Below are 43,792 nucleotides of genomic sequence, written 5' to 3' on the forward strand. Positions count from 1 at the left end.
TTTAAAAAGTATGTCCCCTCCCTAACCCTTACCCTAAGAGGGAGGGAAATTTCTCCCTCCTGCTGGGAGGGAGCTAGGGGGAGGGAAAAACTATAAAATATTTAATTTTGAAGCATTATTAAAACTGTGTGTATGATAACCGAAAATAAGTAACTTTAAAGGAGAAATTTTGGCTAGGTTACATTTGCCAACTGTCCAAAAATCCTTGGTGAGTCAGTGAACCATCGCTATTGGTAATACTTTGCAAATAGTGCTGAGTTAACATTTGCCATTGGCTGTGACTGTCTAACGTTAGATTGCCTTGCAGCAATTGCCAGCGTAAATACAGTAGCCATGTGTTGATGACGTCACTTTCACAATAGGTGGTCAGCGTGTGCCAGTCTTGGTTTTGTACCAAGTCCACCACCATTGAGCCATCAATGTCTTGTTTGCCAGCCAGACCACAAAGACTTGCAATCACATCAAGCTGCTGACGAGTCGATGCGCCAAACATAGATAGCCTATCCATTAGGTCTATATGGCGGGTGTGATAGCGGTTAACATAGTTGTTATATTTATAGTCGTTATGAAATTTATCATTAAAAAAGGCAGGGGCAGTCAATTTGTGGTGCATGGCGCGGTATTGTATGACGGGAATGTCAAAGCCATTGCCATTCCAACTGACGATATTAGGCAGTTTTTCTACTTTTTTATCAGAGGCAAAAATATTAAAAAAGGTGTTGATAATCTCTGCTTCTTGATAGTCATTTAAGGCAAAAGATTTTAGGCGAAATCGTTGTTGTTTGCTATCAACCCATAGCATGGATAAGCAGGCAATTTTGTGTAATGGCAACCGCATAAAAGTAGTGTTTGCTTCTTGCTGGCGCATGGCAGTTAAGGCAGTGAGTGCATCTGTATCTGATAAGGCAGCAAGCTGAGGATATAAGCGTTTGCCTGTATCCAAATCAGGAATGGTTTCAATATCAAAGATTAAAATCTGTTCAGGCAGTGTCAAAAATGAATGGTTCATGCTTTGTCTTCCACGTTGTATAGCCCAGTGGATAGGTAGCGGTCACCACGGTCACAGACGATAAAGGCAATGACAGCATCGGCGTTTTGTTGTTGGATTTCTTGGGCAATTTGTAGCGCTGCCCATGCTGCTGCTCCTGAGGAGACGCCTGCAAGAATACCTTCGGTTTTGGCAAGTTTGCGCATATAGACTTCAGCGGTATGCTGGCTGATATCCATAATGCGGTCGACGACTTTGCTGTCAAAAATCTCGGGGCGATATTCTGGCGACCAGCGGCGAATCCCTGCAATTGAGGCATTTTCATCAGGTTGGAGACCGATAACTTGAATATCAGGGTTTTGCTCTTTGAGGTATTTTCCTGTGCCAGAGATAGTACCTGTCGTACCCATTGAACTAATAAAATGGGTGATTTTACCATCAGTTTGCTGCCACAGTTCAGGCCCTGTGGTGTGATAGTGCGCGTCGCTGTTATCAGGGTTAGAGAATTGGTTTAAGATGATGCCTCTTCCCGCATCTGCCAGTTGTTGTGCTTGGTCTCGAGCGGCTTCAATACCATCATCAACTTCAATAAGGGTTGCACCATAAGCTGCCATGGCGTCTTTACGTTCTTGGGTAGAGTTGGTGGGCATCAGCAGTATCATCTTATAACCACGCATCGCAGCAACCATAGCAAGGGCAATGCCTGTATTGCCACTGGTGGCTTCGATAAGAGTGTCACCAGGTTTGATGTCACCACGACTTTCAGCTTGAAATATCATGTTAAAAGCAGGGCGGTCTTTGACAGAGCTGGCAGGATTATTGCCTTCGAGCTTAGCAAGTAGCTGTATGTTATCACCAATGCCTTCGCTTTGTGGTAGCTGGTGTAGGGCAACGAGTGGGGTATTGCCCACGCAATCAGATAGAGTAGTGATACGGTTAATGTGCTCTGCTTGGTTAGATGTTTGCGCACTTGACTGAGCGTTTGACATGGTAATTCTCAACTTAATCAATAAAGATAAAATAATAAAAATTGAGCAGATTATAGCATTTTGTGGCTTCAATCGGGATAAGAGTTGGGTTTAGTTTTTATTCGTTATAAAATGATTTGCTGATGATGGGTATCTGGATATTGGTGTTAAATTATATGATTGAGAGCAAATATGGCAACATTAAAAGTAGGTAAAGGACTGTTTAAGTATAATATCGAAAAGGCGTTACAAGTTGCAAAATCAGGTGATACCATCGTCTTATCAGGTGGACAGTATCATATTGAAGAGGTTATATCTCAAGATATTACCATTATCGCAGAAGATCCGAATAATCCTGCAATGATTAGCGGAGTTTTGACGTTTGAAGAGGTGCGATGTGCTGTTAAGCACCTTCAGTTTGTGCAGGGCATAGTCATAGTAAAACAAAGTAGTCTGGACATTATCCAGTGTCAATTTATCGATATTGACAAAGGTAATCCAGTATATGCTGAGCCATGCAGCGATATTAGTATTAGTGACTGTGAGTTTAAAAATATTACTAAATATGCAGCAATAGCGATAATTGATTCCACACTAGAGATAAAAAATAGTCGGTTTATAGAAAGTATAAAAAGCAATGCAATTAGTATCAGTAAGAATAGTCATATACAAGTAAAAAACTGCCAGTTTTGTATTCAAGACTATTATGTAGCTATTTATTTACATCCAGAAACTCAAGCAGATATTATTGGTAGTGTGTTTCAAGGCGGCAAGTCGTTTGTTTATAGTAGCCAAGCAACTGCAACATTGACAAAATGCCAGTTTATCGATATTGATAAGGACTCTCCAGTACGTGCTGAGAAATCAAGTCATATCAGTATTGATGACTGTGAGTTTAAAAATATTCCCAACCATTCAGCAATATTGCTAAGCAATTCAAAATTAGAGATAAAAAACAGTCAATTTGTAGAAAGTATACAAAGAAATGCGATTTTGGTATCCAGAAATAGCCAACTACAAGTAGAAAACTGTCAGTTTCAGACCCCAACTACTCCAGCTATTGGTTTAAATTCAGGTAGTCAAGCTAATATTGTCAATAGTCGTTTTCAAGGGGGCTATTCGTCGATTAAGAGTTTACAAGCAAAACTGTCACTGGTTGGGTGTCAGTTTGATGGGATTGAATTATCTAATTCAGTGTATGCTGAGAACATGAGCGATATAATGATCAAAGACTGTATCTTTGAAAATATTGTTAAATTCCCAGCAATATGGTTAAAAGAGACAAAGTTAGATATAAAAAATAGTCAGTTTTTACAGCTTAGTACCAATGCCATTAATATATATGAGCAAAGTGATATCCAAGTAAGCGATTGTGAATTTCAAATACTCAATCATCCTGCGATTTATTTGCACCCAACGACACAGGCAAATATTGTTGATAGTGTGTTTAAAGGGGGCAATTCAAATGTATGTAGTACACAAGCGACCGTGACTTTATCAGGTTGTCAGTTTGTAGATATTGATAAATATAACCCAGTGTATGCAGAGCAAAAAAGTGTGGTCAATATTGATGAATGTTTATTTAAAGCCATCAAAAATTTTCCAGTGCTATGGTTAAGTGACTCAAAATTGATAATAGGTGATAGCCAGTTTTTAGGAATAAAAAACGGCAATGGTATTAATGCATTTGAAAAAAGCCATATAGATATGGTGCGTTGTGAGTTTCAGACTGAAGATTATCCTGCTGTTGCCTTACAAACCGATAGTTATGCTGATATTACTGACAGTACATTTAAAGGTGACTTTAGTACGATTTATCTTGATAAAGGAAAGGCTTTAATAGAATACTGTCGCTTTATAGATATTACCAATCATCATCCTGTGTATACGAAACAAGACAGTCACATTAAATTGACTGAGTGTGTATTTAAAAATAATATCAACTATTGGTTAATACATGCCAATGAGAACAGTCATATTCAGGCAACAAGTTGTAGTTTTAACAATCATGATTATGTGGCAAAGTCAGAAGATTTAGCAAGAATAGAGATTATTGGTAGTCCACTAAAGTCCTATCAATATGATGGCAATGTGTCATTATCGCTTCAAAGTGACAGTGAAAAAGAGCAGCAATTACAAGATATAAGCTCTTCTCAGTTAGGTGATGAAATTGTTGCTGAGGTAAGCAATAAAACAGGTGTTGAAACTATCAATGAACATGCTGCTTTGCAACAAAGCTTACAAGCACTTAATGATCTGATTGGTTTGCAATGTGTGAAAGAGGAAATAAAAAAGATTATTGCCTTTGTCAATTTTCAAGAAATGAGAAAAAAGCAAGGGTTTGAGGTAGCAACCACCAGCTTACATTTGGTATTTACTGGCAATCCTGGGACGGGGAAAACCACGGTTGCTCGTATTATAGGGCGCATATTTTATGCGCTGGGCGTGTTGCAGTCAGATACTGTGGTAGAGGTAGATAGAGCCGACTTGGTAGGAGAATATATTGGACATACTGCTCCCAAAACATTAGCAAAAATCAACGAAGCGATGGGCGGAGTGCTATTTATTGATGAAGCATATACCTTGGCAAAAGGTGGCAATGACTTTGGGCAAGAAGCGATTGATACCCTACTCAAACAAATGGAAGATAATCGCGATAAATTTGTGGTGATTGTCGCAGGCTATACCAAGCCGATGCAAAAATTTATCGACTCAAACCCCGGCTTGGCTTCTCGTTTTACACGCATGATTGAATTTGAGGATTATAATGCTGAGGAGTTGCTACAAATATTTGAGCAAATCCGTGAGCAAGAATGTCTGGATATTTCAGAACAAGGGCGTCTAAAAGTCAAAGAGGTGGTTGATGCCATGTATCAAAGCCGTGATGAAAATTTTGGTAATGCACGGCAAATCCGTACCTTGTTTAGCAAGATTTATGAAGCATTAAGCTTACGTGTGTTTCAGCAAAATATTATGAGTGGCTATCAGATAGAAGCAAAAGATGTCATGGCTGGTATAGAAGATATGGATATTATACTAGATGACAAAGAGGCACAAAGGCAGACCATGCTTGATGAGGGCATGCAAGAGTTGTCAGCATTGATTGGATTGGAAAATGTGAAATATGAAATCCATAAATTGACCAATTTTATTCAGACGCAAAAACGTCGCAAACAAGCCAATCTACCCGCACTACCCATCAGTTTGCATTTGGTATTTACAGGTAATCCAGGTACGGGGAAGACCACGGTCGCTCGTATTATGGGTAAGATTTATTATGGGTTGGGACTGTTAAACTCTGTTCAGGTAGTAGAAACGGATAGAGCTGATTTGGTGGCAGAGTATGTGGGGCAGACAGCCCCCAAAACTTTGGCAAAAATCAAAGAAGCGATGGGCGGTGTGCTGTTTATTGATGAAGCGTATTCATTGGTTAAAGAGGGTAATGACTTTGGGCAAGAGGCGATTGATACACTATTAAAACAGATGGAAGACCATCGTGAGAGCTTGGCAGTGATTGTGGCTGGTTATACACAGCCGATGCAACGTTTTCTCCAGTCAAACCCAGGACTTAGCTCACGCTTTACACGGACAGTAGATTTTGAGGATTACCAGCCAAAAGATTTATTGCAAATTTTTGCGCTTTTTAGTGAAAAAGGGTTGTATCGATTAAGTGAAGCTGCCCGCCAAAAAGTATTGAATCATTTTACCCAAGCATATCAAAATCGTGATGCACACTTTGGTAATGGTCGATTTGTACGCACCGTCTTTGAGCAAATCATTGAAAATCACTCCATGCGTATGATGAGTGACCCTACCGCTGATTTACAACTGATTGAAGCAGCAGATATTCCTAATTAGTGTCAACCAACTGGATAAATAATGGCATATAAAAAACGCTTTGATTTTAGTAGTGCTTATGGGCAATTGATATTGCTGGTATTCTTTCCCATCTGTGTGTTAGCAGGCGTTGGTGCTGTGCTGGTGTTTTCTGAAACCAATACTGCCGTGCGCTCAGAGCAGCGAGCATTGGCGGAGGCAGCATTGGTGCGTTATGAGCCAGTGGTACAACAAATGATGCCGTTATTATTGAATGAGCTAAGTCAAGATGAAGAAAGCGAGGCAGAACAAGATAGCCTACAAGAGTCTGCTATAGATTTGGCTAATCATGTTGAGAAGATGACAACGGCAGATTCTTCAATAAATGCGTCAGCGATACTTGATGAATCGTCTGTTTTAGATGATAAGCAAGAAAATTATAGTCGCTTTCAAAGAATTTTGACCAGTATAAACAATGAAAATCATCTGCAACGTATAGCGGTTATTGATGAGACAGGACGAGTGTTGATTACTGCTGGTCATAAAGAGGACAAACCTTGGGGTAAATTCTCACCACAACAAGATTTGATTGAAAATCTACAAACTACGACAGGTACGGCATACGGCAGCCTTTTGGGTGAATATGGTCAGGGTAGTGGTCGACACAAATATTGGTTATTTGTTGATATGGATGATGAGCCACTGCACATTGCACGCTATCGAATTTTATTGGCATTGGTGGTCACGGGGCTATTTACCATCTTGATATTGCTACTGAGCTTAAATATTTATGCCAAACGCTGGATTACCCCCATTTATGAGATGCGCTTGTATTTGCAGCGGACGAATACTGATAATTTATATCAACCTTTAGATGCAGAATCGAGTGGTGAGCTGAATCAATTACAACAAGATTTGGTAAAAGCGCTACGGCGTATTCATTCTAGTTTTCAAGAGCTAAAAAATCATGCTGAGCAAACCGAAGATGATTTGCGGGTTGCCTTTGATGAGATGGAGATGCAAAACATCTCTATTCGTAATGCCCGTGATGCAGCGGTTTCTACCAGTCAAGCAAAATCTGCCTTTTTGGCAAATATTAGCCATGAGCTGCGTACCCCACTCAATAGTATTGATGGCTTTATTAATCTATTGGCACGTCATGGTAAGCTGACCGCTGAGCAGGATTTATATGTGCAAACCATTCGTAAATCATCGGCTCATTTATTGGCATTGGTCAACGATGTGTTGGATTTTTCCAAAATTGAAGCAGGCAAGCTGGTGCTCGATAGGCATGAGTTTAGTTTGTACGATGCCATATATGAAGTCATGGACATGCTGTCACCTTTGGCTGCGGAGAAGGGACTGCGTATGGCAGTGATGTTTTATGATGATGTCCCCAAACAAATCGTTGGTGATGCGTTGCGAGTCAAGCAGATATTAACAAACTTGGTGAGTAATGCGATTAAATTTACCGATATGGGTGAGGTTGTGGTTCGAGTCAGTCTTGATGAAGGTGTCCATGAGACAGCAGCCAGCAGACTTATTATGAATCAATCTGATGTGAATCAGTCAAAGCCAGCCACAGAGTCAAAAGACCAACAGGTGGATAATAGCAGCAGTGCAAATGATGCTAACAATACAAATCATGCTAATGGTGCTAACAATGCTAACAAGGTTAATAGTACAGATAATGCCAATACTGTAGCGAATATTCATCATGCCGCTAGCAGTATTGATAATCGAATTTTAATTGCCATACAAGATTCAGGGCGTGGTATCTCAGAGACCGCACAAAAACAGTTATTTCGTAGCTTTAGTCAAGGTGACCCCTCGATTACTCGCCAGTACGGTGGTACAGGCTTGGGACTGGTGATTTCCAAGCAGTTGACCCGATTGATGGGTGGCAATATTGGTTTTTATGATAATGAGCGTGCCCAGTTAAGCCAAGATATTACAGGTAGTGTGGCTGGTAATGTGCAAGGGTTAAAGCGTCCCCAAAAAGGCTCTACTTTTTGGTTTACCATGCCAGCCAATGTCGATGTGATTGAGATGATGGAGCAAGAATCACAAGCGACCATCTTGCCACAACTGCGTCCATTGAGTGATAGTCTTGATGCACCATTGCAACTATTGGTCTGGATAGACCATGTTGCAAGTCAGCAAGTACTCAAAGCCAGTTTGCGTCCTTTGCCCATTGAGATGACCCAAGCCAGCTCGCTTGCCAGCGCTCTTGAGTGGCTCAAAGAGAAAAATAACGCATGGGATTGGGTGATTGTCGATGGGGGAGATACCGAGGCACAAGAGGACATGGCGGCTTTATTAAAACAAATCAGATTGCATTATCAAGGTAAGCTTGCCATATTTGGCTATCAGGTGGCATTAGACAATACGTTACTAGGACGCTATAAAGCAAAATCTTTATATCAACCATTAAACAAACGTCAATTATATGCGCTACTAGATACTAGAAAGCGTTCGCAAGTGGCACCAATAGATACACCCCGCTGGCAGGGTGTGAAGGTGTTGGCTGTCGATGACCATTTGCCTAATTTATTGGTACTTGATGCATTGTTATCTGAGCTGGGGATTGAGGTGATTACTGCCAATAGTGGTTATGATGCCATTGAAATTATGAGTAAGCAGCAAGCGCGACAGCAAAAGCAGTCTGGTGAAAAATCTGCTGCCGATAGTAGTAAGGATAATATAGACTTAATATTTATGGATATCCAGATGCCAAGGCTATCAGGGCATGAAGCAGCCCAGCAAATTCGTAAAATTGAAAGCTCAGGTAAGAAAACTCCCATCATTGCTTTAACTGCACATGGTCTATCAGATGAGCGTGATAATTTGATGGCAGCGGGGATTAATGACTATGTTGGTAAGCCGATTAGCCAACCGCAACTATTACAGATTTTACAAAAATGGTTGGGTGGTCATGCTGCCAATCAAGGGCAAGTAATAAATGGTCATTGCCTGTCTGTCATCGATTCAAATCAGACAGATAACAACCAAACTTATAATATAACAGAACAAAGCAATATCAATGCTGCTGAGCAAACACAAGACAAAAATAGCTTAGCGATATTTGATTGGCAAGATGCCATGACCCGCTCTGCCAATAAACCAGAATTGGCAGCAAAACTGGCATTAATGATGATAGATTCAGTAGAAGAAGAGCTAGAAGCATTACAAGCTGCATGGGAGATGCGTGACCGAGCAGAGTTGGCGCAAATTGCTCATCGCATCTTGGGGGCGTGTCGTTATACAGGAGTGCCGCAGCTACGCCAAGCCAGCCAAGACTTTGAAGATAAATGCCTGTTAAATATACAGCATACCACTCCAGCGCAATTTGCCATGTTGCAGCCGAAATATGATGTGCTACTAGAAGCATTACATAACTTGCAAGTCTTGGATAAGTCTCAATACCCTGAACTGAATTATGATAAGCTGAGCGAAAATGACATGACTTGGAAAATGATATAGCCATCATGATATATATAAAATCGTGTATATAAGGAACATTATGGAATCCCTGACTTCGCAATCGTATCAAACATTAGCAGTAGAGATGAGTGGTCATATTTTACATCTCACTTTGCAGCGTCCTGAGAAAAAAAATGCCATGAGCTTTGTTATGGTTGATGAGCTAATAAGCATTGCAAAACAAGTGGGCAAGCAGCGTGATATACGTGCGGTGATTATAAAAGGGGCAGAGCAGACGTTTTGTACAGGATTGGACTTAGGAGACTTGAATAACCCCAAAAATCAGTTATACGCCGCTTGGGAGCTTGCCAAGCCTTGGCAGAGTCATTTTCAAAAAGTGTGTTTGATTTGGCGTGATGTGCCAGTACCTGTTATCTGTGTGTTGCAAGGGCATTGTTTAGGAGCAGGGCTACAGTTAGCATTGGGTACAGATATTCGTATTAGCACTGCCGATTGCAAATTTGCAGTGATGGAAGCCAAGTGGGGCTTAGTAGCTGATATGGGACTGACGCAAGCAGCATTGGGTGTAGTAAATGCTGATGTGCTCAAAGAGCTTGCGATGAGTGCACGTATGATAGAGGGGCAGGAAGCGCATCAGCTAGGATTGGTGACCCATGTAAGTGATGAGCCATTGGCGTATGCAACGCAGTTAGCAGAGGAGCTCTCTAGCCGCTCACCCGATGCGGTATTGGCAAGTAAGCGTATGATTAATCAGATGTATGCTCAGTCAGCATTAACCTTATATCAAGAAAAATTTTGGCAGCTTAAGCTGATGTTGGGGTATAATCGTAAGTTGGCGCTTAAAAAAGCGCGTGATGCGGCGACCAAATTTCGCAAGCGTCAGTTTAATTAAGTCGAACTAGACTTAACTAGAATGGGCGTCATCGCCCAAATTCATTTCCTCTTTTGTATAAGATAATTGGTAAATGATATTTTTCTGACTTGTTAGTGTCATCATTTTTTTATATTTTTAATTTTTTATATCTTTTGCAAGCACTGCCAATAGGTAGTGCTTGTTTCGTTCATTCAACTATAGTCAAAGAACTACTAAACGGCTACGGTGTTGCCCTTGTTTGCTGTACGACGCTACTATCTGCACTTGGTCGCCTTGTATCTGTTTTAATCTTCTTCGACTATTATAATACCTAGTCTAAAAATTTTAAGCTTTGTCAGTGATATTTAGTGGTTTAGAGAATCTGTTTTATGACACCTTGCTAAGTTATTATTTTTAGAGTTGGTATAAGAGTTGATAAGTGTCTGTTTTGGTGCTTTTTATGTCTGTAGATAATTTAGATAAAACAACACAAACGCCTCAAGATTCGATAGTGGATTCTGACACCATGCCACCAAAATTTCCAGTGGTATGGGTGATGATGCTTGGGTTAATTATCGCCATTGGTCCTTTGTCGATAGATATGTATTTACCTGCCTTGCCTGCGATGGCAAAAGATTTTGGCGTAACCACTGCTGTTATTTCCAATTCAGTACCTGCCTATTTTGTTGGTCTGGTTGTAGGTCAGTTATTTTATGGACCATTAAGTGACCGAGTAGGACGGGTCAAGCCGTTGTATTTTGGCATGGCTGTCTATGTTATAGCCTCTATCTTGTGTGCCACAACCAATAGTGAATATGTTTTATTTGCAGGGCGTACTTTGCAGGCATTGGGTGCCTGTGTGGGGGCAGTGGTCACACGAGCAGCGATACGTGATACCTTGCCGCCGAAACAAACAGCCAAGGCATTTTCCATTATGATATTAGTGATGGGGATAGCTCCCATTCTTGCTCCTTCATTGGGGGCTGTGCTATTACAATTTTTTGATTGGCATGCCATTTTTTGGTTTTTGGCAGGATTTGGGGTGCTTAACTTGCTTTTGACCAAATTCTTTTTTTCTGAGACCCTCAAACCCGAAGATCGTAACTATCGTCCCATGTCAACCGTGCTGAGCCAATATTATGACTTGCTAAAAGATCCTACCTTTGGCTATCCTGCCATTGGTGCAGGTTTGCTGATGGGGGCAATGTTTGTTTATATCAGTGCCGCCTCAGAGCTATTGATGGACGGCTATGGGCTAAGTGAGGGGCAATTTAGCATTATTTTTGGTATGAATGCGGCAGGGTTTATTGGTTTAACTCAGGTGAATCAATGGCTGACCAATCGCTTTCGCTTAGTCAGCTTATTGCGCTTTGGTGCGGTGGTACAAATGTTTGCATCAGCCATGTTGTTTTTATTAGGCGTAATATATGGGGCTTCTGCTTGGCTACCCTTAGTACTGGTATGTATTTTCTTTTGTATTGCAGGGCTTGGTTTAACTCAGCCAAATGCTGCCGCCATTGCCTTAGCTTTTCAAAAGCACCGTGCAGGTATGGCAAGTGCGCTACAAGGCTCGATGATGTTTGCGGTGGGTATCTTTGGAGGGCTATTACTGAATTTATTCCCTGCCAATCCTGTCTTTAAATTAGGACTCACCATGTTTATCTTGATGAGCTTGGGTACGTTTTTAGTATTTCGTATCAATCGTAATTTAAACCTAGATAGTGCTGCATAATTGTTGTTGATGATATGTGGTTAGTGTTGATATAGCATATTATTAATATGCTGTGCCAATTGCTGTCCCCATTGCGTGTAGGTGACGCCGCTAGGGTGAAAGCCATCTTTGGCAAACCATTTTGTTGTGTCCTTATCATTAATAAACTCATCAAGGTTAAAGTTAAAATAATTCACCGCAGACGATTGTTGACATACTCTTTGTAATAACATATCAAGTCGAGCCGCTTTTGCAGCAATAAATTGATTTAGCGGTGCAGGTAGGGCAGGCATTTGTGCCATGGGTGGTAGGCTACAAAATATGATTTGTTTGGCTTTAAATTTACGCTGGGCAATGGTAATGATTTGCTGTAGCTGAGTTTGCCAAAGCGTTGTCGAGACATTTTTGGTGGCATCATTAACACCCACCACAATCACCATAATGTCTATCGCTGTGGTTGGTAATGGCAGAACATAAAGCCTATGCAAAATATCAAAACTGGTGTGTCCTGTGGTGGCATACAGTGACCAGTGAATGTGGCTAAACTGTGCCGATAGAGGTTGTTTTTGTAAGGCGGTCAGTAGCTGTCCCATCAGTGCCTCTTTTTGTGAATCTACGCCCACACCCGCAGCCGATGAGTCACCGATAATCATCAAATTTAATTTGTCTTTTTGCTTTGATTCGGTTTGCTTTGATTCAGTTTGTTTTGAGTCGGTCTCTGTCAATGATGAAGACAATGCAGTGCTGCCATGACGCTCACCCTCAGCTTCGGGTAGGCGAACCACGCTGCGTTGTAGTTTTTTACCTTGATAAAGGTAGATGGGAACTAAAGCGATATCTTTTAGTTGCATAGAAACATTCTCTTAAATCTAAAATCTCTTAAATCTAAAAAATGGCTTTCATCATAACCAATGAAAGCCATTTCTAAAACACATAATTTATAAGCAGTAGTCACTGGATAATGGTGATATTTAGTAGATCACTACCTTAAATAAAACTACAATCAAAACTACCTACCAACCTGTCCGCTGACGAATGGTGGTTAATGACTCATCAACCAATAATTTACCATCAACAAACACATCTTGTAGCAGGTTGTTATCCTCACTACCAAGTGTATTTTCTTTGATGGTCTTTGTATTGCCATTCTCATCTTTGATAAGTGCCAAACGTCCTTTTTTCGAGCGTTTTGAGCGACTGGTAATAGGGTCTTTAAAGATATCTTTCCATTCACCATTGATTTGCACCGCACTGGCTTTCATTGCCCAGCTCATGGTATCACGAGTCACTTGCTGTAGTAGTCCACCACCCATTCCAAAGGTGACATTATCGGCACTAAAGCCTGCTTGCATAATGGTATCTAAAATTTTACCAAGGCTTTGAGGATTGATGCCGTCCCCTTGAATCAGACGCACATAATCGGGCAATACTTTATAGCCTTTGCTGTTAGTGGCCGTACCAAATTTGACTGCCAAACGCTCTAAAGCCTCACGCACCACTTTGGCAGGGTCGCCACTGTCAGGACGTATCACCAAGGTGCCGCCCATATTTTTGACTTCTTCTTTGAGCGTCTCACCCCAAATGTGGTCGATGGCATTCCATAAATCATAACTGTCTGATACCACAGCGACAATTTTGCCTTCACCACCAAACTGCTCCAGCATATTGGCGAAAGCTTGCTCTTCATGCTCTCGTCCCCATGCGGTCATGGTGCTGTGTTCAGCAGCAGGGATTGAAAAGGCAGGCATCTCATCATTCATGCCATACCAACGACTAGCAGCGACCAATGCGGTCATGCTGTCTGTACCAGAAAAATTAACCAAATGCGCCAAACTGCCTAAAGCTACCGTTTCCATGCTAGACGCACCACGCGCCCCAAAGTCATGCAGCTTAAAGGGCAAACCTGCTGTATTATCCGCTGATTTTTCTAGCGCATTTTTGATGATATTTTTGCAGTAATAAGACAAACTTGCCACCGTTGAGGGATACCAAATCGCTCGTAATAATGAGGTCTCTAGATAGCTTGGCAGCCAATAAAACTCAGGGTCAGTATTAACCACCTGACACACCACATTGGATACAGGCACAATGCTGCCTTCGGGGACAGCTTGAATACGCAGAGGTAGATAACCGCCATGTTTACTGACTAACAGCTCCCAACCTGAGCGATTAAAGGGTAAACCATGCGCAGTGATGATTTGTTCTGCTTCATCAATATGGGCAGTGGTGATGGGGGCTTGTAAGTATTCTTTAATATAGGCTTGCAGACCAAAAAACAGCACATCGTAGTCACCTTTGCGGGCTTCAACATAGCTGGACATATATTCGCTATCAGGCGGATATTGCAGCCAGTGTGATGCTTTGTAGCTGTCAGCATTTAAAATTAGGTTGTTAAAATTACTGGTGAACATAACAGAACTCCTCTGTTTGATAATGTTACCTCTATCTTGCCATGCAAGCTTACAAGCGTAGGGTAACGAAAGACCCTTGCCGTCTATCGGCTTGGGGAAAACTAATAATAAAAACTAAAAATAGTAAAGCGATTATAAATAATGCCATGTATTTTTCATAAAGCCAATCATATCATTTAATGGCACAGGGGTGAGCATTAATTTATCGGCTGATTTTTCTAAAATCAGCATACAGCCAGCTTCCAATTTGCCATGACTATTAAACTCAAGCTCTCTGACTTTGACTGATTGGGTAATGCCATTGTCATCGAGCGTTTGTGAAAATGGCTCACCTGTATGCCCATAAAAATGATAAGCAAAAGCCACGTGATTGAGTAGCTCTTTGATTTCTGCTGAGCCATAACCACGATGACTGTCTGAGCTTTTATCATGAGTAACAAGTACATCAAATTCTTGGGCATTTTTTGCTAATTTTTTTAATGCTTGGCGTTCATAATCTTGAATATACTGTGGGTGGGTGCGTCCTTTTCTATCACCAATGCGCCCCACACCAACCATTGTTAGGCTATCATTGTCTGTATGTTGCTTTGTATTATGCGTGTCTTTTTTGTGTTGAGGTTTTAATCCAGCAAAGTTTTTCGACTCTTTTGGTGTATTGGCTTTGCTTTGAATGACAATGGGTATGGCAGTGCGACACACCCATACTCGATTGTAAGCATCAATCGGATAGGCAGGCTGCTTTAAAAAGCTTGCATCTTCCTCTAATTTATCCAAAAATTCATGGTCTTCATGATTGCCACGCACACACAGCATATCGACATTTAGTTCATCTAAAAACTGCGCAATCTCAGTATGAACATAAGCAAAGCCATCAATAAATCCTAGTTCATCTCGGTCATTTTGAGCATGGCGAAGGGTGGCTTTATCCATACGAGATTTATCAGGAAAAGCCCCCATATCGCCACATTGCAAAATCAAATCAATGGATTTGCCTGTGGTTTTTTGATAATGCGCAACCAACTTAAATGGCAATAAAAACTTACCATGAATGTCAGCAAAAATAGCAACTCTTAACAAACTTGCCCTCTCCAAACTATCAAGAATTTTCTAAAAAGCTTTTAAAAAACTACAAACCCACCATTTTGCAAATAATAGCGTAGTGGTCTTCAAATATTTGCTTAGGGTCAAGCTCCGCAAGCGGTAGCCAAAATGCTTGCGCTGCATCATCGCCGCCTTTGACTTTAGGCAGACCACTGGCATCACTTTTTAGCTGAAAATAAAACGCTTGGGTGATGGTGCGCCCACGAGCAGAGCGGTACGGGTCATCAAAAGTATGCTGACTGTGACGTGAGCCACGTAGCACAGGCTCGGGTACTTTTAAGCGGGTCTCCTCACGTAGCTCACGAATACACGCATCTAGCAAAGTTTCTTTTTGATTGACAAAGCCACCCGGTAATGCCCACAGTCCACGCCCTGGCATACTACGCCGCTCTACCAATAAGATATGTCCTGATTGTACCACCACCGCATCGGCAGTCATAAAGGTAGGTGGATAGGGGGTGTCTTCCCATTGTTTTTTGTATTTATCAACAAACCATGCTTCTTCTTGCAGTTGATTGTATTCCTCGGTTTTTTTAAATGTATCTAGCACCTTGCGAGTAGAATCAGGAGTACGCTCAGGTGTTGGTGTTGCACCCATCAGATAGCCTTCACGAATCGGAGTGGCAGATAGGTTTTTATAATTGGGTACAGAGATTGCCGCCCAGTTAGGGAACAATGATAGGTAATAAGAAGAGCTGTCTTTAGAATGTCCGATAAGACCAATATCGGAAGTCAAATCCCCAGTGACAGATTTTACTGCTGCCTGCACATATTGTAGCCAGCGAGTATCATTATATAAGGCATCATCGAGTCCCACACAGTGAATACGTGCGGCTTCATCATCTGAATATGCCCCTTTAATCATTTGTGAGCGTTCTACTACGCTAAACGGATTACGCAGGCTACGGGGCAGATTTGCTGAACCAATCAGCATGATGACATTATCAGCACGTTGTAACGCCTCATCAACCACGGCTTTATGCCCAAGATGAAATGGCTGAAAGCGACCAATAAAGACGAGATATTTAAAATGACGTTCAGATGAAGCACTCATAAACGCAAACTCCTTGCAGTAAAACTTTTGTTGTAATCGGCAATATTAATTAGCATTGGCAATAATCAAGCCATCTATCATAGCACCATACTGACATAAGTGAGGATATTTTCACAAGTTAAGCAAGCTTATTGACGGCTTTATCAATTGATGATGCGTAAAAATGAGGCTGGTAAATTATATTGGCAAGTTATATTGATTTGATTATTTTGTTTTGATTGCCTATATCCATATCTTATTGTTCCCTGAGTTACTGGTTGTGTTTTTCAATCCATGCCAGCACCGTTGGCCAAACCTCCTTGGCAGCGTTACGACTCATTAATATTCGGCTGTGGGAGTAATTATCCAAATCTCCATTATCTATCCCAAATTCACGAAACTGATTATTAAGATTTTGATAGTCGTTTAGATACAGTAAGCAACCACTGGGTGGTGCGACAAAGTCATCGCCTGTGGCGGCAATAGCATAAATAGGCATCGTCATCTGCTGCATGTGCTGACGATAATTAAATTTGCCATCGGTACTATGAAAGTTTCTGCCTAAGTTCCAATTAAACCATTGTTTCATGGTGTAGTAGCTTTCATTAATTGGCCCTAATTTCATTTTAATGGCAGGTAGATAACCAAGCGTTAAGGTCATGGTTTTGCTTAGTAATACTTTGGTAAATGCTTTTGGGGTAGTGGCTGCGCCATACGCCTGACAAGCAAATAAGCTGATGCTTTTGACTTTATTAATGTAGACTTTGTTTTGTAGCAAAAACATCGTGAGGCACATACCACCACCGCTATGAGTCACACAGTGAATGGCTGGCAGGTTAAGCTCATTAAATAAATAGTCAAAAGTTGCTGCGACATCATTTAATGCAATGGTTTCAAGGTTAAACTCTTTTTTAGGTTTTGGGCTATTGCCATGTCCACGCCATTCCATAATATAGCAGTGATAACCATGCTCGGCTAAATAGTGGGCAATACCTAAATGGATACGTTTATCTGAAAATGCACCATGTAGCAACAGTATGTTTTTGCTTGCGTTTTGAGTGGTGCTGATATTATGAATGTTAGCCGCAGAAGCATTGTTTATATCCTCACTGACTTTATCTTTATTGTTGGTATCAGCGACTTTCCACACAGCCACTTGCTCAATATCTGGCGTGGTTACTAAAGTTAAACTCTCAGTAATCATAAAAACGCTCCCTTTTTATAACCTTTTTTATAACCTTGCATAAGGTTATGGTTTTATCTTCCTTGATATATAGTCGACTTAATACAAAACTGGCACAAAGTCAAACTCGCTCGCAGTACCTGCTTTTATAAAAACAGTTACACCTTCGCTCGTTTTCCTTGTAAAAGTATTATCTTGACTTGACTATATCTACCTATGTATTGATTTTTAACATACTTAGATACACAAAAAATAGCTGATAGTTAGAACCTGTATTCACAACCCATAATGGTGGCTTTTTGCCTAAAATAGACGTACTACGGCGTTAAATTTTGGGTTAAATAGAGTGACTATTCGCCCCAAAATTTGCCTTGTATTACACAATTTTAGTTTAAAATTCCCCTGATTTTGGATTATGAATACAGGTTCTTAAAATACGCCATAGCAATCGCTGCTACTATAAAAATCTAATGCCTAGTGGGTCACTTTTTAGGTTTATAGTGATAAAAACGTAAGTTTGAGCATTAACAATAATCATTAGCTGGCACTATGGCTTGAAAACATGGCGCGTTTCTTGGGTTTATCAGACTTATCTGAAGATAAGTGCTATTGTTTGCGCTCATTTTTTCTCGGTGTTATTAATCTTCATAAGTAGTATTCCCTTGATTATTTTGCAATCAACGCCATAATGAAACTGTATATTTGTCATATTTGCCATTCTCGGCAATTTTGTTGACAATTCTTATTTTTAATTTTCAATACATGAGGTCAACTTATGACTGATAGCCATACAGACACAGCCAATGCAGAGCAAACGTCAGCATTAGACATCGAGCAAACTGAGATTAAAAGTAACATCACCATTACTGAGTCAGCACAAGAGTATTTGACTGAGCTTTTGGCAAAACAAGAAACAGATGGTATTGGGGTACGTATTTTTGTCGAGCACCCAGGTACGCCACGAGCAGAGTGCTGTATGGCTTATAATCAGCCAGGTGAAGAAGATGAGGCTGATTTGCAGCTACATTATGAAAACTTTACTGCTTTTATTGATGCGGTCTCCGTGCCTTATCTTGAAGATGCCGTGATTGACTATAACAAAGACCGTTTTGGGGGGCAGTTAACTTTCCGTGCGCCTAACTCAAAAATCCCTAAAGTGGGAGAAGATGCCAGTGTTGAAGAGCGCATCAATTATGTGTTGCAGTCAGATATTAATCCCAACTTAGCCTCACATGGCGGTAATGTGCAACTGGTCGAATTGCTAGATGAAGAGGGCGTAGGATTGACGGCTGTATTAAAATTTGGTGGTGGTTGTCAAGGTTGTTCGGCAGTGGATATGACCCTACGCCAAGGGGTAGAAGTACAGCTTAAACAGCAAGTTCCCGAGCTGATGCAAGTGGTCGATGAGACTGACCACACCCGTACTGAAAATGCCTATTACCAATAAGGCTGACAATAAGGCTAAGTCTTATCACCCTCTGCTTATATTAAAATATAATAACTAACGTAAATAAAATTTATTTTATTCATAAACAAGCTAAGTTATGATAACCAGATTACTATAAATCAGTGTGTTAGCAATATACCCTGAAAATAGTAATCTGGTTTTTTTATGTATATCAAGCAAAAATAGAATGAAAATAGTTTTTTCACAGATGAATAAGGACAATCTATGAGCAATACAGACGGACAAAATAAACAACGCTTAGAAACACTATCTATTCATGCTGGTTATAGTGTTGAGCCAACCACCAAAGCGGTGGCAGTGCCCATTTATCACACCAGTTCTTATGCCTTTGATGATACGCAACATGGGGCAGATTTGTTTGACCTTAAAGTACAAGGCAATATTTATACTCGCATCATGAACCCAACCAATGCGGTATTAGAAGAGCGAGTTGCTGCACTTGAAGGTGGTGTGGGTGCATTGGCAGTGGCATCGGGCATGGCTGCTATTACTTATGCGGTGCAGACCATCTGCGAAGCAGGTGATAATATCGTTGCGGTATCCACTTTATATGGCGGTACATATAACTTCTTTGCACACACCCTGCCTCGTCAAGGCATCGAGGTACGTTTTTTTGACCATAAAAACCCCGAAGCAATTCGTGATTTAATCGATGATAAGACCAAAATAGTTTATGCCGAGAGTATCGGTAATCCACTGGGTAATATTGTCGATATTGCGGCATTGGCAGATATTGCGCATCAATATGGTGTGCCTGTGGTGATTGATAATACCGTGGCGACACCTGCTTTGTGCCGACCATTTGAACATGGTGCGGATATTGTGGTGCATTCACTGACTAAATATATGAGCGGAACGGGAACATCTATTGGCGGTGCGATTGTGGACAGTGGCAAGTTTGCGTGGGGAGATTATCCTGAGCGTTTCCCGCTACTCAATGAGCCTGATGCCAGCTATCATGGGGTTAATTTTGTCAAAGACGTGGGTGAGGCTGCTTATATTGCGCGCGCGCGTGTGGCACCACTACGTAATACAGGTGCAGCATTAAGCCCACTCAATGCCTTTAGTATTTTACAAGGTATGCAGACCCTAAGTTTGCGTATGCAGCGTCACGTTGAAAACGCACAGGCGGTAGCAGAATATCTGCAAGGGCATGATAAAGTAGCATGGGTAAAATATGCAGGGCTGCCCAATCACCCTGAGCATGAATTGGCACAAAAGTATATGCAAGGTACACCATCTGCCATTTTGACTTTTGGAGTGAAAGGGGGGCGTGAAGCAGGCGCACGCTTTATTGATGCGCTACAACTCATTACCCGTCTGGTGAATATTGGTGATGCCAAATCATTGGCATGTCACCCTGCCACCACTACCCATCGCCAGTTAAATGGTCAAGAGCTTGAGCAAGCAGGAGTGAGTGAAGACATGGTACGCTTATCAATTGGTATCGAGCATATTGATGACATCAAAGCAGATTTGGCGCAGGCATTGGCACAAGCATAGCGCTTTAATTTGTTGAAAATCTTGCTTACCATATTGTTAACAACAATTGATAACAACTATTGACAACAAAAAGCCGCATAGCAATTTACTATGCGGCTTTTTATTGGCAAATCATAGACCATGTGATATTTAAACTGTCATTAATTAGCCAATCAAGACATTGGTTTCAGGATAGCGAATACGAGTCGATTTTGGCATCGCAATCAAATAAGCCAAAGTCAACGGGCCCACACGTCCTGCAAACATCATAAACATAATAATGGCTTCACCTGCATCGCTTAGATTTCCTGTCAGACCTCGTGACAATCCAACCGTACTTAAAGCAGAAACCACTTCAAATAATACATCTTCTAAGGGGTGTCTTGCTTCAATCACAGATAAAATAAACACACTTAAAAAAATCAGCATCAGAGTAATACTCACCAGAGCCAGTGATTTGCGTACTTGCCGCTCAGGGATACTCCGCTCAAATACAGTTACATGGTCACGCTGACGTAAAAATGAAAAAGTAGTGAGAATTAATACTGCAAAAGTGCCCAGTTTAATACCACTGGCTGTTGATAGTGAGCCACCACCGACAAACATCAAAAACATGGTAAGTAGGGTACTGGCATCGGTCAACTGGTCAATGGCAATGGTATTAAATCCTGCAGTACGTGGAGTGATGGCTTGAAACCAAGCGGCAGTGGCTTGATCTATTAAGTTTAAATTGCCTAACGTTGCAGGATTATGACGCTCTAATAGCCAAAATAACGCAAAAGCAATGAGGTTGATTATCACAGTAGCAGATAAGACCAACTTAGTATTAACGCTAATTTTGTGCCAACTGCGATGCTCCAGCATGTCCTTAATGACCAAAAACCCAAGTCCACCAATAATAATCAGGGCGGTAATAATCAAGTTAATCTGTTGATTGCCCACATAGGGGGTTAGGCTATCGCTACTTAGGGCAAATCCTGCGTTATTAAAGGCTGAGATGGTATAAAAAAATCCATGATACAGGGCTTCACCCCATGGCATGTGTGGTGAAAAAGACAGTGTCAGTAATATCATACCGACTATCTCAACACTTAAAGCAATACCAATGACTGATTTGGCAGTGCTAATAATATCGCCAAAACTGGTTTCTGCCAACGCTTCACGAGCAATGATTTGACTGGTCATATTCAAACGACGTTGCAGGCTAAAAAATGCCAATACAGCAAAGGTCATAAAACCCAAGCCGCCAAGCTGAATTAATATGGCAATGACCACCTGCCCAAGCCGAGTAAATGAGGCAGTATCTACCACTGCAAGCCCTGTTACCGTTACTGCCGAAGTGGCTGTAAATGCCGCTTCTAACCAAGAGATATTGGTGGGATTACAGATGGGCAGCATTAATAAAATACTGCCAACAATAATTAGCCCCAAAAAGCCAAAAGCTAGAATAAATGGGGGTGATAATAAGATGCGTGAGTTCACTGCTGGCTACCGCAAGTCTGATGAATGAGGAGGGATAAAGGTGCGCGCCAAGCGTTTTAGCTCTGGTAAACTGCCACTAAATACCAAGCTATCTGGATGTTGTACTGTCCAGTTATCATCAAATGTATGAATCACTTTACCTTGACGAACGATAAGTAATAAGGAAGTTGAGGGATAGGTATTACGGATTTTGGCAATGCTTTGTGGTGTCCAGCCAGCAGGAATATCAATACGTACCAGATACTCATCATTATTACCTAATGACAGGTATTGTTTCATCATCGGGTAGTTCATTGCTTGGGCAATACGGATACCCATATCTTGCTCAGGGTGAATGATGTTTTGTACCCCAAGACTTGCCAAAATATCATGATGAGCATCAGTTTTGGCTTTTACCCAGAGGTTATGTACAGGTAGATGAATCAGATTTAAAGTACACAGCAAGCTGGCTTCTAAATTATCACCAATACATACCATGACGCCATCTAGTTGCGCAAAGTTCAGCTCTTTGAGCGTTTCTTTGTCAGTGGCATCAGCGATGACGGCATGGCTTAATGTATCACTGACTTTATTGACTTCCTTTTCATCAAGGTCAATGCCTAATACTTCATTGCCTTGACGCTGCAATTCAAAGGCGCAAGCACGTCCAAAGACGCCTAATCCTATAACAGCAAACTGCATATTGACTCCTTGTGAATATATTCAATACCCGATGAGATAGAGAATAAAATGATTGTGAATTATGCTACCAATACTCGCCGAGCGATGTCTTGGTATTCATTTGCCGCTAAACGTGGGCCTATCTGACAAACCACTTGACTGGCAACTTCACCCGCCAATTTTGCACACTCAGGCAAAGAATATTGCTGAGTGATCGCATACATAAATGCACCTGCATAGTTATCACCTGCGCCATTGGTGTCGACGACATCATTGACATGAGGAGTAGGCTCTTCAATAATTTCAACTTTATCACCCTCACGTTTACAAATCACCACGCCATGAGCACCATTGGTTACCACAGCAATACGACACCATTCTGTCAAAGCCCGAGCCGCTGCTTTGTGTTGTTTTTTATCAGTAAACAGTTGCGCTTCTTCAAGGTTACAAAAAATCATGGCGACCCCATTACCCAGCATATTTTGTAGCCCTGTTTTGGCAAACTTTATTACCGCAGGGTCAGCAAAGCTTACCGCAATTTGCACATCATGAATACCTGCCTGTTGACGTAGCTTGGTCATGGCAGATTGAATGCTATCAGACATTGCTAGATAGCCTTCTAAATATAACCAGTCACTTTGTGTTAACGCCTCAAAATTGACATTTTGTTCGTCAATTTCACTTGATGTACCCAAGTACGTTTGCATGGTACGCTCGCCATCAGGAGTGACACAGACCACACATGAGCCAGTGACACCACCAGTTGCTATAGATTGTTCTGAGGTAACAACGCCTGCTTGATGTAAATTTTGTAGATAAAACTTACCCTGTTCATCATCACCCACACGGCAAGCATAAAATGGCTTACCACTCAAACTAGCTAAAGCATACATCGTATTAGCAGCTGAACCACCACCTGCTTGCTTACAAGAGGAAATATCTGCATTGGATAACTGGCGCAAAAGTTGTTGTTGTTGTTCTAATGAGGCTAAGGTCATGTTGCTTTTTTCGAGCCCAGTTTTAATTAATATCTCCTCAGAAATAAGATATTCGTGATCTACTAAAGCATTACCAACCGCCATGACATCATACATATACATCTCCAGTTTATTTATTATTGTTTATTGCTATTTTTTTGCTCTTGGTGAGCCAAGTTTTACCACCAAACAATCACAATGAATGTTTGGCAAAATGCCATCAACCGTCGCACCATTGATCCAAGCAGAAATGCCATGACGTTCATGGCGCCCAATAACCAGCAAATCTACTTCATGTTTAGCACAGTAGTGTACGATACCCTCGCTGCTTGAGATGGCAGTACTAACATCAGCATGGGTTGCATTGATGCCACTACGCTCTAGCATATCTGCAAGCTGTTGTTGCGCATTATTACAGCGATCTTGATTGACATTTTCATACAATGCAGAGGCAGGCACCATTTCATAGCCAAAACCCACCATTGTGTCTTTGACAATATGTAGCACAGATAATTTAGCGTTATGGTTTTGGGCAATTTGTTTGGCTTTTTGTGCCACTCTATCAGCATCTGGGCGCAAATCTGTGACTAATAGTATGTGTTGATATTTCATGATAGCTCCTACATTAAAAGCAATACAAATGAAAAATAAAATCTGCTGTCGCTGCCTTATGATGATATACCCTTTATAAGTAGTCGTCTATGCTAAGGCATGATTTAATGGCTCATTTTTAAGACTTTATTTATTAGGATTTATCATAACTAATCGGTTGTGACGATCATAGTATAGCAATCAGCAATTTATATTTTATATTGATTGACAAGTTTTTTTAATTGAGAGTAAACTTAATATTTAACTACTTTTATTGAGACTGTCGCTGTCATGATTTGGCTAAAAATGCTTATTGGTGCATTGGTCGTTTTGGTGATTCAACTATTTGCCCAAAGTCGCTTTTTTTATCTGGCTGCCTTAGCACCACTTTTTCCTACTTTTACCTTAATCAGTCATTTTATAGTTGGCACACAGCGTAGTGCGGCAGACTTAAGAGTAGCATTATTATTTAGTATCTTAGGGGTCATACCCCATCTTATATATACATTCATTGTATTTTTTAGTATCAATTATATTGGACTATATAAAGCATTGGCAGTGGGCTGCGTGGGTTGGTTAATGGCAGCAGCCATACTGGTACTGGCATGGCAGCATTGGCAGGCAGTCGCTTAATATTCTATTTAATTACTTCACTCTCAACTTTATTTTCTAAAATCATATATGCTCCATTCTAAATCCCTCCCTTGAAGTAAGGAACTGGCATTTAATACTGACTATTGCCCTAATTCTGTAAGATAGCTAATAGATTACCCACTTTATCCCAACATTCTTGATATTCACTATTGGCATTTGATGCCACAGTAATGCCACCACCGGCCCAAAGTGTGACTTGTCTATGCGTTGTAGTAGATTCGTCCCTATTATTTTTTAATGAAGACTGTAACGTACGTATCAATACATTAAATTGTCCTGTACCATCAAAATTCATAAATCCTAAGCTACCACAGTATGCGCCTCTGCTATGTTGATGTGAGCAGGCTTCTAGCTCATCAATAATTTCAACAGCCCGTTTTTTGGGCGTGCCAGTGATTGAGCCTGCTGGCAAGCTAGCAAATAAAGCAGTTAATGGGTGTACTGTGGGTTTTAGCTCAGCTTTAATGGTGCTCACCAAATGATGCACATTACTAAAGCTTTCTAATGCAAACAGATGTGGAACACGTACACTGCCCGTTGTGGCATATTTTCCTAAGTCATTACGTAGTAAATCAACAATCATCACATTTTCGGCACAATCTTTTTCAGAGGCAGCCAGGGTTTGTTTGTTGGCTTCATCTTGTTGTTGGCTTTCTCCTCTGGGAATGGTGCCTTTAATGGGTTTTGCGGTCATTGTTATTGCTGAGTGAGTAGCATAAGTAGATTCAAAACGTAAAAAAAGCTCAGGGGAGCAGCTTAATAGTTCAAAGCTTGGTAGTGTTGTGTCACTGAGTTTATTATTGGTATTATTTGATTGCTTTAACGCAGTGGAGTTAACAGCAAAATAGCCAGCATAAGGTGCATGGGTTTGGGTATATAGATTGGGGAGATATTCAATTAGTGTCTGACTATATAACAAATTACCTATCCACGGCTGGGTTAAATTGATTTGATAGCAGTCACCAGCATACAAGTAGTTTTGGGTGCGCTCAAAAGCGTGTTGATAATCAGCTTGTGACCATAAAGGTTGCATGATTAATGAGGGTGGGATAGAAAATAACTCGGTTATGTTTGTTCTTGATTCTTTGAGATGATGATTGAGTTTTGTATCTAATTGAGTAAGGCACTCATATAGTTTTATAAAATGTGCATTTTCTACTTTTGTATGTGCCGCGTCACTATCAGCCGTTTTATGATAGATTAATTGCCAACCAACAATATCATTATGACTGTCATTGTTATTTTTTATACCTGTGGTGGAGGCTTGTAGTGGTTGCAGAAACATATCGTAATGTCCAAAAAATGCACAAGGTTGTTGCTCAAGATGAATATTTGCATTAGGACTTAAATTTTGTGCACTGATATCATAGCCAATAAACCCCATCAACCCATGATGATAGCGTAAAGGCTTATCAACATCGCTTATATCCTCTTGATACTGATTCATATATGCAATCAACTCATCACACCATGCAGATAAACTCAGAGCATAGGACTCAACGTTTGGTTTTTTCTGAGTATTTGTGTGTGCTGATGTTTGTCGCTCAGTTTTAATAATTTGATAGTGAGGTTGTACTTCATTAATGTTGAGTCGATTATTAGTTAGATGACTATTTGGATAGACACACCATGAGACCTTAGGCAAAATCCCAATAATGGGTCGCGTCTTATTTTGTAACCAGCACACACCCCACTCAGCGGTATTATCGTGCTCAGATAGATGGGTGATGAGTAAGGGGAGTAAGTAATGTGCAGGCAAATTTTGTAGTTGAAAAAACGCCGTTTGTTGATTAGGTTTTGTGCTCATGGTTTGTCTTAGCATGATATAAATTAAAAGTGTGATTTGAAGTGAGACGATGGTGAATTATATATTTATGCTTGTGTTAATCAATTGTTAGTCAATACAATTTATGATTGATAACTATGATTGATAAAATTTATTTACCAAACTAAAAAGGCAGATAACAATGTTTGAACTGACATAAAGCGGGCAGTTTAGCTAAAATAGAAACCATAAAAAATAGCAATGCAGTAAAAATTTTCTATATAAATGGACGGAATGGTATATGAAAAGTAATAGTACGATAAAAAAAGGACTCAATAGTGCAGGACAATTAACTCGTGATGCTTTAGAACACGTGGGTTCTCTATTAGACAGTATGAACGCCAAAACCATGAAGACCAGCAAATACCAAGCGGTGGATTTGGCTGATATTAACAAAAACCCAAGTAAAGAGGATTTATTTCGCCAAAGTACGGTCAAAGCATCACAAGAGTTAATCGGTCAGCGTTTCTCTCGTTATGGTAAATATGCCAAAAAAGTCGTACCTAACAGCATGGTACAAAAAGCGATGGACAGTGCTTTTATGCAAATTGCTAAATTAGCATCAGCATGGAGCCAGATGGACTTACCCGACTCACATCGTTTTGCTGGTATTAGTCAGCTTGATGAACAGCAGCGTAAAGCCTTGGCTACGGATATTGCAAATCAAAACCGTGCCTTAGCTGCTTTAGGCGGAGTTTCAGGTTTGGCAGGTTTGGCAGGTATGCTTGCTGATAGTTTATGGTTGTTATTGGTATCGCTACGCACCATTTATCAGATTGCTGCGGTTTACGACCAGCCGTTAACGGGTAATCAAGGCATCAAAATGGCGTACGATATATTATCACATGCTGATTTAAGCAAAATGCAAGAAAAACAAACTCTATTAGCAGGATTGGGTGTTGCCAAAGGATTGCTTGATAATGCTGATCATGAAGGTTTGCGTAGAGAGTTTACTAATATGGGTACTGCAAATAGTAATATTAGCTACTATATGCAACAAGTAGATAATGTGGTTGAGCATTTTGATCTTGATAATATCAATTTGAGTTGGTTAACCAAAATTTTACCTGTAAGTTCAATGATAATTGGCATTTATTACAATAATGATTTAATTGATGAAGTGATTGGCGTAGCACAAGCGACTTTTGGTCCTGAGCCTAAGTTTGCAAAAAAATTACTTACCAACCATAGCCCACAAAAAAATAGTACCCAAACTAGTGAGCATACTAAGGGCAGTGAAGTAGTAAATAATACCAATACAGCTAACACTCATTCTCATACAGACATAGAAGAATCTGATGATTCTGATAAAAAAGAAGCCTAAATATTTTTATAAGCCATAGCAGTATGGCAGTGGTTAGTTTATCTAAAACTAAAAATAGCCACCTCAAAAAGTCAGTAAAAATCTATGCTAACAGCTGATTACATATAGGTTGAACTTAATTGTAATTAGCTGTATAATATAGTGTCTTAAAAATGGGTAAGTTTATTGTTATATTCGCATTTTGAGTGTAACAGAGCTTAATTCCCCATTTTTTTGTTTTTTAATAAACGGGAGAAGGATGCCTTATGGCAACAACTAACCAATTGATTCGTAAGGGTCGCAAAACAATCAAGGAAAAATCAAAAGTTCCTGCATTGCAAGCGTGCCCACAACGCCGTGGTGTGTGTACTCGTGTATATACTACTACACCAAAAAAACCTAACTCAGCCATGCGTAAAGTATGCCGTGTTCGCTTAACTTCAGGTTATGAAGTATCAAGCTATATCGGTGGTGAAGGTCATAACTTACAAGAGCACAGCGTGGTACTTATCCGCGGTGGTCGTGTAAAAGACTTGCCAGGTGTGCGTTATCATACTGTACGTGGTGCACTTGACTGTGCAGGCGTAAAAGATCGTAAACAAGGTCGTTCTAAATATGGTGCGAAAAAACCAAAAGCATAAGCTCATGCTTTTGATGTGTAGTACGCCATATAATACATAGTGTGCTACAGCATAAAATTAGTACGAACGAAAATTAAAAATTAATGATGCATGGGTTTGGTGTCGATACATACCACCATGCAGTAAGGCTGGCTGATAGTAAACACTTATCTATAATGATCGCTATGGCACTGATTCAGTCGTGTTTAATAGTATAGAAAGTAATAATAGAAGCTATGAATGCCAGACAACCCTGAAGACAAGGAAATTTATTATGCCAAGACGTCGTGTCGTCGCTGCCCGTGAGATCCTACCTGATCCTAAGTTTGGCAGTAAAACCATCGCAAAATTCATCAACCATGTTATGCTTGATGGTAAAAAATCAACTGCAGAACGTATTGTATATGGTGCGCTAGAGCAAGTTAGCGAAAAACGCAACATCGAAGATCCTGTTGAGTTTTTTGAAGAAGTACTAGAAAAAGTTCGCCCAATGGTAGAAGTAAAAGCTCGCCGTGTTGGTGGTGCAACTTATCAAGTACCTATGGAAGTACGCCCCTCCCGTCGTACCGCCCTAGCCATGCGTTGGCTTGCTGAAGCGGCTGCTAAGCGTTCAGAAAAATCAATGGCACTTCGCCTAGCTGGTGAATTGTCTGATGCTTTTGAAGGTAAAGGCGCAGCCATGAAAAAACGTGATGAAGTTCACCGTATGGCAGATGCAAACAAAGCATTCTCTCATTATCGTTTCTAATTGATAGAAATTGATAAAAACGTGTATCAAGAGAAAAAATAGGTGTTATTAGCGGTGTTTTGCTTATAACACCTAAGTAAGAATAATTTAAATAATTGTCTTAATGGCAGTCTTAAAGACTGCCAGATAAGTTTGGACTCTGTAACAAACTTAGGGTTACCAATAAAGAAAGACAGAGCAATTTATATTTTATATAAAGTGATAAATACTAAATTATAGTGAATAAAGCAGTTGATAAATTGTAAGATAATCGGTATTAATATTGATTTTTTGATAGTATGATACTAGATAATACTAGAAATTATTAAACAACTCTAAAAGTGAGTGGTTAATAAAACTGTCATAAGAAGAGATTAAAATAACTATTTTCACTCATTTGTTTTAGTTTTATCCATCAATACCCCAAAGTTTTACAGTAAAAGATACTCAATAAAAAAATTCCATTAGGAAATTATTATGGCTCGTACAACTCCCTTAAATCGGTACCGTAACATTGGTATCTCAGCGCATATTGATGCTGGTAAGACCACCACCACCGAGCGTATTTTGTTCTATACAGGTATCAGTCACAAGATTGGTGAAGTTCATGATGGCGCAGCTACTATGGACTGGATGGAGCAAGAGCAAGAGCGTGGTATTACCATTACATCAGCAGCGACAACTTGCTTCTGGTCAGGTATGGCACAGCAGTTTGATGAACATCGTATCAACATCATTGACACCCCAGGTCACGTTGACTTTACCATTGAAGTAGAGCGTTCAATGCGTGTACTTGATGGTGCGTGCATGGTTTATTGTGCTGTTGGTGGTGTTCAGCCTCAGTCTGAAACAGTATGGCGCCAGGCAAATAAATATAAAGTACCTCGTCTGGCATTTGTTAACAAAATGGACCGTGTTGGTGCAGACTTTTATCGTGTTATTGACCAAATCAAAAGTCGTCTAGGTGGTCAACCTGTGCCATTGGTTATTCCAATTGGTAAAGAAGAAGACTTTGAAGGTGTGGTTGACTTAATCACCATGAAAGCCATCTATTGGGATACTGAATCTCAAGGCATGAAATTTGAAGAGCGTGAAATTCCTGCTGAATTACAAGATAAAGCAGAAGAATACCGTGAGCAACTACTTGAGACTGCTGCTGAAGCGTCTGAAGAACTAATGAATGAATACCTAGAAAATGGTGAATTGTCAGAAGCACAAATTCATCAGGCTATTCGTCAGCGTACTATTGACAACGAAATCATTCCAATGCTTTGTGGTACTGCCTTTAAAAACAAAGGTGTACAAAAAATGTTGGATGCAGTGATTCAGTATCTACCAGCACCACAAGATGTTCCTGCAATTAAAGGTGTGCTAGACGACAAAGCAGAAACTGAAGCCACTCGTGAAGCCTCAGACGAACAGCCATTTGCTGCATTGGCGTTCAAAATCATGAACGATAAATATGTCGGTAACTTAACCTTCGTACGTGTTTACTCTGGTGTGATTAAACAGGGTGAAAGTATTTATAACCCTGTGAAAATGAAGCGTGAGCGTGTGGGTCGTATCGTACAGATGCATGCAAACTCACAAGAAGAGTTAGATGAAATTCGTGCTGGTGATATTGCTGCTCTAGTGGGTATGAAAGATGTAACCACTGGTGATACATTATGTGATGAAAGCAACATCATCACCCTTGAGCGTATGGAATTCCCTGATCCTGTGATCAGCCTTGCAGTTGAACCAAAAACCAAAGCTGACCAAGAAAAAATGTCAGTTGCTTTGGGTCGCCTAGCAAAAGAAGATCCTTCATTCCGTGTGCATACAGATGAAGAATCTGGTCAGACCATCATCAGTGGTATGGGTGAGCTTCACTTAGAGATTCTTGTTGACCGTATGAAACGTGAATTTAAAGTAGAAGCTAATATCGGTCAGCCACAAGTTGCTTACCGTGAAACGATCCGCCAAGAAGTTGAGCAAGAAGGTAAATTTGTTCGTCAGACTGGTGGTCGTGGTAAATTCGGTCATGTTTGGTTACGTCTTGAGCCACTTGATCCAGCAGGCGATGTTGAATACGAATTTGAAGAAAAAATCGTCGGTGGTGTGGTACCAAAAGAATACCACTCAGCGGTTGATAAAGGTATTCAAGAGCGTATGCAAAATGGTGTCTTGGCAGGTTATCCTGTGGTTGGTGTTAAAGCGACATTATATGATGGTTCATACCATGACGTTGACTCTGATGAGCTATCATTTAAAATGGCAGGTTCGATTGCCTTCAAAAAAGGCTTTATGAATGCTAACCCAGCATTACTTGAACCAGTGATGAAGGTTGAAGTTGAAACACCTGAAGATTATATGGGTGATATCATGGGTGACTTAAACCGTCGCCGTGGTATGGTACAAGGTATGGACGATTTACCTGGTGGTACCAAACAAATCCGTGCTGAAGTACCTTTAGCAGAGATGTTTGGTTATGCCACTCAGCTTCGCTCTATGTCACAAGGTCGTGCAACTTATTCTATGGAATTTGCCAAATACGCAGAGACACCTAAATCAGTTGCAGATGCCATTATTTCTAAATTTAATGGTAAAGATGACGACGAATAGAACAAAGTGAAAAGCAAGATGATGTGATATTAAATAGAATATCACATCATCAATAACTGATAAAAAATGGGTTTTATTATTAGTGAGTAACATTTAAGTAAACAGATAATACGCTGTTTACTTAAAACAGAACATCTGCTATATAAAAGCACTTGTTAATGAGACCCATTTTCTTATATTATCTGTCAGATTGCTTTTGCAACAGCACTATATCTAGATAAGGTTTATTTTTTAGACTTTTGTTTTAATAAATTTTAATGTGGTTAAATATTTGTTAGCTAATCAATAGCGACAGTAGGTAACCCTGATACATAAAAGAGGAAATATCATGGCAAAGGCCAAGTTTGAACGTAACAAGCCGCACGTTAACGTAGGTACTATTGGACACGTTGACCACGGAAAAACAACCCTAACAGCAGCAATTGCAACCGTAGCAGCAAAAACTTCAGGCGGTGAAGCTAAAGACTACGCGTCAATTGACTCAGCACCAGAAGAAAAAGCACGTGGTATTACCATTAACACCAGTCACATCGAATATGACACTGAAGCACGTCACTACGCTCACGTAGACTGTCCCGGTCACGCTGACTATGTTAAAAACATGATTACTGGTGCAGCACAGATGGATGGCGCTATTTTAGTTGTATCAGCAACAGACGGACCAATGCCACAAACCCGTGAACACATCCTACTATCACGTCAGGTAGGTGTACCATACATCATGGTATTCATGAACAAATGTGACATGGTAGATGACGAAGAACTACTAGAACTAGTAGAAATGGAAGTACGTGAGTTGTTATCAGACTACGACTTTCCAGGTGATGATACCCCAATCATCAAAGGTTCAGCCCTAGAAGCCTTAAACGGTGGCGAAGGTCCTTATGGTGAGCCAGCAGTACTAGAACTACTAAACACTCTAGACACCTACATTCCAGAGCCAGAGCGTGACATCGACAAGCCATTCTTGATGCCTATCGAAGACGTATTCTCAATCTCAGGACGTGGTACCGTAGTAACAGGACGTGTTGAATCAGGTATCGTAAAAGTTGGTGACGAAATTGAAATCGTTGGTATTAAACCAACCAGCAAAACAACCTGTACTGGTGTAGAGATGTTCCGCAAACTGCTAGACGAAGGTCGTGCAGGCGAGAACTGTGGTGTTCTATTACGTGGTACAAAGCGTGAAGACGTACAACGTGGACAAGTATTGGCTAAGCCTGGCTCAATCACTCCACATACCAAATTTGACGCAGAAGTATACGTACTAAGCAAAGAAGAAGGTGGACGTCACACCCCATTCTTAAATGGATATCGTCCACAGTTTTACTTCCGTACTACTGACGTAACTGGTGCCATCAGCCTACAAGAAGGTACAGAGATGGTTATGCCTGGTGATAACGTAGAGATGAGCGTAGAGCTAATCCACCCAATCGCCATGGACAAAGGCTTACGCTTCGCTATCCGTGAAGGTGGTCGTACTGTTGGTGCTGGTGTTGTTGCAGCAGTTAAAGACTAATTTTATATAAATTATAAGCTCAAGTTTTTGTATTAAAAAAGCTACCTTCGGGTGGCTTTTTTTTATGATAAATTATTATTATGGATGAGTTGAGGTAGGAATCTTAGTAATCAGGGATAAGTTTATGGAAATATTTTTATCAAAAAAGTTAAGAGAAGTATTGGATAACGCAGGTTATCACTCTAAATATTTTATTGCTGATAATGATTATCAGCGAATATTGGAAATCTATGATGAGTATGGAATTGAGTTATCCTCATCTGTTAAAGATGTACTAAAAGTCTTTGGTGGACGAAAAATTTATTATGATAATAACTCTATCTCTCATCGTGAGAGCAGCTATTGTGTGCAGTTTTATTTTGATTTGCAAAATTATGGTGGCAAAGTTCGCCAGCAATATATTGATTATGAACAGCAATTTATCCAACGTTATGAGGAGTTGTTAAAGGTAACAAGGCTGATTCCCATTGCTGTGATGCCATCAGGACCGATGACCTTTTATGTGGATAATCGTCAGCAAATTTTTGGCTGTTTAGATGATTTTGTGATTGGTTATAAGGGCAAAGATATTTGGCACAGTTTGCAGTTATTGTTTGCAGGAAAGGATATTCCTATTAATCCTGCTAAGACTTTGCAAGAGTTAGAACATGAACGTATTCAAAAAGAATATGGTAGCTCAGCAGTAAAGAAAAAACGTAAAAAATCAAAAAAGAAAAAGTAAGCCAAAATAATAAATTGGGTATGATGTCATGACAGAGGTATTGAAAGAAAATTTAAACAAAAATTTAAACAAAACAGTAAGCAATCAATATGCATATCAAATAATAGATAAAAATAATAAAAATTTGACTGATATTACTGATACGACTGATGTTATTAGGCAAGTAGCAGATATTGAATCATTGGTACAGTCAGAGGATAGCTGGACACAAGCTGTGATTGCTGAGTTATTAGCGGATAAGTTTAATCATTTATCGGTTGCTATAACGGCACATACATCCTCACAGTTAAAAAATACTAACCAGCAAAAAGTAGTGGCTTATTGTTTATACAATATAGTTTTTGAGCAAGCAGAAATTTTGCGAATTGGCACTTGTCCTAATTATCAACGTCAAGGGATAGCAAAAGGCTTGTTAAGCCAGACATTGCAAGATATAAAAGGACAAGGTACAGAAGGCGTATTATTAGAAGTACGAGCGGATAACGATGCAGCGATTGCATTATATCAGCAGTTGGGTTTTAAGCAGATTCATCGGCGGATTGGTTATTATCAAGTACCTAATGATGCCAGCCATGTTAATAGTCATCAAAATAAACTAAGTCAGCCTGTAGACGCTTTAATCATGCAGTGTATATTTTAATAAGCTGTTTATTTGAGTAAATAAGCATTTTTCCACGCATTATTAGAGTCGTGATATAAAAGTTGGTGACAGTCAATGGGGCTGTAATGGTTAGCTTGCCAAGAAGGCGTTGTTTGTTGAAGCAAAGCGGGTAGTTTGGTTAAAAATGTCTGCCTTGTCATGGTGGTTGCGCCCAAACTCATCAGATGGTCATTGGGTAGTTGGCAATCAACCATTGGCATATTACTAAATTCACATAGGCGCATTAAGCCCCAAAATGCCATTTTTGAGGCATTAGACTGTCGATGAAACATAGATTCACCAAAATATATTCCGCCAATTTTTAACCCGTATAAGCCACCAATAAGTTGTCGCTTATGATTGTCTTCATTACTGTTCCATACTTCAATGCTATGTGCAAAGCCAAGTTGGTGTAGTTGGCAGTAAGCATCAATCATTTCATCGTGAATCCATGTATCATTAGTGTAGCTACGGGGGAGGCTACAGGCATGAATCACATCAGCAAAGGCTTGATTTAGGGTAACTTGCCATGTGCGGCTTTTATCACTGCGAGCCTGTTTTTGTAAGGATTTGCTCGGCTGATAGCTTTTTGGTTTGATGATGCAACGAGGCTCAGGACACCACCAAGCAATGGGTTCGTCCTCATTAAACCACGGAAATAGGCCTTGTGAGTAGGCAGTAATCAGGGTAGCAGGGCTTAGGTTTGCACCAACGGCTATCAGTCCTGTACCATTTCGGTCAGCATTAATCGGGTTAGGGAACTGAAAATGGCATTGGGCAAGTAGGTTGTGATAATTGTTGGTCATATTGTTGGTTATGCAGATAGATAAGAGATGATTTGGGTAGCAATGGCAAGTTGGTTAAATGATATTTTTGTGAAATAAGAAAAAATTGGCAAGACACTCTAATCTTACCAATATTTATCATAAATTAAGCATTAAAAAACTAAGAACCTGTATTCACAACCCATAATGGTGGCTTTTTGCCTAAAATAGACGTACTACTGCATTAAATGTTGGGTTAAATAGAATAACTATTCGCCCCAAATTTGCCTTGTATTACGCCATTTTAATCTAAAAATACCCTAATTTTGACTTATGAATACAGGTTCTAAGTATGAAAAAAACGTTATTTATTCACTTAAAGTTGACGCATAGGTGTGGTCTTTGGCATTGGTTTCACCTAATGCATCAAGATACTTTTCAGCATCTAATGCTGCCATACAGCCAGTGCCTGCTGAGGTGATGGCTTGACGATACACATGGTCAGCCACATCCCCTGCGGCAAATACCCCTTCAATGCTGGTTTGGGTGGCATTGCCAGATAGTCCGCTGTTGACAACAATATAGCCATCTTTCATATCTAATTGGTCATTAAATAATTCAGTATTAGGTTTGTGTCCGATGGCAATAAAGATACCATGTATGTCTAGCTGTTTGCTGCTACCATCCTCGGTGGATTCGATGATAACACCATTAACACCCATATCATCACCCACGACTTCTTTAACCGTGTGATTCCATTCAAGTTTGACATTACCATTTTTGGCTTTATCAAGCAGTTTATCTTGTAGTATTTTCTCTGAGCGTAGGCTATCACGGCGATGAATGAGGGTGACTTCACTGGCGATATTAGATAAGTATAGAGCCTCTTCAACGGCTGTATTACCACCACCGACCACTGCCACTTTTTGGTCTTTATAAAAGAAGCCATCACAAGTGGCACAAGCAGAAACTCCAAGCCCTTTGAATTTTTCTTCAGATTCCAGTCCAAGATACTGTGCAGATGCTCCAGTAGCAATGATAAGGGCATCACAAGTATAACTACCATTATCGCCTTGTAATTTAAATGGGCGCTCAGTTAGCGTCACAGCATTAATTTGGTCATATACCAGTTCAGTACCAAAACGCTCAGCATGGGCTTTCATACGCTCCATTAAGTCAGGGCCAGTTAAACCATGAGCATCACCTGGCCAGTTATCGACTTCTGTGGTGGTGGTTAATTGTCCACCCACTTGCATACCTGTAATAATCACTGGTTGCAGATTGGCTCGGGCAGCATAAACAGCAGCGGCATAACCTGCTGGCCCTGAACCTAAAATAATGAGTTTTTCATGGCGAGCATCTTTAGTATCTGTTGAATTCTGTGATGGATTGCTCATGTTTTCTTTCCTATTTATAGTTAATTAAAATTTGTTAATTAATGGATAAACTTTATAGATTTATCATGATGGGTAATAAATATGATTTTTAGGTGACTAAATAATAGCAAGTATTTTAGATATCTTGGCTACTAGGTCAATTTTATACAATAAGGATTTATCTAAAAAATATCAAATTGGATATTATCATCTCATTATTGAGATTAATTGACGATATGACCAGATAAATTGTTATGTATATATCAAATAAGGAGAACTCAAATTTAGTTCTGTGTGGATATTTGTTATGATAAGAGGTTACCAATGCCTTTATTATGCCATATTCGTCTGGTGACTTATCTATATTTATTATCATTTTATTTACGTTGATGCACGATGGATTGGATAAAACTCCATTGTATTGTTATTAGCTGATATTTAGCACATGGTATTGAAGTAGATAAAAAAACTCAACAACTTTAGCGAATGGCTTTAATTTTAACTTTTAGGAAATAGTGAATGTCTGCACAGCAAATACAGTATGCCAAAAAAGGGGTTTTTACTGCTTTAGCAATATTTTTGGCAGGATACCTGTTTGTCATCTTGCTGACCTATACTCCTAATGACCCAAGTTGGTCACATATCAGTAGTGATATGGAGGGGATAAGCAATATGGGTGGGGTAGCAGGTGCATGGATAGCAGATTTGCTGTATGTCTTTTTTGGATGGTTTGCATGGTTTTGGCTACTTATTATTGCCTATGAAGCGGCACAACTATGGTGGCAGCGTCAGCAACCTTTATGGTTATTGCGCCTGATAGCTTATGTATTTTTGTTATTTGCCGGTAGTGCGTTATGTGCTGTGGTTGGTGGCTTTATTGATCAGCATTCAGATATTTTGTCTACTAAGGCTTTGGTGGCGAATTTACATGCAGGTGGTATTGTGGGTATTGAGGTTGAATCACGTTTAGCTCACTTATTAACGCCAGCAGGTGCATTGGGATTTTTGTTATTATTTTTTATTGTTGCGATTACTTATGCCTTTAATATACATTGGTTAACTATGCTTAGACGTATGGGATCATTGACATGGTTGGGTAATGGAGTTAAGCAAGATAGTGATATAGCAAATAAAAAAATAGATTCCAAGACAACAGACAACAAATTAGATGCTAGTGAAGATAATGACCAACATGAGACAGCCGATGAATTAGCACAATCACTAGCACCAGAGGCTGATGAGCATGATCAGTCGTCTTTAATACATCCAACACAGGCACATAGTAAGCAGCCAGATGATCATATTGAGTCATCAGGGGTACTAGAAGAATTTTTGGAAAATTCAGGTTTGCGAGAGACTATTTTGCAGTTTCAGCAAGAAAAAGAAAAACAAGCTGATGTTGATAACAATACTATTTTGACAAAAAATAATATGTCAACAGAAAGCTCAAGCAATCAAAGATCCGCAGAAAAGATTGAGCCAAGTTTTGAGTGGAACAATCCACAAGTCATTGACGAGTTATTGCAGCCAAAGAACAATAATGACAATGTTAAACAAGAGCAGAAACACGAGCAAGCGCATATAAGTGAGATAGTAGAAGAAAATGAAAATATAGATGTCAATACAGAAGCTAATGTCATGGATCAATTAGAGCATGGTAGTGAAAAACAAGATCCTCGCGATAAGCTGACACAATTTAATAAACAGTATCAGCCTGAGCCTGAGCCACAACCTCAATTGCAGTCTGCTCTTCAGTCTGAAGTAGAAACTTCGTTAGTTGATTATGATAATGATACTTTGGCAGAGAATAGTGAGGGTGAGATAAGTATTGATTTAACACCAACTAATACACCCCCAGCCGATCCTACACAAGCACCAGTTGCAACAATGAATATTGATGATATAGAAGCTTCATCTGATGCTATACCAGCAGTTGATAAAAATTTAGACATATCGAGCATACAGTTTGCTGTAGCAGAAGGAGAGGATAGTAATCATATCATAGACATGATGCCTGATAATGATTATGACATGAGTACTGAAAAATCTTCCACTAGAGAGGCAAAAGTACTAAATTTGCCTGATATAGAGGATGACGAGGCATTTTTTGGGCGTTCACGAGCGATGCAGACTGCCAAATATCGTGAGCAGCTTACACCAATTCCAGAAATGTCGATATTAGACAAGCCAGATCCTGACCGTACACCAAGCTATACGGTGGCTGAGTTAGAGCAGCTTTCAGAATTGCTTGAAATCAAACTACAAGAGTTTAATGTTAAGGCAGAGGTGGTGAATGCCATTCCAGGACCTGTAGTAACTCGCTTTGAGGTAGAGTTAGCAGCAGGTGTAAAAGCCAGCAAAGTGACGGGGATTTCTCGAGATCTGGCACGTTCATTGTCAATGGCATCATTACGTGTGGTCGAGGTTATCCCTGGTAAGCCTTATATCGGTATCGAAGTACCCAATAAAAAGCGAGAAATGGTACGCTTAATTGAGCTATTGGATACCAAAAAATATAAAGATCCCAAAGCACAAATCAGTATGGCAATGGGCAAGGATATTGGAGGTAACCCCATCATTACTGATCTTGCCAAAGCACCACACATGTTGGTAGCAGGAACGACAGGGTCAGGTAAGTCAGTATTGGTTAATGCCATGTTGCTATCAATACTGCTTAAATATAAACCAGATGAGCTGCGTTTAATTTTAATTGATCCCAAGCAGCTTGAATTAGCAAATTATAATGACATACCACATTTGCTAACACCAGTGGTTACTGATATGAATGAGGCAGCAAGTAGCCTGTCTTGGTGTGTGGCTGAGATGGAGCGGCGTTATCAGTTAATGAGCTTATTAAAGGTGCGTAAACTTGAGGAGTTTAATAAAAAGGTCATCGCTGCGCAAAAAGCAGGAAATCCAATGATTGATCCATTATGGCGACCTAATGACAGTGTGAGTATAGATCAAGCGCCGAAGCTAAAAACTCTACCAATGATTGTGATTGTTGCTGATGAATTTGCAGATATGATCATGCAGGTAGGAAAGCAAGCAGAAGAGTTGATTACTCGCTTAGCACAAAAATCACGGGCAGCAGGGATACATCTCATGCTAGCAACTCAGCGTCCATCAGTCGATGTGATTACTGGGCTTATTAAAGCCAATATTCCTGTAAGAGCTGCCTTACGAGTCAACTCTAAGGTAGATTCACGTACCATATTAGACAGTGGTGGTGCAGAGGACATGCTGGGTAATGGTGACATGCTGTTTTTAGGGCCGGGGCAGATTGAACCTGATCGTGTGCATGGTGCTTATGTCAGCGATGAAGAGGTGAATCGTGTGTGTGATGCGTGGCGGGAGCGTGGTGCACCTGATTATATTGACAATATGGCAAGCAACTTTGAGATTACCAGTCCTAGTAGTGGTGGTAATACATCAGGCGAAGATGATAACTTATACGATGAGGCAGTAGCATTTGTCTTAGAAACTCGTAAAGTTTCAGCATCTAGTATTCAGCGCAAATTTAGTATTGGCTATAATCGTGCTGCTCGTATTGTTGACTCTATGGAAGAGGCAGGACTAGTCAGCTCCATGGGCAAAAGTGGTAAGCGTGAGTTGTTAATGTAATCCATTCTTGTTCATAACAATAGACTGGGATAAAATGCAATGTTGATGTACCGTTTATCATATTTAAATTGCCATTAATAGCAATATATCTATGGTTGGTTGTCAATATTGCATAAGAATTGACCACAAATTATAACTACTCTTGTTGTTTAGTTAAGTATATAAAGCATATATGAGGAGGCTTATTGGCAAAAAAGCATAATAATGACAACGATCATGTATATATAAATCCCAAGGAGGGGACATGGTATACACTACAGGAGCAAAAAATATACGTTTGCCATTGATGCTTACCAAATTAGAAGCACCCACTAATTTTGGTCATTTATTACAGCGTCAACGTTTGATGGATAAACTAATTCGTGGTATTGATTATCGAGTCATGTTGATTCGTGGACCTGCTGGTTTTGGTAAAACCAGCTTGGCGTTGCAATGGCGAGATTATCTTATCAAACAAGACTATCATGTCGCATGGTTGAGCTTAGATAGTGAAGATAATGATCCTGAGCGTTGTATCCAATATATCGTGGAAGCTATTCACAATATTGAGGCGAGTATTGAGGTTAATACAGCCCCTTTATCTCAAAGCACATCACCACCCTCATTACAAGCCATCAAATTTATTTTGACTGACCTGATTAATCAGTTGCAGCGTCTTGATAAACGAGTCTACCTTTTTTTTGATGACTGGCATTTTATTGATAGCCCAATCATCCATGATGCCTTAAATTTTTTAATTGAATGTGCCTCCGAAAATTTCCATATGGTTATTTGTAGTCGTACTCAACCTGCCATTCCTATTTATACATTACAAGTAAAGCATCAGTTGTATGTGATTGATAGTATTGATTTACGCTTTGATGAAAGCGAAACAGCCCATTTTTTGAGTGAAATTGAGCAGATTGATTTGCATCATGAAGTCATTCATAAATTATGGTTAAAAACAGAAGGTTGGATTGCATCATTGCAGTTAATTGTACTGTTGTTACGCACAACAAAAGAAGAGCAAAACTTTGTTAATTTATTTGATGATTTTGAAAAAATTCATTCTATTGATGAGTATCTAGCAGAGAATGTATTAAATAGCCTACCTGAGGATACCTTAGATTTTTTATTACAAACCTCTATCTTGGCACGGCTGAATAATGAGTTATGCAATACTGTTACAGGTAGGCAAGATAGCCAAGCTTTATTAGAGTTTTTGTATAAACAAGGGATATTTATTCGACCACTTGATCAAGAGCAGAGTTGGTTTCAGTATCATCCTTTATTTGCTGATTTTCTACAAAGGCGTTTACAGCAACACATGCCTGACAAACTGAGCTCACTACATTTAGCCGCAGCACAGTGGTTTGCTAATATTGAACAAACAGACGAAGCAGTTAATCATGCTATTGCAGCGCAAGAGATAGAACAAGCAATTGTGTGGGTAGAAAAAGATGCCATGTGGCTCGTTGAGCACAGCTTTATGAGTACATTACTGCAATTGGTAGATAAACTACCTGCAAAAGAAATACAAATGCGCTGTGAATTACAATTAGCAATTGCTTGGGCGTATTGCCTTACCCACCAGCAACAACAAGCCCAACAAGCGCTTGATTTTGTTGAACAGGCTTTGACACAAAAAAATCATAGCAATGCAAAAAATATCCATATAGAAGCACGAGTCTTGCAAGCATGTATTGATATGTATGCAGATCGCTTAGATAAGGTAGCGCAATTATTACCTGATTATTTTAGTGAAGAAGATATTGCCAATCCTTGGGTTATTGTGGTTGCTAATAATATCATTACCTATGTACTGATACATACTTATCGCTATGTTGAGGCAATAGATTTGCAACAACGAGTGACTCATTTTCATCAGCAAACCCAAGGTCCTTTTAGTAATGTATATGGAGATTGTTTTGCCGGTATTGCTTATATAGAGCAATGTCAATTAGATAATGCAGAAAAAAGCCTTAAAAGGGCACAAGAAAAGGCGTGGGAAGAAGCTGGTAGACACTCGCATGCTGCTTATTTATCAAATACATTATTGGGACAGTTATATTATGAGCGTAATCAAATTGATGCTGCCGAAATTTTATTGACCCAAAGCCGTACATTGGGTGTAGAAGGCGGCGTTGTTGATTTTTATATGGCGACCTATTGTTTTAGTAGTCGTATTGAAATATTAAAAAATAACTTTTCTGAAGCACATGTCATCTTGGCAGAAGGTCGACAAATTGCGCAAAAACTGCATATTCCACGTTTGGATTTCTTATTGCGTGCAGAATTAATAAAACTGTATCTACTAGAAGATAACCTAAAATTGGCAGAGCAGATGATGCAGCAATGGCAAAAATTAACTATCCCTACTGACAAATCCTGCTTAGTCGAACAAATGCTAGATATGCGGGCGAGTGCTGAAGCTCGCCTATTGTGTAGAACTGGTCAGCAAGTTCAAGCCATCGAACTATTAACTAAGGTATTAAATAATCACATCAATAGACAAAGATATTACTGTGAAATTGGCACACGTACACTATTGGCGATGGTCATGAACAAGGCAGGACGTTATAGTGAGGCAGAAGAGATGCTTTTACCAGCATTAAAGCGTGGATTTGAGCAAGGAATACTACGCACCTTTCTTGATGAAGATCAAAATATAATTAAAATTGTCGCAAGATTAGCAAAACGATGTCGGCAGGATAAAACAGATGATACCAGTGCAGAGTTTAACCGTTGGTTAGTGAGTATACTGGCATTAGATAAAACTCAAATAGAGCAAGTGACTATGAATACCTCAAATATCTCCAACTCCTCTGCCAATCGACTCATTATACAGTCATTCACACAAAAAAATGAAATATTTATTGAGCCGTTAAAAGAAAAAGAAATGCATATACTTAAAATGTTGGAGAAAGGACTAACCAATAAAAAAATTGCTAGAAATTTGAATGTGAGTGTAGATACTGTCAAATGGTATTTAAAAGCCATCTATAGCAAATTAGGTGTATCTCGTCGAGCGCAGGCAGTGATTGAAGCCAAAAAACTTAAACTACTAGATTGATAAATAAAGGGAGGAATAAGTTTGAAATAAAAAGTGGCTTATCTACACATAAAATTAGGGCAATTCAATATTAAAAACGCCACTCGCAATTTATAAGACCCCCTCCTAGCCTCCCCCTTACTACGCGAGCATAGCTCTTGTCTTGCGTCGGGGCGAAACAGTGTTTCGCTATATTCCTCCTCAGGGAGAGGAACT

Annotated in this window: 30 protein-coding genes; 16 read left to right on the forward strand and 14 right to left on the reverse strand. The window is 39.9% G+C overall.

Annotation, left to right across the window (positions count from 1 at the left end):
* Nucleotides 1–178 precede the first annotated feature (178 nt).
* Nucleotides 179–1,009 carry a 3'-5' exonuclease gene (locus FHK89_RS05730; RefSeq protein ID WP_230657825.1) on the reverse strand — a complete coding sequence of 277 codons (831 nt, stop codon included), beginning with the start codon at nt 1,007–1,009 and terminating at the stop codon, nt 179–181.
* Entirely contained in the window at nt 1,006–1,977 is a 972-nt protein-coding gene (gene cysM, locus FHK89_RS05735) for a cysteine synthase CysM (protein WP_230657826.1), read from the reverse strand. The genes FHK89_RS05730 and cysM overlap by 4 nt, the downstream gene beginning before the upstream one ends.
* Nucleotides 1,978–2,148: 171 nt before the next feature.
* Between cysM and FHK89_RS05740 the strand changes: the two genes are divergently transcribed.
* From FHK89_RS05740 to FHK89_RS05755, 4 genes are all read left to right on the forward strand, one after another.
* Nucleotides 2,149–5,814, forward strand: coding sequence for an AAA family ATPase (locus FHK89_RS05740; RefSeq protein ID WP_230657827.1), 3,666 nt, complete (start codon nt 2,149–2,151; stop codon nt 5,812–5,814).
* A 21-nt stretch (nt 5,815–5,835) separates the two neighbouring features.
* Complete coding sequence (locus tag FHK89_RS05745) at nt 5,836–9,255, forward strand: response regulator (RefSeq protein ID WP_230657829.1); 3,420 nt, start codon at nt 5,836–5,838, stop codon at nt 9,253–9,255.
* 40 nt (nt 9,256–9,295) lie between these two features.
* Nucleotides 9,296–10,108, forward strand: a complete 813-nt coding sequence (locus FHK89_RS05750; RefSeq protein WP_230657831.1) for a crotonase/enoyl-CoA hydratase family protein — start codon at nt 9,296–9,298, stop codon at nt 10,106–10,108.
* Nucleotides 10,109–10,595: 487 nt separating this feature from the next.
* The gene (locus tag FHK89_RS05755; RefSeq protein ID WP_230657890.1) at nt 10,596–11,801 is read left to right on the forward strand and encodes a multidrug effflux MFS transporter; all 1,206 of its coding nucleotides are present in this window, start codon (nt 10,596–10,598) and stop codon (nt 11,799–11,801) included.
* A 20-nt stretch (nt 11,802–11,821) separates the two neighbouring features.
* On the opposite strand, the gene FHK89_RS05760 is transcribed toward FHK89_RS05755, so the two are convergent.
* The 5 genes from FHK89_RS05760 to FHK89_RS05780 all read right to left on the reverse strand — a co-directional run bounded on the left by FHK89_RS05760 (nt 11,822) and on the right by FHK89_RS05780 (nt 17,529).
* Nucleotides 11,822–12,631, reverse strand: coding sequence for an SGNH/GDSL hydrolase family protein (locus tag FHK89_RS05760; RefSeq protein WP_230657833.1), 810 nt, complete (start codon nt 12,629–12,631; stop codon nt 11,822–11,824).
* A gap of 162 nt (nt 12,632–12,793) precedes the next feature.
* A complete protein-coding gene (locus tag FHK89_RS05765; RefSeq protein WP_230657835.1) occupies nt 12,794–14,191 on the reverse strand; it encodes a nicotinate phosphoribosyltransferase in 1,398 nt (465 codons plus the stop codon).
* A gap of 132 nt (nt 14,192–14,323) precedes the next feature.
* Nucleotides 14,324–15,268: a metallophosphoesterase family protein gene (locus FHK89_RS05770; protein ID WP_230657837.1), complete on the reverse strand. Its 945-nt coding sequence runs from the start codon at nt 15,266–15,268 to the stop codon at nt 14,324–14,326.
* Between the two features lie 49 nt (nt 15,269–15,317).
* Complete coding sequence (locus FHK89_RS05775; RefSeq protein WP_230657839.1) at nt 15,318–16,346, reverse strand: bifunctional nicotinamide-nucleotide adenylyltransferase/Nudix hydroxylase; 1,029 nt, start codon at nt 16,344–16,346, stop codon at nt 15,318–15,320.
* Nucleotides 16,347–16,596: 250 nt separating this feature from the next.
* Nucleotides 16,597–17,529 carry an alpha/beta fold hydrolase gene (locus FHK89_RS05780; RefSeq protein WP_230657841.1) on the reverse strand — a complete coding sequence of 311 codons (933 nt, stop codon included), beginning with the start codon at nt 17,527–17,529 and terminating at the stop codon, nt 16,597–16,599.
* A gap of 754 nt (nt 17,530–18,283) precedes the next feature.
* Between FHK89_RS05780 and nfuA the strand changes: the two genes are divergently transcribed.
* A complete protein-coding gene (gene nfuA, locus FHK89_RS05785; RefSeq protein WP_230657844.1) occupies nt 18,284–18,955 on the forward strand; it encodes a Fe-S biogenesis protein NfuA in 672 nt (223 codons plus the stop codon).
* Nucleotides 18,956–19,180: 225 nt separating this feature from the next.
* Nucleotides 19,181–20,479, forward strand: a complete 1,299-nt coding sequence (locus tag FHK89_RS05790; protein ID WP_230657846.1) for an O-acetylhomoserine aminocarboxypropyltransferase/cysteine synthase family protein — start codon at nt 19,181–19,183, stop codon at nt 20,477–20,479.
* Between the two features lie 144 nt (nt 20,480–20,623).
* On the opposite strand, the gene FHK89_RS05795 is transcribed toward FHK89_RS05790, so the two are convergent.
* The 4 genes from FHK89_RS05795 to FHK89_RS05810 are packed head-to-tail and all read right to left on the reverse strand — an operon-like array spanning nt 20,624 to nt 24,189.
* Nucleotides 20,624–21,940 carry a TrkH family potassium uptake protein gene (locus FHK89_RS05795; RefSeq protein WP_230657849.1) on the reverse strand — a complete coding sequence of 439 codons (1,317 nt, stop codon included), beginning with the start codon at nt 21,938–21,940 and terminating at the stop codon, nt 20,624–20,626.
* A 6-nt stretch (nt 21,941–21,946) separates the two neighbouring features.
* Nucleotides 21,947–22,621, reverse strand: coding sequence for a potassium channel family protein (locus tag FHK89_RS05800; RefSeq protein ID WP_230657852.1), 675 nt, complete (start codon nt 22,619–22,621; stop codon nt 21,947–21,949).
* Between the two features lie 59 nt (nt 22,622–22,680).
* Nucleotides 22,681–23,694 (reverse strand): adenosine kinase, encoded by a 1,014-nt coding sequence (locus FHK89_RS05805; protein ID WP_230657855.1) that lies wholly within the window; start codon nt 23,692–23,694, stop codon nt 22,681–22,683.
* Nucleotides 23,695–23,727: 33 nt separating this feature from the next.
* Nucleotides 23,728–24,189: a universal stress protein gene (locus FHK89_RS05810; protein ID WP_230657858.1), complete on the reverse strand. Its 462-nt coding sequence runs from the start codon at nt 24,187–24,189 to the stop codon at nt 23,728–23,730.
* A gap of 270 nt (nt 24,190–24,459) precedes the next feature.
* Between FHK89_RS05810 and FHK89_RS05815 the strand changes: the two genes are divergently transcribed.
* On the forward strand, nt 24,460–24,801 hold the full coding sequence (locus FHK89_RS05815; protein ID WP_230657861.1) for a GlpM family protein: 342 nt from the start codon (nt 24,460–24,462) through the stop codon (nt 24,799–24,801).
* 109 nt (nt 24,802–24,910) lie between these two features.
* Here the strand turns inward: FHK89_RS05815 and FHK89_RS05820 are convergent, their stop codons facing one another.
* Nucleotides 24,911–26,629: an anthranilate synthase component I family protein gene (locus FHK89_RS05820; RefSeq protein ID WP_230657864.1), complete on the reverse strand. Its 1,719-nt coding sequence runs from the start codon at nt 26,627–26,629 to the stop codon at nt 24,911–24,913.
* A gap of 259 nt (nt 26,630–26,888) precedes the next feature.
* Here FHK89_RS05820 and FHK89_RS05825 point away from each other — a divergent pair, with 259 nt between their 5' ends.
* From FHK89_RS05825 to rimI, 7 genes are all read left to right on the forward strand, one after another.
* On the forward strand, nt 26,889–27,971 hold the full coding sequence (locus FHK89_RS05825; protein WP_230657865.1) for an EcsC family protein: 1,083 nt from the start codon (nt 26,889–26,891) through the stop codon (nt 27,969–27,971).
* Nucleotides 27,972–28,216: 245 nt separating this feature from the next.
* Nucleotides 28,217–28,591 (forward strand): 30S ribosomal protein S12, encoded by a 375-nt coding sequence (rpsL, locus tag FHK89_RS05830; protein ID WP_025646352.1) that lies wholly within the window; start codon nt 28,217–28,219, stop codon nt 28,589–28,591.
* A 253-nt stretch (nt 28,592–28,844) separates the two neighbouring features.
* Nucleotides 28,845–29,318, forward strand: a complete 474-nt coding sequence (rpsG, locus tag FHK89_RS05835) for a 30S ribosomal protein S7 (protein WP_230657868.1) — start codon at nt 28,845–28,847, stop codon at nt 29,316–29,318.
* Nucleotides 29,319–29,774: 456 nt separating this feature from the next.
* Nucleotides 29,775–31,901, forward strand: a complete 2,127-nt coding sequence (gene fusA / locus FHK89_RS05840) for an elongation factor G (protein WP_230657872.1) — start codon at nt 29,775–29,777, stop codon at nt 31,899–31,901.
* 328 nt (nt 31,902–32,229) lie between these two features.
* Complete coding sequence (gene tuf, locus FHK89_RS05845) at nt 32,230–33,420, forward strand: elongation factor Tu (RefSeq protein ID WP_230657875.1); 1,191 nt, start codon at nt 32,230–32,232, stop codon at nt 33,418–33,420.
* A gap of 124 nt (nt 33,421–33,544) precedes the next feature.
* Nucleotides 33,545–34,141 carry an SUKH-3 domain-containing protein gene (locus tag FHK89_RS05850; RefSeq protein ID WP_230657877.1) on the forward strand — a complete coding sequence of 199 codons (597 nt, stop codon included), beginning with the start codon at nt 33,545–33,547 and terminating at the stop codon, nt 34,139–34,141.
* Nucleotides 34,142–34,169: 28 nt separating this feature from the next.
* Nucleotides 34,170–34,781, forward strand: coding sequence for a ribosomal protein S18-alanine N-acetyltransferase (gene rimI, locus FHK89_RS05855; RefSeq protein WP_230657879.1), 612 nt, complete (start codon nt 34,170–34,172; stop codon nt 34,779–34,781).
* Nucleotides 34,782–34,789: 8 nt separating this feature from the next.
* Here the strand turns inward: rimI and aat are convergent, their stop codons facing one another.
* Together aat and trxB are read right to left on the reverse strand one after the other, a co-directional pair.
* A complete protein-coding gene (gene aat, locus FHK89_RS05860) occupies nt 34,790–35,587 on the reverse strand; it encodes a leucyl/phenylalanyl-tRNA--protein transferase (protein ID WP_329958690.1) in 798 nt (265 codons plus the stop codon).
* 326 nt (nt 35,588–35,913) lie between these two features.
* Nucleotides 35,914–36,942 (reverse strand): thioredoxin-disulfide reductase, encoded by a 1,029-nt coding sequence (gene trxB / locus FHK89_RS05865; RefSeq protein WP_230657882.1) that lies wholly within the window; start codon nt 36,940–36,942, stop codon nt 35,914–35,916.
* Between the two features lie 498 nt (nt 36,943–37,440).
* Between trxB and FHK89_RS05870 the strand changes: the two genes are divergently transcribed.
* Together FHK89_RS05870 and FHK89_RS05875 are read left to right on the forward strand one after the other, a co-directional pair.
* The gene (locus tag FHK89_RS05870) at nt 37,441–40,545 is read left to right on the forward strand and encodes a DNA translocase FtsK (RefSeq protein WP_230657885.1); all 3,105 of its coding nucleotides are present in this window, start codon (nt 37,441–37,443) and stop codon (nt 40,543–40,545) included.
* A gap of 244 nt (nt 40,546–40,789) precedes the next feature.
* Nucleotides 40,790–43,597, forward strand: a complete 2,808-nt coding sequence (locus FHK89_RS05875) for a LuxR C-terminal-related transcriptional regulator (protein WP_230657888.1) — start codon at nt 40,790–40,792, stop codon at nt 43,595–43,597.
* Nucleotides 43,598–43,792 lie beyond the last annotated feature (195 nt).

The organism is Psychrobacter sp. I-STPA10 (genome assembly GCF_021012795.1).
In the GTDB taxonomy this organism is placed as follows: domain Bacteria; phylum Pseudomonadota; class Gammaproteobacteria; order Pseudomonadales; family Moraxellaceae; genus Psychrobacter.

Coding starts and splice junctions, on each gene's coding strand:
- FHK89_RS05755 (WP_230657890.1), top strand. CDS start 10,596: ATGCCACCAAAATTTCCAGTGGTATGGGTGATGATGCTTGGGTTAATT.
- FHK89_RS05800 (WP_230657852.1), bottom strand. CDS start 22,621: ATGCAGTTTGCTGTTATAGGATTAGGCGTCTTTGGACGTGCTTGCGCC.
- nfuA (WP_230657844.1), top strand. CDS start 18,284: ATGACTGATAGCCATACAGACACAGCCAATGCAGAGCAAACGTCAGCA.
- rimI (WP_230657879.1), top strand. CDS start 34,170: ATGACAGAGGTATTGAAAGAAAATTTAAACAAAAATTTAAACAAAACA.
- FHK89_RS05790 (WP_230657846.1), top strand. CDS start 19,181: ATGAGCAATACAGACGGACAAAATAAACAACGCTTAGAAACACTATCT.
- FHK89_RS05745 (WP_230657829.1), top strand. CDS start 5,836: ATGGCATATAAAAAACGCTTTGATTTTAGTAGTGCTTATGGGCAATTG.
- rpsL (WP_025646352.1), top strand. CDS start 28,217: ATGGCAACAACTAACCAATTGATTCGTAAGGGTCGCAAAACAATCAAG.
- FHK89_RS05730 (WP_230657825.1), bottom strand. CDS start 1,009: ATGAACCATTCATTTTTGACACTGCCTGAACAGATTTTAATCTTTGAT.
- FHK89_RS05825 (WP_230657865.1), top strand. CDS start 26,889: ATGAAAAGTAATAGTACGATAAAAAAAGGACTCAATAGTGCAGGACAA.
- aat (WP_329958690.1), bottom strand. CDS start 35,587: ATGACCAACAATTATCACAACCTACTTGCCCAATGCCATTTTCAGTTC.
- rpsG (WP_230657868.1), top strand. CDS start 28,845: ATGCCAAGACGTCGTGTCGTCGCTGCCCGTGAGATCCTACCTGATCCT.
- FHK89_RS05765 (WP_230657835.1), bottom strand. CDS start 14,191: ATGTTCACCAGTAATTTTAACAACCTAATTTTAAATGCTGACAGCTAC.
- FHK89_RS05815 (WP_230657861.1), top strand. CDS start 24,460: ATGATTTGGCTAAAAATGCTTATTGGTGCATTGGTCGTTTTGGTGATT.
- trxB (WP_230657882.1), bottom strand. CDS start 36,942: ATGAGCAATCCATCACAGAATTCAACAGATACTAAAGATGCTCGCCAT.
- tuf (WP_230657875.1), top strand. CDS start 32,230: ATGGCAAAGGCCAAGTTTGAACGTAACAAGCCGCACGTTAACGTAGGT.
- FHK89_RS05870 (WP_230657885.1), top strand. CDS start 37,441: ATGTCTGCACAGCAAATACAGTATGCCAAAAAAGGGGTTTTTACTGCT.
- FHK89_RS05810 (WP_230657858.1), bottom strand. CDS start 24,189: ATGAAATATCAACACATACTATTAGTCACAGATTTGCGCCCAGATGCT.
- FHK89_RS05820 (WP_230657864.1), bottom strand. CDS start 26,629: ATGAGCACAAAACCTAATCAACAAACGGCGTTTTTTCAACTACAAAAT.
- cysM (WP_230657826.1), bottom strand. CDS start 1,977: ATGTCAAACGCTCAGTCAAGTGCGCAAACATCTAACCAAGCAGAGCAC.
- FHK89_RS05760 (WP_230657833.1), bottom strand. CDS start 12,631: ATGCAACTAAAAGATATCGCTTTAGTTCCCATCTACCTTTATCAAGGT.
- FHK89_RS05875 (WP_230657888.1), top strand. CDS start 40,790: ATGGTATACACTACAGGAGCAAAAAATATACGTTTGCCATTGATGCTT.
- FHK89_RS05775 (WP_230657839.1), bottom strand. CDS start 16,346: ATGAGTGCTTCATCTGAACGTCATTTTAAATATCTCGTCTTTATTGGT.
- FHK89_RS05750 (WP_230657831.1), top strand. CDS start 9,296: ATGGAATCCCTGACTTCGCAATCGTATCAAACATTAGCAGTAGAGATG.
- FHK89_RS05780 (WP_230657841.1), bottom strand. CDS start 17,529: ATGATTACTGAGAGTTTAACTTTAGTAACCACGCCAGATATTGAGCAA.
- FHK89_RS05805 (WP_230657855.1), bottom strand. CDS start 23,694: ATGTATGATGTCATGGCGGTTGGTAATGCTTTAGTAGATCACGAATAT.
- FHK89_RS05740 (WP_230657827.1), top strand. CDS start 2,149: ATGGCAACATTAAAAGTAGGTAAAGGACTGTTTAAGTATAATATCGAA.
- fusA (WP_230657872.1), top strand. CDS start 29,775: ATGGCTCGTACAACTCCCTTAAATCGGTACCGTAACATTGGTATCTCA.
- FHK89_RS05850 (WP_230657877.1), top strand. CDS start 33,545: ATGGAAATATTTTTATCAAAAAAGTTAAGAGAAGTATTGGATAACGCA.